This is a genomic window from Dactylosporangium sp. NPDC049140 (assembly GCF_040648435.1).
Map to the genome: position 1 here is coordinate 321,339 of NZ_JBEZDS010000004.1, position 43,637 is coordinate 364,975.

A 43,637-nucleotide genomic window follows, 5' to 3' on the forward strand; every position below is an offset into this window, starting at 1 on the left:
GCGGCCGAGGGCCGCGCCGAGGCCACGCGCGGGCGGGCGACCGCCGCCGGCCTCGATGCGGCCTGAGGCCACCCTCGCGCCTGCGCGCGGGACGAGCACGGTCGGGGCCTCGTACCAGCGGTCCAGGCCCCGCCGTGCTCTCGCTACAACAGCGCCCCGCCGTCCACCGGGATGATGGCGCCGGTCGCGAAGGGCTGCGTCATGCAGTACACGAAGGCCCGCGCGACGTCCTCGACCTCGCCGACGCGGCCCAGCGGTACCGACGCCGCGTTCTCGCGGTAGAGGGCCTCCCGCGCCGCGTCCGGCAGCGCCGACCACAGCGGGCTGCGCACCACCCCGGGTTTCACGGCGTTCACGCGGATGCGCGGCGCGAGTTCCACGGCCAGGGCGCGGGTCAGGGCGTCCATGGCGCCGCAGAGGCTCGCGGCGGCGGCCCAGCCCTGCGCCGGGCGGTCCGCGGCGGTACCCGTGACGAGGGTGACGGAGCCGCCGTCACGCAGCCGGGGCACCGCGGCGCGGACGGCGGCCAGGGCGCCGAGGTACCGCAGGCGGAAGAGCCCGGCCGCGGTCGCGGTGTCCAGATCGGCGAGCGCGGTGAGCGCGAGCGGCTCGCCCGCGGTGTACGCGAGGTGGTCGATCGGGCCGGCCGCCGCGACGGCCGCGGCGACCGCGGACTCGTCGGTGAGGTCGGCGGCGCGGCCGGTCGCGGTGTCCGGCAGCTCCGTGAGGGCCTTCGCGACCGACTCCGGGCGGCGGCCGACGACGGTGACCTCCGCGCCGAGCGCGGCCGCGGCGCGGGCGACGGCCAGTCCGATGCCGGAGGTGCCGCCGAGGATGGCGACCCGCCGGCCGCCGAGTGCAGTTGGTTCCATGGTTCCAACGGTGCGCCCGCGCGGGGCCCGGCGGCCAAGACTCATCTGGTCGGCGGTGATACCCGTACGATATCGGGGGTGGACCTCGACCTGCGCAAGCTGCGGTACTTCGTGGCGGTCGCGGAGCACCTGCACTTCGGCCGCGCGGCGCGGGCGCTGCACGTGGCCCAGCCGATGCTCTCGCGGCAGATCCGGGTGTTCGAGCAGGAGCTGCACGCGCAGCTGTTCGTGCGCGACCGGCACGGGGTGGCGCTGACCCCGGCCGGGGCGGAGCTGCTGGAGGCCGGGCGGCCGCTGCTGGCCGGGGCGGCCGCGGCGCGGCGGCGGGTCGCGACGGCGGCCCGGGGTGCGGGCGCGTTCACGGTCGCGTTCATGCCGGGGCTGGTCGTCACCGGGGCGGTGCGGGCGCTGGAGGAGGCGCATCCGGGGCTCGTGGTCGGGGTGGTCCGCACGTACTGGGACGAGCAGGCCGAGGTCCTGCGCGACGGCCGTGCCGACGTGAGCTACGTGCGGCTGCCGGTCGCGACGGACGGGCTGCGGCTGGAGCCGCTCGCGGCCGAGCCGCGGGTGGTGGTGCTGCCGGCCGGTCACCCGCTCGCCGGCCGGGTCGAGCCGGCGGTGCGGCTCGCGGAGCTGGCGGGGGAGACGCTGCTCCAGCCGGTCGACGCGGTGCCCGAATGGCGCTGGGCCACGGCGCAGGGGGCGCCGGCGCGCAGCGTGGAGGAGAAGCTCGAGCTCGTGGCGCGGGAGCGCGGGGTGGTGGTGCTGCCCCGCTCGGTCTCCGCGTTCTACCGCCGGCCCGACGTCGCCGTGGTGCCCGTGGCCGACCTTCCGCCGGGCGAGGTGGCCCTGGCGTGGGTGGCGGGGCGGCGCAGCCCGCTGATCCGCGAGTTCGTAAATGCCGCGCGCGAGCATCCACCCTGCTGATACGTTGCGCCGATGACCACGACGCATGCCCTGATCGTGGCGGCCGTGATGCCGGCCGCGCGTCCGCGTTCCCGGTGTCGTGCCCTGGTCTGCCCGGCCTGACGCCCGTCATCGTCTGACGGCCTAGTCACTTTCGAAAGTACCCAGGCCGAACTCTTCAAAGAGCAGCACCGGGGCCCTTCCGCGTCCGCATTCGCCGCGAACGACAGGGAACCTGGTCGATGTCCCGTTTCTCCGCCGCCCATCCGCGCGCCCGCCGCGTCTACGGGCAGAACTTTCTCGCCGATCCGGCCGCCGTGCGCCGGGTCGCCGACGCCGCCGCGCTCGCCCGGGGTGACCTCGTCGTCGAGGTCGGGGCCGGGCGGGGCCGGCTCACCGCCGAGCTGCTGCGCCGGACCGGGCGGGTGGCCGCCTACGAGGTCGACCCGGACATGGCGGCCGCGCTGCCGCGCCGCGCCGGGCTGACCGTGCACACCGGCGACTTCCTCGCCGCCGATCCGCCCGCCGAGCCGTTCGCGGTGGTGGGCAACATCCCGTACGCGCTGACGTCCGCCGTCGTCGCCTGGTGCCTGGCCGCCGGGCGGCTGCGCTCGGCGACGCTGCTGACCCAGCTGGAGTACGCCCGCAAGCGCACCGGGGACTACGGGCGCTGGACGCGGCTGACGATCGAGACGTGGCCGCAGGTCGACTGGCGCCTCGCCGGGCACGTGCCCCGGGCCGCGTTCCGGCCGGTGCCGGGCGTCGACGGCGGGATCCTGCGCCTGACCCGGCGACCGGAGCCGCTGGTGGGGCCGGGCGGGCTCATGGGGTACCGCCGGATCGTGCATCTGGGTTTCAGCGGCGTCGGGGGCTCCCTGCACGCGTCGCTCGCGCGCCGGCACCCGGCGGCCCGGGTCGCCTCCGCCTTCCGGGCGCTGCGGCTCGATCCCCGCACGCCGGTCGGGCTGGTGTGGCCGGAGCAGTGGCTGGCGCTGCACCGGTTACTGGGCGCCAAGCGGTGACCGGACCGGCGCGGGTGTGCTGCTCGTTGTGGACCGGGATGACGACGTCCAGGACGGGCCGACCTTGTGAGGCGGTCGCGGAGAAGCTGCGGGCGGGCTGGCAACTCGTCCTGGGATACCCGGTAGCCGGGCCCGATCACACACCGTTGCCGCGTGGTTGCAACTGCGCCTTTGGCGAAATCGGTTGTACGAGTGAGTGCTCGCTCATTACAGTGACCGCGTGAATGCAGAGACCCGGCGGCGTCGCCAGCCCGCACTGGCGCCCGACGAGCGGCGCGCGGCCCTCATCGCCGCCACGCTGCCGCTGCTGCGCACCCATGGCGCGGCGGTCACCACCCGGCAGATCGCCGAGGCCGCGGGCGTCGCCGAGGGCACCATCTTCGGCGTCTTCCCCGACAAGGCGTCGCTGCTGTCCGCGGCGCTGTGCACGGCGTTCGAGCCGACTCCGGTGCTGCGCGCCCTGTCGGCGATCGACCCCGCGGCCCCGCTGCGCGAGCGGCTCACCGACGCCGTGGCGATCCTGCTGCGGCGGGTCGAGGGCTCGGTGCCGCTGATGATGCTCGCCCGCACCATGCCGCTCGATTCCTCGCCGTTCGCCGCGCTCATGAACGGCCGCCGCCTGCTCAGCGAGGGCGTCGCCGAGCTCATCGAGCCCGACCGGCACCTGCTGCGCCGCAGCCCGGACGCCACCGCCCGGCTGCTGTTCGCCCTCGTCGTGAGCACCGTGCGGGGCGACCTGCCCAACGAGGAGTTCACGCCCGACGACATCGTGGCCGTCCTGCTGGACGGACTCCTGCAGACCGAATCCCGACCTGGAGAAGCCTGACCGATGCTGATCCGTCTGCTGCGAACGTACCTCGACCCCTATCGCGGGCCGATCACCCTGGTGGTGGTGCTACAGCTGGTACAGACGCTCGCCACCCTCTACCTGCCGACGCTCAACGCCGACATCATCGACCACGGCGTCATCACCGGCGACACCGGCTACATCATGCGCGTCGGCGGCTTCATGCTCGGCGTGTCCCTGCTGCAGATCGTGTGCTCGGCCGCCGCGGTGTACTTCGGCGCCCGCACCGCGATGGCACTGGGCCGCGACGTGCGGTCCGGGCTGTTCGCGAAGGTGCAGCACCTCTCCGCCCGCGAGGTCGGCGAGCTCGGCGCCCCGTCGCTGATCACGCGCACCACCAACGACATCCAGCAGGTCCAGATGCTGGTCCTGATGACCTTCACGCTCATGGTGTCGGCGCCGATCATGTGCATCGGCGGCATCATCCTGGCGCTGAAGCAGGACGTGCCGCTGTCCGGGCTGCTGCTGGTCGTCGTGCCCGTCCTCATCGGCCTGATCTCGCTGATCGTCGTGCGGATGCGGCCGCTGTTCCGGCTCATGCAGGTGCGCATCGACCTCGTGAACCGGGTCATCCGCGAGCAGATCACCGGCATCCGGGTGATCCGCGCCTTCGTGCGTGACGAGCACGAGCGGGTCCGGTTCGAGAAGACCAACGCCGAGCTGCGCGACGTGTCGCTGGCCACCGGCCGGCTGATGTCGCTGATGTTCCCGACGGTCATGCTCGTCGTGAACGCCTCCAGCATCCTCGTGCTGTGGTTCGGCGCGAAGCGCATCGACACCGGCGGCATGGAGGTCGGGGCGCTCACGGCGTTCCTGAGCTACCTCATGCAGATCCTCATGTCGGTGATGATGGCGACGTTCATGTTCGTCATGATCCCGCGGGCCGAGGTGTGCGCCGAGCGCATCGAGGAGGTGCTGGGCACCGAGTCCAGCGTGCACGCCCCGGTCGAGGCGGTCACCGAGCTGACGACCCACGGCGAGCTGGAGCTGCGCGGGGTCTCCTTCCACTACCCGGGCGCGGACCTGGCGGTGCTGTCCGGCGTCGACCTCGTCGCGCACCCCGGGCAGACGACGGCGATCATCGGCAGTACCGGCGCGGGCAAGACGACCCTGCTCAACCTCGTGCCGCGGCTGATGGACGCGACCGGTGGCACGGTGCTCGTCGACGGTGTGGACGTGCAGCGCATCGACCCGGCGCTGCTGGCCCGCACGGTGAGCATGGTGCCGCAGAAGCCGTACCTGTTCTCCGGCACCGTGGCCAGCAACCTGCGCTACGGCCGGCCGGACGCCACCGACGAGGAGCTGTGGCAGGCCCTGGAGGTGGCGCAGGCGACCGACTTCGTGCGGGCCATGCCCGAGCAGCTGCAGGCGCCGATCGCCCAGGGCGGCACGAACGTCTCCGGCGGGCAGCGCCAGCGGCTGGCGATCGCCCGGACGCTTGTGGCCCGCCCCGAGGTGTACCTCTTCGACGACTCCTTCTCCGCGCTGGACTACGCCACCGACGCCGCCCTGCGCGAGGCGCTGCGCCACGAGATCGCCGACGCCACGGTGGTCATCGTCGCCCAGCGCGTGAGCACCATCCGCGACGCCGACCGCATCGTCGTGCTCGACGAGGGGCGTGTCGTGGGTACCGGCACCCACCAGGAACTCATGGACGACAACGAGACCTACCGCGAGATCGTCCTTTCCCAGCTGACTGAGGCGGAGGCCGCAGCATGACCGCCGGAGCGAAGCGGAGGCGGGCTTGCTGCGTCGCTTCTGCGGTTGTTGAAGTGAGGACAGCATGACCGCCGGAGCGAAGCGGAGGCGGGCTTGCTGCGTCGCTTCTGCGGTTGTTGAAGTGAGGACGGCATGATCGCCGGAGCGAAGCGGAGGCGGGCTTGCTGCGTCGCTTCTGCGGTTATTGAAATGAGGACGGCATGACCGCACCACGTCCTGGCGGCGCCGGCGGAGGCGCCCGGCCCGGTCCTCCGATGGGCGGCCCCGGCCGGATGATGATGGGCGCCGGCGGCCCACCGGCGAAGATCGACGACTTCAAGGGCTCGGCCAAGCGGCTGCTCAAGATGCTCGCCCCCGACCGGCTGATCGTCGTCGCGGTGCTGGTCTTCGGCATCGCCAGCGTCGTGCTGTCCACGCTCGGCCCGCGGCTGCTCGGCCACGCCACCGACGTGATCTTCGAGGGCATCATCAGCAAGAAGATCCCGGCCGGCACCACCAAGGAGCAGGCGATCGAGGCGCTGCGGGCCCGCGGCGACAACGCGTTCGCCGACCTGCTCAGCGGCATGAGCAATCTGGTGCCCGGCCGCGGCATCGACTTCGACCGGCTCGAGCAGGTGCTGCTCGGCGTCGCCGTGGTGTATCTCTTCGCCTGGATCCTCGGCCTGCTGCAGGCCCGGCTGACCACGGTCATCGTGCAGCGCACCGTGTTCCGGCTGCGCGAGCAGGTGCAGGCCAAGCTCGCCCGGCTGCCGCTGAGCTACTTCGACCAGCAGGCCCGCGGCGAGGTCCTCTCCCGCGCCACCAACGACACGGACAACATCGCGATGACGCTGCAGCAGTCGATGAGCATGCTGCTCACGTCGCTGCTGACGATCGTCGCGGTGCTCGGCATGATGTTCTGGATCTCCCCGCTGCTGGCCGTCATCGCGCTCGTCACGGTGCCGGTTTCGGTACTGATCACCGCGCGCATCGGCAAGAAGGCCCAGCCGGAGTTCGTGAAGCAGTGGGCGAGCACCGGCCGGCTCAACGGCCACATCGAGGAGATGTTCACCGGCCACTCGGTCGTGAAGATCTTCGGCCGGCAGGAGGAGGCGGCCAGCACCTTCGCCGTGCACAACGACGCCCTGTTCGCCTCGGCGTTCCGGGCCCAGTTCATCTCGGGCCTCATCCAGCCGGCGATGATGTTCATCGGCAACATCAACTACGTGCTCGTCGCCGTGGTCGGCGGCCTGCGGGTCGCCTCGGGCACGATGACGCTGGGCGATGTGCAGGCCTTCATCCAGTACTCCCGCCAGTTCTCCCAGCCCCTGACCCAGGTCGCCGCGATGTCGAACCTGGTGCAGTCGGGCATCGCCTCGGCCGAGCGCGTCTTCCAGCTGCTCGACGCCGACGAGCAGAGCCCGGAGCCGGCCACCCCGGCGCGCCCGGCGCAGGTCCGCGGCAAGGTCACCTTCGAGCGCGTCTCCTTCCGGTACAAGCCGGACGAGCCGCTCATCGAGGACCTCTCGCTGACCGTCGAGCCCGGCCAGACCGTGGCGATCGTGGGCCCGACCGGCGCCGGCAAGACGACGCTGGTGAACCTCATCATGCGCTTCTACGACCTGACCGGCGGGCGCATCCTGCTCGACGACGTGGACATCGCCGCGATGTCCCGCGACGAGCTCCGCGAGCAGATCGGGATGGTCCTGCAGGACACCTGGTTGTTCCAGGGCACGATCGCGGAGAACCTCGCGTATGGCGCGGACCACCCGACGATCGAGAACATCACGGCCGCGGCCGAGGCGGCCCACGCCGACCGCTTCGTGCGCACCCTGCCCGACGGCTACGACACCGTGATCGACGAGGAGGGCGCGGGCGTCTCGGCGGGCGAGAAACAGCTCATCACGATCGCGCGCGCCTTCCTGGCCGAGCCGACGATCCTCATCCTGGACGAGGCGACGAGCTCGGTCGACACCCGCACGGAGGTACTCATCCAGCGCGCGATGAGCACGCTGCGCGCGGGACGGACGAGCTTCGTGATCGCCCACCGCCTGTCGACGATCCGCGACGCGGACCTGATCCTGGTGATGGAGCACGGGACGATCGTGGAGCAGGGCACGCACGATTCCCTGCTGGCCTCGGACGGCGCGTACGCCCGCCTGTACTCGGCCCAGTTCGCGGCGGCCGCGGTCGAGGTGGACTGACCCGGTTTTCCGGTTCACGGCCCGGGCTCCGCTGCGGCGGGGCCCGGGCCGCAGTCGCCGTTGACGGGTCTCACCGTCGACGTCGTGCACAACTACAACTTCGCGTTGCCGCGCAACGACGCCACCCGCAGCAGCCCGGCGATCCTGCCGGCGTTGTTCACGGCGCCGGACTTTCGTCTGCGCAGGACGCTGGCCGCGGTCGTTCGGGCACGAAAAGTCGGGCGCTCCGCGGCCCGACTTTTCGGACTTATGCCCTGTCCGGCGATAAATCCGTTAAGTCGCGGCGCGGAGCGCCCGACTTAACGTTTCCGCAGTTCACGCGCGCATGAGCGACGCCTGGCCGGGCTCCCCGCATCAAGGCGGACGAACCGGCCCAGGCCTTGTTAGCGTCGGGGGAGCGGCGGCTCGTATCGCCCCCGGGTGGGCGTTTGCGCGTCCGGCCGTGGGTAGAGGCCCGCCCGTGCTGACGAACCTGGCTCACCTGGACTCGCTCCGAGTCCGCATCGCGCCGCCGGCTGTTGCCGGGCACACCACCTACCGGCTCGCCGAAGAGCCCTCCGTCGAGGTCGTCTGGACCTACGCCGAGGCGGGGCCCGACGGGTACCGGCCCGCCGGCGGTGGCGAGCCGACCGGTGGCGGTTTCGGCCAGGGCGCCTTCAACGCCGACGATGTCGCTCGCGCCGCGGTCGTGTACACGCGGCACTGGCGGGCCACCGGTGACGCGGCGAGCCGGGACGCGGCGCGGCAGCTGCTTCGCGGGCTGTGCTACCTGCAGACCGCGCCCGATGATGATACCGATCCCCGGGCCGGCAACGTGGTGCTGTGGCAGCAGCCCGACGGGCGGCTCAATCCCAGCGCCGAGCCGGTCGAGCACCCCGATCCGTCCGACGGCGGGGAGTCGGCGTGGCTGGCGCGCACGGTCTGGGCACTCGGCGAGGGGTTCGCGGCCTTCGACGGCGACGAGCCGGATTTTGCCAGGTTCCTGCGCGTCCGGCTCCGGCTCGCGGTCGGCGCGGTTCGGCGGCAGGTGCTGCGGCGGTACGGCCAGTGGCGCCTCGTCGACGACACGGCGACGCCCGCGTGGCTCATCGCCGACGGGGCCGATCTCACCGGTGAGGCCTTGCTCGGGCTGTGCGCGTATACCGAACGCAGCGGCGACGAGGATGCCCGCAAGGTGCTGGAGCAGCTCGGTGAGGCGGTGACCGCGATGCGCACCGGCACGCCGTGGACGTGGCCGTTCGGGGCGGTGCTGCCCTACGGGCTCTCGCGCACCGAGTGGCACGGCTGGGCCGGGCTGGCCCCGGGGGCACTCGCGCGCGTGTACGAGGTGTGCGGCGACCTCGCGGCCCGCGACGCCGCCGTCGCCGATGCGGCCTCGTTTACGCCGCACCTGCTCGTCGGCGGCGGGCCCGACAACCTGCGCGTGGCGCTGCCCGGCGCGCGGGAGGCGCTGACGCTCGACGGGGTGCAGCTGGCGTACGGCGCCCACTCCCGCGTGGAGTCGCTGCTGGCCACCGCGCGCGCCACCGGCCGGCCGGCGCTGCGCACGCTCGCCGGGGTCGCGGCCTCGTGGTTCTTCGGCAACAATCCGGCCGGGGTGCCGATGTACGACCCGGCGACGGGCGTCACGTTCGACGGTATCGACCGGCCCGACGGCCTCGGCGTGGTGCACCGCGACTCCGGCGCCGAGTCCACGATCCACGGGCTGCTCGCGATGCTGGCCCTGGACGCCGACCCGTACGCGGCCGCGATCGCCCGCATCGCCGAGCCCGCCGTGCGCATCGAGGGCGCGGAGATGCACTCGATGGCCCTCGCCGACCCGCGGACCGGCGCCCACCTGACCCTCCTGCGCAGCCTCGCCACGAGCACCCGCGCCGCCGACGTCGTCGTGCCGGGCGATGCCGCGGCGACGGTGAGCGTCAACGACCCGGCCGGGGAGGAGCTGGAGCACTACACGACGACCGCGGGCCGGATCCGGGTGCTGGTTCCGGCCGGCGGCTTCACGACCGTCGTCCAGCCGGGCGCCTGATCGCCCGGGTAAGTTTCACGCCCCGCACGTGCCTGGCCACGATTGACAACGTCCGATGTTTGCCAGCCGGCGGTGACGCCGACCACACTGCGCCTACCTCGTGGGAGCCGAGCAATTCTGCCGCGCCCCGAACTCGAGGAGGTACCCCTTGGCAACAATCGCCCGAGGCGCGCTGTGGTCGGCCGTGGTCGCCGCCGCCTCACTTGTCGCGGCCGCGCTGGTCGCGCCCGGCACCGCGCACGCACACGGCGTCGCGCTCGTGCCGGGTAGTCGCACCTACCTGTGTTACGTCGACGGCCTGCAGTCCACCGGACAGATCATCCCAACCAACCCGGCGTGCGCCGACGCCGTGGCCCAGGGCGGCCAGCAGCCGCTGTACGACTGGTTCGGCGTCCTGCGCTCCGACGCGGGCGGGCGCACCACCGGCTACATCGCCGACGGCGAGATCTGCGGGGCGGGCACCACGAAGTACGCCGCGTACAACGCCGCGCGCACCGACTGGCCCACCACGCACCTGACGTCCGGCTCCACGATCCAGCTGCACTACAGCAACTGGGCCGCGCACCCGGGCACTTTCCACATGTACATGACCAAGAACGGCTGGGACCCGACGAGCCCGCTGAAATGGTCGGACCTCGAGTCGTTCTGGAGCGCCACCGACCCGCCGCAGTCCGGCGGCCCCGGGGGGCTCAACTACTACTACTGGGACACCACGCTGCCGGCCGGCAAGACCGGGCGGCACATCATGTTCATCCAGTGGGTCCGCTCCGACAGCCAGGAGAACTTCTTCAGCTGCTCGGACATCGTCTTCGACGGCGGGCACGGCGAGGTCACCGGGGTCAAGGGCAGTGGCGGCAGCCCCAGCGGCTCCGCGTCGCCCTCGCGTTCGGCTTCCGCGTCACCCTCGGTGTCGCCGTCGGCGTCCCGGTCGGCGTCGGCCTCCGCGTCGCCGTCGCGCTCCGTGTCGTCGTCGCCGAACCCGGGTGGCTCCGGGTGTACCGCGACGTGGGCGCTGCAGCCCAGCAACTGGGCCGGGCACTTCCAGGTCCAGGTCACGGTGAAGAACAACGGCTCGTCGACGTTGAACGGCTGGACGGTGCGGTGGACGTACACCGGCGGGCAGGGCTTCGAAGGCGCGCCGTGGAACGGCACGCTCACCGGACAGCCACCCAATGTCGCGGTGACGAACGTCGACTGGAACAAGGTCCTCGGACCGAGCGCCAGCACGTCGTTCGGCTTCAACGCCACGGGCACCGCGCCCGCCACGGCGCCCGCGCTGACCTGTACGAGCCCCTGATCCGTTCATAGCCCGCGGCGCCCGCACCCCGTGTGCGGGCGCCGCCCGACCAGTTGAGGCCCTCGTGACCCACTCCGCACCCGGTGACACCCGCATCCGCCGCTCGGCCGCCCCCGACGAACCCGCCCGCCGTCCCCGCCGCGGCCTCGCGCCCGTGTGGCGGTACCTCATCGGCTTCGCCGCCATCGTCGCCGTCCTCGGCGCCATCGTGTTCGTCACCCAGAAGCCGTCGGGCCCGCCGCCGCCGAAGGAGACCGTGCACAGCGTCGAGGGGGCGCTGGGCAACCGGCAGGCGGCGACCCTGGACGTCGTCAGCGGCGCCGAGTCCGTCATCATCCACGCGGAGCCGCTCGACGGGCTGCTGTACCGCGCCTCGACGCTGCCCGGCAGCAAGGTCGAGCCGGTCGCGGCCGAGTCCGGCGACAACGTGAAGCTCAGCCTCAACGGCACCGAGATCGCCGGGCAGGCGACGATCCACGTGTACCTCAACGACAAGGTCCGCTGGACGCTCAACCTGGCCGGCGGTGGCCTGCGCCAGGTGGTCGACTTCGGCAGCGGCCGCCTCGCCGGGATCGAGGTCGTGGCGGGGGTGCAGGAGCTCGACGTGACGGTACCGAAGCCGGAGGGCACCATGTCGATCCACGTCGGCGGGGTCGGCAAGCTCTCGGTGCACGCCCCGGCCGGGGTGCCCGCCCAGGTCAAGCTGGCCGACAAGGGCACCATCGGCGAGGTGCGCCTCGACGACAAGGTGACCAAGAACGTCGCCGGCGGCGCGACCCTGGCCACCGGGCCGGAGTACGCGAGTGCGCAGGACAAGTACGACCTGCAGGTCGGCACGGCCGCCGGGGCCGTCTCGGTCGACCGCCGTCCCTAGGCGACTGTCTGACGCTCCGGGTGCCGCCTCCGATGGGGCGGTACCCCGAGCGCGGGCAGTTTGAGCAGGGAGACGTCCGGCGACTGGCCGGAGAGCACCAGGAGCCGGCGCATGCTCAGCCGCACCAGGTGGTGGGAGACGAAGAACAGCCACAGGGCCAGCGGCAGCTCCACCGCCACCGCGGTGGCGAGGCTGACCCACCGGTCGGGCCCGTACGCGGTCATGATGTCGAACCAGGCGTCGCACGCCAGCAGCGTCCCGCTCACCAGCGCCGCGAGCACGACCACCTGCCGCCGGCGCAGGGCCGCCCACGCCGTGAAGGCGAGGGTGATCATGAGCGCCACGTCGAACCCGACCCAGGTGACGTCCCAGTTCCCGGCGAGGTACCGCGGCGGCAGTCGCAGGGCGAGCGCGATCACCCACGGGATCATCAGCACGCTCGCGACCCCGACGACGATCACGAACCGCCGCCGCGCGCGCTCAGTCGCCGCGACGGACCGGCGCCCGAGGCGGGGCTGCAGCTCCGCGAGCCGCCGCGCGAGGTCGGCCCGCTCCGCGGCCGTCATCGAGCGCAGCTCGGCGTCCTCGATCACGTATCCGACCTTACGTCGCCGCGGCGCGCATCGCCGACGGGCGAGGCCGGCTCCCAGCAAACCCTGATCTGACCCGAACATCGGCCACTTTCGACTTTCGAAAAACTACGTTCGGTTCATCGATGCCCACCTCTAGGACACGTCGACCTGGAGCGGTGTCACGCTAGGTGTTCATCCGACCGGTGGACTTCTCACCTTTGTCGACCTAGTTAGTGGACAAAATCGGGTTTCGAGGCCAGACTTCTCCGCATGGATCCGCTGCTTGCCTTCGCCGGTCTCGGGGTCGGCATCGTCGTCGGGCTCACCGGGATGGGCGGCGGTGCGCTCATGACGCCGATCCTGGTGCTGTTCTTCGGAGTGCCGCCGCTGGCCGCCGTGTCCAGCGACCTGGCCGCGTCAGCGGTGATGAAGCCGTTCGGCGGGTGGGTGCACGCCCGGCGCGGGTCGGTCAACTGGGGGCTCGTGCGCTGGCTGTGCCTGGGCAGCGTGCCCAGCGCCTTCCTCGGCGTGCTGCTCATGCGGGCCGTCGGCGACGGCGACCGGGTCCAGGACGTGGTGCGCGTGGCCCTCGGGGTGGCGCTGCTGCTGGCCGTGGCCGGGCTGGTCATCAAGGCGTACCGCAAGGACTCGGCCGGCGCCGGCGACACCCCGGCCCCCATCCGCGTGCGGCCGGTGCCGACGGTGCTCCTGGGCGCGCTCGGCGGCCTGGTGGTCGGCATGACCTCGGTCGGGTCGGGCTCGCTGATCATCGTGATCCTGCTGGCGTTGTACCCCGCGCTGCGGCCCCGGGACCTCGTGGGGACCGACCTGGTCCAGGCGATCCCGCTGGTGTTCTCGGCCGCGCTCGGCCATGCGCTCTTCGGCGACCTCAAGCTCGACCTCGCCGCCGCGGTGCTCATCGGGTCGGTGCCGGGCGTGCTCATCGGGGCCCGGCTGTCGTCGCGCGCGCCGGCCGGAGTCGTGCGGGCGGCCCTGATCATCGTGCTCATCGCGAGCTCGCTGAAGCTTTTCGAGGTACCGACGGCGCTCGTGCTTGTGCTTGTCGGGGTGGCGACCGCGGCGGCGGTGGCCGAGGGTCTTCGGCGGCGCTCGCGAGTCCCCTCCGCCCCACAAGATCGGGACACCCGCGACGAGACGAACGCGAAAGGGGCAGAATCAGCGAGTGGAGTGTCACCACGCTGACTCGCTAGGAGTTTCCTGATGCCTCGGCTCAACCATCTGCCCGAGTGGGCCGCGCTGGCCAAGCACCGCGCGGAGCTCGGAGAGGTTCACCTGCGCGACCTGTTCGCCGACGATTCCGACCGGGGCCGCCGCTTCGCGCTGCAGGCCGGGGACCTCTACCTCGACTACGGCAAACACCTCGTCACCGACGAGACCCTGCGCCTGCTGCAGGACCTCGCGGCCGCCCGCGGCGTGTTCGAGCTGCGCGACCGCATGTTCCGCGGCGAAAAGATCAACTTCACCGAGCACCGGGCGGTGCTGCACACCGCGCTGCGGGCCCCACGCGACGCCGAGATCATCGTCGACGGCGAGAACGTGGTCCCGAAGGTACACGCGGTGCTCGACCGGATGGCGGCGTTCGCGGACCGCATCCGGACGGGCGAGTGGACCGGGTACACCGGCGAGCGGATCACGACCGTGGTCAACATCGGCATCGGCGGCTCCGACCTGGGCCCGGCCATGGCGTACGAGGCGCTGCGGGCCTTCACCGACCGCTCCCTGAGCTTCAAGTTCGTCTCCAACGTCGACGGCGCCGACCTGCACGAGGCCGTCCGCGACGCGAACCCGGCCACGACGCTGTTCATCGTGTCGTCGAAGACCTTCACCACGATCGAGACCATCACCAACGCCACCGCCGCCCGCCAGTGGCTGCTCGACGCGTTCGGCGACGACTCGGCCGTGGCCAAGCACTTCGTGGCCGTGTCGACGAACGCGGGCGAGGTCGCGAAGTTCGGCATCGACACGACGAACATGTTCGAGTTCTGGGACTGGGTCGGCGGCCGCTACTCCTACGACTCCGCGATCGGCCTCTCGCTCATGATCGCGCTGGGCCCGGACGGCTTCCGGCAGATGCTGGCCGGCTTCCACCAGATGGACAAGCACTTCCTGACCGCGCCCCCGGAGTCGAACGCGCCGCTGCTGCTGGGCCTGCTGGGCATCTGGTACCGCGACTTCCACGACGCCCAGACGCACGCGGTGCTGCCGTACAGCCACTACCTTTCGAGGTTCACCGCGTACCTGCAGCAGCTCGACATGGAGTCCAACGGCAAGTCCGTGGACCACGAGGGCAAGCCGGTCGAGTGGGCGACGGGCCCGATCGTGTGGGGCACGCCCGGCACCAACGGCCAGCACGCGTACTACCAGCTCATCCACCAGGGCACCGCCCTCATCCCGGCCGACCTCATCGGCTTCGCCCAGCCCGTGGCCGAGCTCGGCCCCCTGGGCGGCCAGCACGACCTGCTCATGGCGAACCTCTTCGCGCAGGGCCAGGCGCTGGCGTTCGGCAAGACCTCCGAGCAGGTGGCGGCCGAGGGCGTGGCCGAGGCGGAGGTGCCGCACCGCACCTTCCAGGGCAACCGCCCGACCACCACCATCCTGGCCGACGAGCTGACCCCGCACGTGCTGGGGCAGCTGATCGCCCTGTACGAGCACAAGGTCTTCGTCCAGGGCGCGATCTGGGACATCGACTCGTTCGACCAGTGGGGCGTGGAGCTGGGCAAGGTGCTCGCGAAGCGCATCGAGCCGGCGCTGACCTCGCAGAGCGCGGACCTGTCGGCCCTGGACTCCTCGACGGCCGGCCTGGTGGGCCGCTACCGCGCACTGCGGGGCCGCTGACCGTTTCTTCAACAGCCGGCGCGGATCGGGAATTGTTCCCAAATCCGCGCCGGCGGCGTCTTCCGGCTGATTCTGGGGAGCCTCGACGGAATGCGCAGAGCACGGTTCGCTGCGAACTCCGGCCGATTGTTCCGAGCCGGGCATACTGTGCGGTGAAGCGTCGACACCCGGCGGTTCGGACGGCTTCGGCGCGAGGGCTTCCCGCGCCCGCTGCGCGAAGTAGGCATCCGCCGCCTCGACACTGCCGAACTTGTCGCAAAGCTTCTTCCGATGCCGCTGCTCAAGTCCCCAGTCGCGACGCCGCTGGTGTTCCTTCCGAAACTTCTCACCAGCAGGCGAATAATTACGCCGCCGAGTAGCGTCATACATAGCGGTAATTTCGGCCCGACTGAACAACCCCCGCTGCCCCAACACATATCGATTATCCCAAAGAACGGAAGCAAACAGGATCCCGTTTCAAATAGCGCGAGACAGGAACCACCGAATGACGCCCCGTACGAACCCGGCAGCAAATCACGGCCAAGAGGCATAACCGCAGGGACCACCGAATGACGACCCGTACGAACCCGGCAGCAAAACACGGCCAAGAGGCATAACCGCAGGGACCACCGAATGACGACCCGCACGAACCCGGCAGCAAAACACGGCCAAGAGGCATAACCGCAGGCAACAACGAAAAGGGACCACGCTTACACGTTGCGGGAGCCGAAGGCTCCCGCGCACCATCGGCCGAGCGTCGTTTGTCAGCCCCCCGTCCAAGTAAAGCCGCGCTCTTGGTGCGATGTGCGGTGGGTGGTGTGCCGCACGGGGAGGGGTGCGGGCCGCTCGTGGTGCGGTGGGTGGTGCGCCGCACGGGGAGGGGTGCGGGCCGCTTGTGGTGCGGTGGGTGGTGTGCCGCACGGAGGATGGGCCGAGGCCGCTCGTGGTGCGACAACGGCGGCGCCCCCCAAGAAAGAAGGGGAAGCGCCGCCGCCGCCGAAGAAAAGGCTCAGCCCCGCTCGACCAGGTGCCCGATCAGCTCCGGAGCCCGCAACTGAGCCCCCGACCCATCACGCCGAGAGTCGGCAGTAGGCAGATCGCGCGGATCGCCCTTGGTGTTGGACGCCACCGGCCGCGGCCCGATCCACGCCAGTACCAGATGCGTCTCCCCCTTGAGGAAGCGCTGAGCGCGCACACCCCCGGTAGCGCGGCCCTTGGCCGGGTAGAGCCGCAACGGCGTCATCTTCGCGTTGCCCATGGTTGCGGTCACGACCATCGGCTCGCCGTGCTCCGGGTCCTTGGTGACCACGGCGCCGAAGAAGATGGCCTCGACGCCCTCCGTGAGGTTGATGCCGGCCATGCCGCCGCCCTTGAGGCCCTGCGGGCGTACCAGTGAGGCCGGGAAGCGCAGCAGGGACGCGTCGGAGCTGACGAACGCGAGGGTCTCGGTGCCGTCGGCGAGCCAGGTCGCGCCGATCACCTCGTCGCCCTCGCGCAGGCCTATGACCTCGAACTCGTCGGAGCGCACGGGCCACTCCGGGGAGCAGATCTTCACCTGGCCGTTGCGGGTGCCGAGCGCGAGGCCGGGGGAGCCCGAGTCGCGTTCGGCGAGCGGGGCCAGGCCGACGACGGTCTCGCCCTTCTCCAGCGGTACCAGCTCGGCGGTCGACATGCCGCCGCGCAGGGAGACGGTGCCGGTCTGCTCGGGCAGGACCGGCAGCGGCAGGACGTCGACCTTGAAGGCGCGGCCGCGGCTGGTGACGAGCAGGACCTGGCCGCGGGCGGTGGTGTGCACGACCGCGCGGACCGCGTCGTGCTTGTCGCGGCCGGCCTTGCGGCTGCCCTCGGGGGCCTCCTCCGACTCGGCGGCGGTGCGGGCGACCAGGCCGGTCGCCGAGAGCAGCACCTGGCACGGGTCGTCGGTGACCTCGAGCGGGCCGGCCGGCACCGAGGCGGCCAGCACCTCCTTGAGGTCGCCGTCGATGAGGGTGGTGCGCCGGGGCTGGCCGTGGTCCTTGACCACGGCGGCCAGCTCGTCCGAGACGACCTTCTTGAGCACCTTCTCGTCGTCGAGGATCAGGCTCAGCGCCGCGATCTCCTCGTTGAGGCGCTGCTGCTCGGCCTCGAGCTCCAGCCGGTCGTAGCGGGTCAGCCGGCGCAGCGGGGTGTCGAGGATGTAGGTGGCCTGGATGTCGGTGAGCCCGAACTCGCTCATCAGGCCGGCCTTGGCCGCGGCCGCGTTGTCGCTGTCGCGGATCAGGGCGATCACCCGGTCGATGTCCAGCAGCGCGATCAGCAGGCCGTCGACGAGGTGCAGGCGGTCCTGGCGCTTCTTGCGGCGGAACTCGGTGCGCCGGGTCACCACCTCGTAGCGGTGCCGCAGGAACACCTCCAGCAGCGCCTTGAGCCCCAGCGTCCGCGGCTGGCCGTCGACGAGCACGAGGTTGTTGACGCCGAAGGACTGCTCCAGCGGGGTGAGCCGGTAGAGGTCGGACAGCAGGGCCTGCGGGTTGACGCCGACCTTGCACTCGATGACCAGGCGGGTGCCGTTCTCGCGGTCGGTGAGGTCCTTGACGTCGGCGATGCCCTGCAGCCGCTTGGTCTTGTTGACCTCGTCGGTGATCTTCTCGATCACCTTCTCGGCGCCGATGCCGTACGGCAGCTCGGTGACCGTGATCGCCTGCCGCCCGCGGCTGCCCTCCAGCAGCCCGATCTCGACGCGCCCGCGCATGCGCACCACGCCGCGGCCGGTCTCGTAGGCCCGGCGGACCTCGTCGAGGCCGAGCAGGAGCCCGCCGGTGGGCAGGTCGGGGCCCGGGACGAACTCCATGAGCTTGTCCAGGGTCGCGGTCGGGTGGTTGATCAGCCAGCGGGTCGCGGCCACGATCTCGGCGAGGTTGTGCGGGATCATGTTTGTCGCCATGCCGACCGCGATCCCCGACGAGCCGTTGACCAGCAGGTTGGGGAAGGCCGCGGGCAGCACCGAGGGCTCGTCCAGGGAGCCGTCGTAGTTGGGCCGGAAGTCGACGGTGCCCTCGTCGAGCTCGCCGACGAGCAGCATCGCCTCGCGGGACATGCGGGCCTCGGTGTACCGCGAGGCCGCCGGCCCGTCGTCGGGCGAGCCGAAGTTGCCGTGCCCGTCGATGAGCGGGACGTTGAGCGAGAAGTCCTGGGCCATGCGCACCATGGCGTCGTAGATCGCGCTGTCGCCGTGCGGGTGGTACTTACCCATGACGTCACCGACGACCCGGGAGGACTTCACGTGCCCGCGGTCGGGGCGGTGCCCCTGCTCGTTCATCGAGAAGAGAATCCGCCGGTGTACCGGCTTGAGCCCGTCCCGCGCGTCGGGCAGCGCCCGCGAGTGGATGACCGAGTAGGCGTACTCCAGATAGGAGTCCTCCACCTCGGTGGTGAGCGGGTTGTTCAGCACCCGCGCACCGGCCTGGTCGAACGCGGACAGGTCGGCCTTGACCGCCTTGGTGGTCTTACGTGCCATCGTGAACTGTCGGCCTTCCGGTCGTTACGCGTCGATCGTCTCTTGGTCGACCCGCGCCGCGGAGTCGATGAGCCAGTTGCGGCGGGGCTCGACCCGCTCGCCCATGAGCAGCTCGAGGACCTCCTCGGCCCGCTCGACGTCGTCGAGGGTGATGCGCCGCACCGACCGGGTCGCCGGGTTCATCGTGGTGTCCCACAGCTCGTCGGCGTCCATCTCGCCCAGGCCCTTGAACCGGGGGATCGGCGTGACGACCTGCTTGCCGGCCTTCTCCAGCCGGGCCACGGTGCTCTCCATCTCCTGCTGCGTGTACGTGTAGATCGTCTCGGGGTTCCGCCCCTTCGTGACGATCTTGTGCAGCGGCGGGACGGCCGCGTAGAGCCGCCCGTCGGCGATGGCCGGTCGCATGTACTTCGCGAACAGCGTGATGAGCAGGGTGCGGATGTGCGAGCCGTCGACGTCGGCGTCGGCCATGATCAGGATGCGGCCGTAGCGCATCGCCTCGAGGTCGAAGGTGCGGCCGGAGCCGGACCCGAGCACCTGCACGATCGCCGAGCACTCGGCGTTGTCCAGCACCTGCTGGATGTTCGCCTTCTGCACGTTGAGGATCTTGCCGCGGATCGGCAGCAGCGCCTGATACTCCGACGAGCGGGCCATGCGGGCCGTGCCCAGCGCGCTGTCGCCCTCGACGATGAACAGCTCGCTGCGCTGCACGCCGGTGGAGCGGCAGTCGACGAGCTTGGCCGGCATCGACGCGCCCTCCAGCGCCGTCTTGCGCCGGGCCGCGTCCTTCTGCTGCTTCTGCGTGAGCCGCACCCGGGCCGCGTCGACGATCTTCTGCAGCACCGTGCGCGCCTCGACCTTGGTCTTGCGCGCCTCGATCCAGGCCTTCACCTGCTGCTCGACGACCTGCTGCACGACCCGGGTGACCGGCGCCGTGGACAGCTCGTCCTTGGTCTGGGAGGTGAACTGCGGCTCGGGGATGCGCACGTGGACGACCGCGGTCATGCCCTCGAGCACGTCGTCGAGGGTCGGCAGGTCCTCCTTGGGCCGCAGCAGGCCGCGGGTGTTGCGGATGGCGTCGGTCAGCGCCCGCAGCGCGCCGCGCTCGAAGCCGCGCCGGTGCGTGCCGCCGTGCACGTTGCGGATGGTGTTGGTGAACGTCTCGACGACCCGCTCGTAGCCGGTGCCCCAGCGCAGCGCGATCTCGACCTCGGCGCGCCGCTCGACGTTGGCCTTCATCACGCCGTTCTCGTCGGCGGCGTTCTCCTTGTAGGTGCCCTCGCCGTTGATGAGCAGCGTGCCGCAGACCGGCTTGTCGCCGCTCGGGGCCAGGAACTCCACCATGTCCGACAGGCCGTTGGGGTAGTGGAACGTCTCGGTCTCGATGGAGCCCTGGGTGGCGTCCTTGAGCACGTAGGTCACGCCCGGCACCAGGAACGCCGTGTTGCGCAGCTTCGCCCGCACCGCGTCGGCGTCGAGGCCGGCGCCGGTCTCGAAGTAGCGCGGGTCGTGCCAGTAGCGGGTCGAGGTGCCGGTGGCGGAGCCGCGCTTCATGCGGCCCTGCACGGTCAGCCCGCCGCGGCGGGTGAACTTCGCGCTCGCGCCGGTGCCCTCGAACTCGCCCGGCACGCCGTGCTGGAACGCCATGTGGTGGACCTTGCCCTCGCGGCGCACGGTCACCTCGAAGCGCGTGGACAGCGCGTTCACCGCGGAGGCGCCGACGCCGTGCAGGCCGCCGGAGGTCTTGTACCCGGACCCGCCGAACTTCCCGCCCGCGTGCAGCCGGGTCAGGACCAGCTCGACCCCGGACATCCCCGACTTGGCGTGCACGTCCACGGGGATGCCACGGCCGTCGTCGTCGACCTGCACCGAGCCGTCGGCGTGCAGCGTCACCTCGACCCGGGTGGCGTGCCCGGCGATGCCCTCGTCGGTGGAGTTGTCCACGATCTCGTTGAACAGGTGGGCGACGCCGCGGCTGTCGGTCGAGCCGATGTACATGCCCGGTCGCTTGCGGACGGCGTCGAGCCCTTCGAGGAGCGTGAGGTCGTCTGCCCCGTACAAGGTCTCGGGTTGTGCGGTCAACTCGGCTCTCTCCAATGGTCCTCGTCCCTGTGCTGCCGCGAGCGTAGACCTAGGGTCTGACACTTTTTCGGCACCCTGGTGACCTGTGGCCCCTGACGCCCCGGATTTCCGGATCGGCGCCGACCGAAACGCGGCGCCCTCTACCGGGCCGCGACCTCGGATGATACTGCGCGCCGGGGGAGAGCGGCGGGCGGCGCGCAGCGAGCGGGTCAGATGTTGACGGGTGTGCGGCCGTTGCTGAACTGCCGTACCGCCGCCAGGATCTCGTCCTCGGAGCGGTCGGCGAAGTTGAGCGTTGCGGTGAAGCCGGACCCGTAGAAGAGCTTCAGCAGCGCCGAGTCGATCTGGGTGAAGGCGCCGAGGCTGCCCTCCAGCCGCGGGTCGCGCGGCTTGACCACGAGCATCTTCTCCACCCCCCAGCGCCGGCGGCGGATCTGCTCGACGCCCTCCCAGGGCAGCCAGACCGCCTGGCCGCGGGTCGGCCGGGTCTTGATCCACAGGCCGTTCGGCGCCAGCGCGAGCACCGGCCCGCCCGAGGTCATGAGGAAGATCTGCAGCCCGAGCGCGGCGGCGATCACGACGGCCACGCAGACGACGATGCCGACCAGCGCCACCACGTCGCCGCTGGTGTGGTTGGGGTCGCCGTCGGCGGTCAGGGCCAGCCCGAGCGGGCAGGCGAACACCGCGAGGGCGACCACGGCGATGGGCGCGAGCACGAAGACGCGCTTGAGCACGCTGGGCCGCGCGACGAACGGCAGGTTGTCGGGGATGCGCTTGGTGATCGGGAGCTGGGGGCCGCGGGGCACGCCGTAGCCCGCGCCCGGAACCCCGCCGGGCGGAACCGCGCCGGGCGGCGGGACCATGCCGGGCCGGGCGATACGCGGGCCGGGGCCGTAGCCGCCGGGCGGCAGCAGCTCGCCGGAGATCGGCACGTTGGCCGGTGGCGCGGGCGGGGGAGGAGGCGGCGGCGGTGGCTGCGGCCGGTTCCAGGCGGGCGGCCGGGGCCCCGAGGTGGGGCCGGAGGGCGAGGTCGGCTCCGACGGCGGCTCGGTCACGGCGACACCTTAACCCCGCCGCGCGGAGCAGTCACGCGCCCCCGGTGCGGTCGATCCAGGAGGTGTACCCGGCCGTGCCCCCGGACCCGCTGCCGTCCATGTAGTGCTCGCGCAGGTCGGCGCGGGTCAGGTACACCGAGGCGAAGATGAGCAGGGCGGCCGCGAGCAGCCCGGCCACGCCGTGCGGCCACACATACCAGCCGGGGACGACCTGCGCGTACTCGGCCCGCAGCACGGCCGGCTCGTCGCCGGTCGGGGCCACCGCCCACTCCGGCCCGCCGACCAGGAAGCACAGCGTGGTCAGCGCGATGATCGGCGCGGCGATCCAGACCGCGGTCCGGGCCTTGCTCGACGGGCGGCCCAGCAGCAGGCCGACGGGTACGAGCACCAGGGCGGAGACCGCCGCGGTGTAGAGGCTGTTGAGCATGTCGGTGCGGGCCTGGCGGAGCTGGCCGTCGGAGACCATCGTGACGTGCAGCCCGGCCAGATGGGCCAGGGCCGCCCATGAGAGCAACGCGGCGAGGCCGAGCAGCAGCCCCGCGCCGAGCACCGACCAGCGGACCAGCCGCACCTGAGTGGACACAGGCATGCGTAACCCCTCCCCCGAAAGTCGCGTACACGGTATCAGCGAAGCTCGACGGCCACCTCATGCTCGGCGAAGAGCTGCACGAGGCCGTCGAGGGTGACGCCGTCGGCCCAGCGGCGCCGGTCGTAGCCCGGCGTCAGGTGGGCGCGCGCCACGTCCGCGTCGCGCCAGACCAGGCGGAACGGCGCCGCGACCCCGAACCCGCCGGAGAGGCAGTCGTCGAGGGCGTCGAGGTTGGCGCCGAAGTACCCGCCGGGCCCGTTGACCGCCTCGCCGGCGGCACAGTAGAAGCCCTCGACGTCGGTGACGTGCCGCCCGTCCAGGTGGACGGTCGTCCCGGGACCGCGGTCCGGCCCGCGGTGGGCGTGGTGGCCCATCGCGGCCAGGCACCAGGCGTCGCGCAGGTCCCGGTCGAGCCCGGCCCACTCGTTCGGCCCGGCCGGCCCGCCGGACTGCCACCGCTGCCAGATCGCCTCGGCCCCGGCGTGCAGCGGCTCGGCGAGTGCGTCGACGAGCGTGATGTCGAACCGGCCCGCGCCGGCCGGCTCGGCGCGGGCGACGCGGCCGTCGAGCCGGGCCCGGGTGTCGGCGAGGCCGCGCGGCCCGTCGGAGTACACCCCGGCCTGGAACCCGGCGTCCCGGAAGCGCCCCTCGGCGTGGGCGCGCACCGCGGTGGCCAGGGCCGGGCCGGGCCGGCAGCCGCGCAGCACCACGTCGGCGGGCGGGGCGGCCGGACGCTCCCGGAACACGCCGCCGACGTCGATGCAGCGGCCCAGCCGCGCCTCGGCCGCCACGCCGCCGGTGAGGCGGAACCCGCCCGGGCCGGGGCGCCGGTCGGCGACGGCGCGGTCGTCGGGGTGGAGCCGGCCCTGGAGGTCGACGTCGAGCAGGCCGGGCGCGAGGGTGGAGGGCAGCACCGCGAGCACGGTCAGGTCGACCAGCAGCGGGGCGTTCGTCGGGTCCTCGGTCGCGTCCTCGACGTACACGTTGCCCAGCCACGCCCCGGGCGCTGCGCTGGCGAGCGGGCCGGCCGGGACGACGCCGAGCAGCGTGTACCGCTCCAGCGGCGGGGCCGGCGGCGGGCCCGCGAACAGCCCGTCCACCGCGGCGCAGGCGGCCGGCTCGGACTCCTCCTCGTCCCGGCTCAGCAGCCGCCAGCGCGCCTCCGCCACGGCTCAGCCCCCGACGTGGATGCCCGGGCGCTGCGCCGGGTCCGGCTCGGCCGAGCGGATGATCTCGCGTACCACGGGCGCCGTGTCGCCGCGGCCGAGGATGAGGTACCGGAACAGGTGCCCCAGCGGGTTGCCCTCGGCCCACTCGAAGTAGGCGTGCGGGCGGACCCCGGTCGCGTCGCGCAGCGCGAGCAGGATCGCGGCCATCGCGTTGGGTGCCGCCGGGCTCTCGGTGCGCAGCACCCGGTAGCCCTCCACGTCGACCCCGCGCACGCGCAGCGTGCCGGAGAACGCCGACGGGTCCACCACCTCGACCTCCAGGAACAGCAGGTCGGCGCGGCCCGGCACCGGGTTGAGGCCGCGCTGCTCGGCCTCCTTGCCCTCGTACTCGGCCCGGTCCCCGTCCTGCCGGCGGTTCGCGACGATGTTGAGCTCGCCGTCGTGCTCGATCGAGTCGGTGACGAAGCGGCGGGCGGTGTCGTCGAACTCGATCGCGTCGGCGCGCAGCTCGGTGGTGCGGCTGACCCGCGACACGAGCGACACCACGACGATCCCGGCGATGAAGACGGCGGAGATGAGGATGCCGTCGGGCTTCTCGACGACGTTGGCGCCCAGCGCGTACAGCAGGATGAGGGTCAGCACCGTGAACGCCGTCCCGGCGGCGCGCTGACCGGCCCGGAACGCCGAGATCGTGACCGCCACGGCCCCGGAGACCATCATGGCCAGGATACCGGTGGCGTAGGCCCCGGCCTGGGCGTTGACGTCGGCGCCGAAGGCGACCGTGATGGCGATGCTGATCACGGTGTAGACCAGCACGATCGGGCGGACCGCGCGGCCCCACTCCGGCGCCATGCCGTAGGAGGGCAGGTAGCGCGGGATGATGTTGATGAGCCCGGCCATCGCCGACGCGCCCGCGAACCACAGGATGAGCACGCTGCTGATGTCGTAGACGGTGCCGAACGCCTCGCCGATCTTCTCGTGCGCGAGGTACGCCAGCGCCCGCCCGGCCGCTGCCCCGCCCTCCTCGAACTCCTGCTTCGGGATGAGCACGGTGGTGATGAAGCTCGTCGCGATCAGGTACACCGACATGATCGCGGCCGCGACCGTCAGCAGCTTCTTGGTGTTGACCAGGCGCGACGCCCGCCGCTCGGCGGCGTCCCGGCCGTCGGCGGCGACCAGCGGCATCATGCTGACCCCGGTCTCGAAGCCGGACAGGCCCAGCACCAGCGACGGGAATGCGACAAGGGCCGGCAGCAGCAGCCCGAACCCGCCGCCGTGCTCGGTGCTCAGCGCGTGCGTCCAGCCCGACAGCGCCCCGGCGGTGGTGAACACGTCGACCAGGCCGACCACCACGATTACCGCGTTGAGCAGCAGGAACACCCCGACCAGCGGGATCGCCACGGCGACCGCCTCGCTGAAGCCGAGCAGGAACACCCCGCCCAGGATGAGCAGCAGGATCACGGTGATGAGCACTTCGTGGCCGTGCATGAAGGTCGGGAAGACCGGGTTCTCGACCATGTGCACGGAGGCGTCGGCCGCGCTCAGCGTGATGGTGATGATCCACGAGGTGGCCACGAAGCCGAGCAGCACCAGCACGAAGAGCTTGCCCCGCCAGAAGGGCAGCAGCGTCTCCAGCATCGCCACGGAGCCCTGGCCGTTCGGGCTCTCCTTGGCGACCCGGCGGTACATCGGCAGCATCCCCAGCAGCGTGAGCGCCACGATGAGCAGGGTCGCCAGCGGCGACAGGGCCCCGGCGGCCAGCGCGGCGATGGCCGGCAGGTAGGACAGCGTGGAGAAGTAGTCGACGCCGGTCAGCGTCATCACCTTCCACCAGGCCTGCGGCTTGGCGTGCGCCTCGTCGCTCTCCGGGCCGACGGGGGCGACACGGTGCTCCAGCAGCCAGCGCCCGATCGGGCCGCCGGGCCGCCGGGCCGCCGGGCTGTCGACCCGGGCGGGCAGTACGTACTCGGGCGTGGTCGTCATGGCCTCTCTACAACCATCTGGACTTACGGAACAGGCGGTACAGCACCAGCATCCCGGCGGTCATGACCAGCACCGCCACGGCGAAGCCCCACGGCGACGACGTGCCCGGCATGTGGTCGAAGTTCATGCCGTACACGCCGGCGATGGCGGTCGGGACCGCGGCCATCGCCGCCCACGCGGCAATCTTGCGCATGTCATTGTTCTGGTCGAGCCCCACCTGCGCCAGCCGCGCCTGCAGGATCGAGTCCAGCAGCTCGTTGTACGTCGCGACGCGCTCCACCACCTGGTTGAGTCTGCCCAGCGCGTCGGCGAAGTGCTGTCGCAGACCCGGCGGAAGCTCGGACGTGATCTCCGTCATGAGCCGCAGCGGCGCCTGCAGCGGCAGCACCGCCCGCTTGAACTCCACCAGCTCCCGCTTGAGCTGGTAGATCTGCTGCACGTCGCAGCCGCCCTGGCGCAGGAACGCGGTCTCCTCGAGCTTCTCCACGTCCCGCTCCACTCGGGTGGCCACGTCGTGGTACACCTCGACCATCCGCTCGATGACCGCGAAGCCGACCGCCCACGGGCCCTGCCCGAGCAGGCTCGGCCGCCGCTGGAGCCCCTCGCGCACGTCGGCGAGCGCGCCCGCCCCGCCGTGGCGCACCGACACCACGAAGTGCGCGCCGATGAGCAGCGTCACCGCGCCGGTGTCGACGACCTCGGAGGTCTCGGTCAGCTGGGCGTGCTCGACGTACCGGGCGGTGCGCAGCGTGAGCACCGTCACGTCCCCGCGCCGCTCGACGGCCGGGCGCCGCTCGACGTCGAGGGTCTGGTCGACGGTCGCCTCGTCGGCGCCGACCGTCTCGGCGATAGCGGTGAACTGCGTCCAGGTCGGCTCGTACAGGCCCAGCCACACGAAGCCGTTGCGCCGGCGCCGGGCCGCGGCGTAGGCGTCGGCGAACGCGGGGCGGCCCGGCTGGCGGGTGCCGCGCACGTACAGCGCGCAGTCCATGATCGCCGCGTCCTCCTCGGGGCGCGGCAGCAGCTGCGGCGAGCGCTCGTCCGGCTGGATGCCTGACAGCATGCGGCCGAGCAGCCGGCCGACCCGCCGGCCGACCTTCCGGCCCGCGCTGAGCTGGGTGTCGTTCATGAGCGGTCACGGTACCGCCGCCGCGCACGTCGGGCGCGTGTCGGGTCGTGTCGGTCGCGTGTCGGTGGCGGCGCGCAGAGTTCCGGGCATGACGAACGACGTGATGGTCGAGGCGAGCGGCCTCGTCAAGCACTTCGGCCAGACGAAGGCCCTGCAGGGCGTCGACCTGGTCATCCCACGCGGGACCGTGCACGGTGTGCTCGGCCCCAACGGCGCCGGCAAGACCACCGCCGTGCGCATCCTGTCCACCCTCATCCGGCCGGACGCCGGCACCGCCCGCATCGGCGGGTACGACGTGGTCCGCGAGGCCGAGAAGGTCCGCGCCTCGATCGGGCTGACCGGGCAGTACGCCTCCGTCGACGAGGACCTCACCGGCCGGCAGAACCTGGTGCTGTTCGGCACCCTGCTCGACCTCGGCCGCCGCGGCGCCCGCGCCCGGGCCGCCGAGCTGCTGGCCTGGTTCGACCTGACCGACGCCGCGGACCGGCCGGCCAAGACGTACTCCGGGGGCATGCGCCGCCGCCTCGACCTGGCCGCGAGCCTCGTCGGGCGCCCCGACGTGATCTTCCTGGACGAGCCGACGACCGGCCTCGACCCGGCCAAGCGCGAGGACATGTGGGAGGTCGTGCGCAAGCTGGTCCGCGACGGCTCCACGGTCCTGCTGACCACGCAGTACCTGGAGGAGGCCGAGGCGCTCGCCGACGAGATCACCGTCATCGACCACGGCCGGGTCATCGCCAACGACACGCCCGAGCGGCTCAAGCGGATCGTCGGCGGCCAGACCCTCGAGATCCGCCCGTCCGACGAACGCGACCTGCCCCGCGCCGCCGAGATCCTCACCATGGTCTCCTCCGGCGCGGCCGCCGACCAGATCCGCGCCGGCGTCCTGGCCGTGCCCGTCTCCGGCGACGCCGCCATGGCCGAGGCCGTGGCCAAGCTCACCGCCGAGGGCATCGCCGTCACCGAGCTCTCGCTGCACCTGCCCTCGCTCGACGAGGTCTTCTTCACCCTCACGTCCACCAAGCCCGCGGAGGTCCCGGCATGAGCACCATCGTCCTCGAGCGCCCCGCGCCCAAGCCGTTCAAGCTGGTGCGGCACTCCCTCGAGCTCACCCGGCGCAGCCTCATCAAGACGATGCGCACCCCCGAGCAGCTCATCGACGTCACCGTGCAGCCCGCGCTGTTCATGATCATTTTCGTGTACGTGTTCGGCGGTGCGATCTCCGGCTCGACCCACGACTACCTGCAGTTCGTGATGCCGGGCATCCTGGCCCAGACCATCGCCATGGGCGCGGTCTCGATCGGCGTGAACCTCAACACCGACATCGAGAAGGGCATCTTCGACCGGTTCCGGTCCCTGCCGATCCCGCGGGCGGCCCCGCTGATCGGCGCGGTGCTCGGCGACGTCGTGCGGTACGTCCTCGTGACGGTCTCCACGTTCGTCTTCGCGTACATCATGGGCTTCCGCATCGGCTCCGACCCGCTGCACGCGGCCGCCGGCGGCCTGCTCGCCGTCGTGTTCGGCCTGTCGCTGTCCTGGGCCCCGGTGCTCATCGGCATGCTCGCCCGCACCTCCGGCGCGGTGCAGGGCATCTGCTTCCTCATCGTGCTGCCGCTGACCTTCGCCTCCAACGTGTTCGTCGGCACCGCGACGCTGCCGGGCTGGATGCAGGGGTTCGTGCGCAACAACCCGCTCACCCACCTCGTCGAGGCGATGCGCGGACTGTTCCTGGGCACGCCCGGCTACGGGGTCCACGTGTGGTGGACGCTGGGCTGGTCGGCGGCGCTCGTCGCGGTGTTCATGCCGCTGGCGCTGCGGGCCTACCGCCGCAAGGTCTGAAGGTGCGGGTCCACCAGCGCGCCGATGCGGTCGGTGACCTCGGTCATCGGCCGCTCGCGCCAGGCCTCCGGCCCCGGGCCGCCCGGTTCGTCGCCGGTGCGGCCCAGCGCGGCGTCGAGCACCGGGTCGGCGCCGGGCTCGAACAGCTGGGCCGGGTTGGCCGAGCAGCGCACGCCGAGCGCCCACAGCTCCCGCGCCCCGGCCTCGTCGCCCAGGTGCGCGGCCAGCGCCGCCCCGCTCAGTGCCCAGGCGCCCAGCGCGGGCACGTCCAGGGCGCCGAGCGCCTCCGCGCGGACGTCGGCCAGCAGCCGCCCGGCCCGCGGCGCGCCGGCCCGGCCCCCGGCCCGCAGGTTGAACGCGGCCGCCGCGACGTTGAACACGATGCGGAACTGCGGCACCGGCGTCCCGACCTCCTCGGCGATCGCGGCGGCCCGCTCGGCGTGCGCGACCGCGTCGTCCGGGCGCCGGCGCAGCCAGGCGTGGTGGGCCAGCCCGAGATGCGCCTGGGCGGTGTCCATGATCTGCATGCCGGCCGGGGGCGGCAGCGACGGCGCCGCGCGGACCATCTCCAGCAGCCGCTCGGCCGCCTCGTCGTCGCCGCGCTCGGCCAGCTGCGCGTCGAGCAGGACCCGGATCGAGCCCGCGTCGTCGGCCGCGCCGAGCAGCTCCATGTGCAGAGCCCCGCGCCGCAGCCACTCCGAACTGCGCTCATCGCCCGTTGTCTGGGCGCCGATCATCTGGGCGGCCATGCCCATGCCCCAGTGATCCCCGGCGGCCTCGAAGCGCCGGTAGGCCCGCTCCGCGTCCGCGGTCCGCTCGGCCACCGACACGACCTCGCCGCGGTTCTCCCGGATCACCCCGCGCAGGAACAGGCCGAAGCCCTGCGCGTACGGGTCCGGGTCGGCGACGAGCGCCTCGGCCGCCGCCAGCCCCGCGTTCCACTTGAGGTCGCCCATGGCCGGCACCATCGCCGCGAGCGCCGCCGCCCGCGGTGACGCCCGCCGCCCGGATCGCTCCAGCTCCCGCAGCATCCGCTTCGCCGCCATGAACACCCGGTGCCCGTCCACCGCGAACGCGTTGATCCCGCCCAGCAGGCACAGCCAGGTGAGCCGGTCGGGGTCCGCGTCGCCCAGCAGCCGGTACTCCCGCCGCGCCAGCGGGTCGTCGACCTTCAGCAGCGCCGAGGCCCACGGGCTCACCTCGGAGTGCAGGCCCCGCACGGTCCAGAGGTGGAACAGCGGCACCGCGATGTCCACGGCCGCCGCGTCGTCGCGGCCGACCGTCCACCGCAGCGCGGCGACGAGGTTGTCCTGCTCGGTGGCGCAGCGCGCGAACGCGGCCAGCTGACCCGGCCCGACGAACTCCGCGTGCAGCCGGACGGCCTCGGCCCGGGCCCAGGCCGCGAGCCCGGCCATGGCCTCGTCCCGCCCGCCGGCCGCGGACAGCCGCGCCTCGCCGTACTCGCGGACGGTCTCCAGCATCCGGTACCGCGGCCCGTCCTCGAGCACGAGCAGCGACTGCTCCACGAGCGTGGCCAGCCGCACGGCGAGGCCGCGGTCGCTCTGCCCGGCGACGTGCCCGGCCAGCTCCCTCGTGAACGGCGCCGGGATGACGGCGAGCCGCTCCAGCAGCACCCGCTCGGCCGGGCCGAGCAGCTCGCGGCTCCAGTCGACCATCGCCCACAGGCTGGCGTGCCGCTCGGGCAGCCCGCGCAGGGCGTCGTCGAGCAGCCCGAACCGGTCGCTCAGGCCGGCCAGGACGTCCTCGATCGGCATGTGCCGCAGCCGGGCGGCGGCCAGCTCCAGGGCGAGCGGCAGGTTGTCGAGCCGCCGGCACAGCCGTACCGCCGCCTCCCGTTCCTGCCCGGTGGGGGCGCCCCCGGCGGCCGCCCGCTCGGTGAGCAGCTTCAGGGCGGCCTCGTCGTCCAGCGCGGGGAGGCGGTGCACGACCTCGCCGGCCAGGCCCAGCGGGGCGCGGCTGGTGGCCAGCACGGCGGCGTCGGGCGCGGCGGCCAGCAGGTCGGCGACGACCGCGGCGGCGTCGGCGAGCACGTGCTCGCAGTTGTCCAGCACGACCAGGCCCGCGATCTCCTGGAGCCGCTCGGCCGCGGTCCACGCCTCGGCCCGTCCCGGGGGCGGGTCGGCCGCCGCCAGCACCGCGGGCCGCACCTCGGCCCCGGAGCGCAGGCCGGCCAGCTCGATCACGTGCACCGCCATGCCCTCGCCGGCCGCGCGCCGCGCGAGCTCGGCCGCGAGCCGGGTCTTGCCCGCGCCGCCGACGGCCACGACGGTGACCAGCGGCGCCCGGCCCAGCGCGGCCCGCACGGCGGTGACGTCCCGCTCCCGGCCGAGCATCGCGGTCGTCGCCCGCCGCCAGGCCGGGGGCAGGCCGCGCCCGGGCCGCCGCGCGGCCTCGGCCTCGGCCGGCCAGACCTCGCCGCGCAGGACGGCCAGGTGCGCCTCGGTGACCACCGGGGACGGATCGGTGCCGTACTCGTCGGCCAGGGTCGCGCGCAGCTGCTCGATCGCGGCGAGGGCCTCGGCCGGGCGGCCCGCGGCGGCGAGGAGCCGCGCGAGCAGCGCGACGGACGGCTCGTGGGGCGGGGTGCGGGTGGCGAGCGCGCGCAGGTCGGCCTCGAGGTCCGGCCGTCCCGCCTCGGCGCCGGCCGTGGTCACCTCCGCGAACAGGGTGGCGACAGCCGGGTCGGTGAGGTCGGGGACCCGGGGGAACATGTGCCGGGCCGCCTCGGCGTGCTCGCGGGCGGCGGCGGGGTCCTGCGCGGCCAGCGCGGCGCGGGCGGCGTCGGTGCGGGCTTTGACGAGTACCGTATCCGGCTCCACGTCTTCGGCGGGCACCTTGTAGCCGCCCGGCACCGCGGCCACCGGCAGGCCCAGCCGGCGGGCCCGGGCGATCAGCGCGTGGACGGCCCCGGCGGCGTCCTCCGGGGGCGCGCCGCCCCACACGGCCTCGGCGAGCCCGGCGGGGGTGACGGTGCGGCCGCGGGCGTCGACGAGCGCGCGGACCACGGCGGCGAGGCGTTCACCGCGCACCGGACGGCCGTCGACGGCCAGCTCGCCCAGGGTGGTGATCCGCACCGGGCAAGCATGCCACTGCGTCCGCGCTCAGCGGGTGGCGGTCTGCTGGGAGTCGTCGAGCAGCGCGTACAGCAGCGTGCCGAGCACCAGCAGGCTGCCCCCGAACACGGCCCAGCCCAGCGCCAGCCCCGCGATCACGACGACCACGCACTGGAACACCATCGCCACGAAGGCCATCCGGCGCGCGTGGCGGTCGCGGGCAGCCGCGGCGGCCAGCCCGGCCGCGAGGACCACGAGGAGCACGGCGAGCGCGATGCCCAGGATCTTGAGCGCCACCTGGGCCATCGACGGGTCGGCCCCGTTGAGCGACATCGAGTACGCGTCGATCACCCCGCCCAGCGCGAACAGGGTGACCCCGATGACCAGGCCTTCCAGGAGGATCCCCACGGCCGCGATGAGCAGCGCCAGCGTTCGCATCCGGTCAAGTTACTACTCGGTACAAGTGGTGTCCATCAACGTAGGTAGGCCGGGGACTCGGCGTCCGGCACGAGCAGCGCCGCCGCTCCGGTGCCGTCGGCGGGCACCGACCAGACGTCGGCGTGGTCGCGGTCGCGGGGCAGCGCGTACATGACGGTGTGCCCGTCGAGCCAGGCGATCTGGTCGTCGACGCTGCGGGTCTCGGCCAGCACCGTGGCGTGCAGCGTGGCCAGGTCCAGCACCGCGGGGCGCCAGCCCTTGACCGGGTCGCCGCCGACCGCCTGCTTGAACGCGATGCGGGTGCCGTCGGGCGACAGCGAGGGGCACTCGACGTTCTCGGCCAGCGTGCGCACGGTGCGGGCGGCGAAGTCGCCCTGCACGAGGTACCGGTGCCCGGCGGTCGACATCGTGGCGTAGAAGGTCTTGCCGTCCCCGGCGAACGTGACGCCCCAGTAGTTGACGTCGGCGGCCTGGTAGGGGCGGCCGACGCGGGTGAGCGCGTAGCTCTCCAGGGTGTCGGCGACCACGTCGCCGGTGGTGGTGTCGAGCACCCCGACGCGGGTCGAGAACTGCCCGCCGTTGTACGAGTCCCCGGTCACGAACGCCGTCCAGGTCACCAGGCGGCCGTCGGCGGAGACCCGGGCCCGGTTCGGCACGCCGACCATGGGGTACGTGTCGCGCTCCCGCAGGTTCCGGTCGAGCAGCGCGACCTGGTACGTGGCCAGCGGCCCGTCGGGACGCAGGCAGATCGCGGTGCCGGCGGCGGCGTACACGCGGTTGCAGGTGACCGCGGCGACCTTGCGGGTGTTGTCCCGGATCACCGCGAGGTGCCCCATCGACCCGTCGGCGGTACTGCGCACCAGCAGCCCCGCCCCGGCGCCGATGTCGACCGTCTCGGCCGCGGCGGCCGCGGCGTCGTTGCGGTGCGCGGCCGCGTGGATGTAGACCCCGGCCCCGACGGCGAGCACGACCGCAGCGATCGACGTTGACAAGATCTTACGCAATTTTTGTCGTACCTCTCGGGAGAATGGAGGTGACGAGGAGGAGAGCGGCGACTGCGGTCGCGGCGGCGGCGAACAACGCCGGGCCGGGCCCCCACAGCTGCCACGCCAGGCCGAACAGGATCGAGGAGGCCAGATATGCCAGGGACTGCCCGCTCTGCACCAGCGCGATGCCGGTGGTGCGCAGCGCCTCGGGCAGCAGCGGCCCGGCGACGGCCATCAGCACGCCGTCGGTGGCCGCGTAGAAACAGCCGTAGAGCGCCACCGTGAGCACGAGCACCGGGGTGCCGGGGAGGCTCGTGGCGAGCAGCAGGTACACGACGGCCAGGGCGGCGAACCCGGCCAGGTAGACGCGGGCGCGCCCGACGCGGTCGGCGAGGTGCCCCAGCGGGACGGCGAGGAGGAGATAGACGAGGTTGGTGCCGACCGCGAGGAGCGGAAACCAGCCGGCGGCGAGATCGTGGCGGCGCTGCAGGATCAGGTACACGAAGCCGTCGCCGATGGTGGCCAGGCCCATCACCGCGGCGGCGAGGACGACGAACCGGAAGTCGCGGCGTGCGAGGAGGGCGGCCGCGGCGCGCGGCGACACGCGCTGGCTCACGGCCGCCGGGTGCTGGTCGTCGTGCTGGTCGCCGTGCGGGGCGGCAGTTGCGGGGGCTGTCGCGTGTTCGTGCGTGGCGGGTTCGGCCTGCTGGCCTGCGGTGGCCGCGGTGCGCTGGTGTGCGGTGGTCGCCGCGGACCGGTCTGTGGCGGTCGCTGCGGACCAATCTGTGGTCGTCGCCGCGGGCCGGGCTGTGCCGGCTGCCGCGTGTCCGGCGGCGGGTGAAGGCTTCTGCGACGGGATCGTGGTGGTGGAGGCGGCGGGTGGGCTAGGGGGAGAGAGCAAAGAACCCGCCGAGCCGGCGACCGGCGCGAGCCAGGCCGGGCCGCGGTGGTCCGGCACGAACGTGGCCAGCACGAACACGCCCAGCGCCGCTATGCAGAAGCTCGTCACGAACACGGCGTCGTAGGACTGGGCCGACGCGCCCAGCACCGCGACCGCGACCAGCGGACCGGCGAACGCGCCCACGCTGTCCATCGCGCGGTGGACGCCGAAGGCGCGGCCCAGGCGGTCCGGGGGCGTCGACAGCGTGATGAGCGCGTCGCGCGGGGCGGTGCGCAGGCCCTTGCCCGCGCGGTCGGCGACGATCACCGCGCCGAGCAGCGGCACCGAGGAGCCCGCGGCGAGCAGGCCCAGCTTGGCCACGGCGGAGATGCCGTACCCGACGGCGGCCACGGCCTTGCGGCGGCGGACGCGGTCGGCCACGTAGCCGCCGACCAGGCGCAGCAGCGCGGTCGCGCCGGTGTAGAGGCCGTCGACCACGCCGTAACCGAGGGGGCCGAGGTGCAGGCCCAGCATGAGGTACAGCGGAAGGATGGCGGCCACCATCTCCGAGGAGACGTCCGTGATCAGGCTCACCGCGCCCAGCGCGAGCACCGTGGCGGCGATGCGGGAGCCGCGGCGCGCGGGGGTGGGGCCGGGCGTCGCCGGTTTGTCCACTGTGGACAGGTACACCGAAGGCCTCTCAGGTGACCGGGAGGCGCCCCGCCCGGGGACGGGGCGCCCGTGGGGTGGGTCAGTTCCAGACGTCCGTGATCGGGGCGAGCGAGGCCGCGCCGCCGATGCCGGGCAGGCCGTACGCGCCCTCGATGGTGCGCAGGACGTTGTAGTGGTTGATCTTCTCCGGGTAGGTGCCGGTCTTCACGCCGGCGCCGACGAAGACGGTGAAGATCTGGTTGAGGGCCAGGCGGTTGTCCTCGTCGAACGTGACGATCAGCAGGCTGTTGTGCGTCTTGGCCCACTGGGCGTAGGCGTCGAGGTTGTTCTTCAGCCAGGTGTCGCCGGTGCCGACCGAGCAGTCGTGCATGTCGTTGCACATGTTCGGCGTGACGAACGCGACAGTCGGCAGCGAGGCGTAGTTCGACGACGACGGGAAGCTCGCGTACGTCAGGTTCGACGCCGCGGGGACGCTTGCGAAGTCCACCCAGCTGTTGTGCTTGCGCTGGTAGTTACCGCTGGAGCAGCCGGTGTACCCGTTCGACGGCATGGACTCCGAGTAGCCCTTGAACGACAGGCCGGCCCCCGACAGCTGCGACTGCAGGTTGGTGCCGGTGAAGTTCTTCGGGCAGTCGTCGTTTGTCACGCCCTGGGTGGAGCCCGAGAACAGCGCGATGTAGTTCGGCTGGCTCGGGTGCGTGATCGCGTACGACTTGGTGAACTTCGCACCCTGGCTCGCCAGGGAGTTGAAGTACGGGGCGGAGCCGGAGCCGCTGATCTGGGAGTACGCCTTGTTCTCGAACATGACCAGGACGATGTGGTCGAAGCGCGGCACGCTCGTGGCGGCCTGCGCCGATGACGCCGCGGCGGTGAGGCCGGTGGCGACGAGGGCGGTGGTCGCGAGCGCGAGCACCACCCGACGGATCGACATGTACGTATTCCCCCTCCGTGGGCAGGGATGACGCCACATCGTGGACATCGATGAATACAAGATCTTGATTGTTCTCGGTCCGGCAGACGTGCGCGCGGTGAACAAACGGGTCCTCCTCTCCCGAGGAACTACGGACCACAGGGGCGCGCGGCTCAAGCGTGGTGGTGCGCCAGCGGCGGAAACAGCCGCACCGCGGGGGTGGCGGGCTCAAGCGTGGTGGTGCGCCAGCGGCGAGAACAGCCGCACCGCGGGGGTGGCGGGCTCAAGCGTGGTGGTGCACCTGCAGCGAGAACAGCCGCACCGCGCCGTCCGCGCCCGCCGAGACGAGGGTCGAGCCGTCCGGGGTGAAGGCCAGGGCGCGCACCGCCCCGTCGTGCCCGTCGAGGGTGTGCAGGTGGGCGCCGGTCGCCGGGTCCCACAGCCGGATCGTGGAGTCCAGGCCCGCGCTGGCCAGCAGCGTCGCGTCGGGGCTGAACGCGACCGCCGTCACCGGGTCGAGGTGGCCGGTGAGCACCCGGCCGGTGCCCCCGTCCCACAGCCGTACGGTCGCGTCCGCGCCCGCGCTGGCGACCACCGATCCGCCGAACGCGACCCCGAGCACCGCGCCCCGGTGCCCGTGCAGGTGGGTCACGCTTTGATGGTGCAGCGTGACCCGGCCCGCGTCGTCGCCGGTGGCCAGGGCCGAGCCGTCGGGGCTGAACGCGGCCGAGTGCAGCGGCGGGCCCTCGCCGGCGACCGTGACGCCGGCGGCGACGAGGTCGAACAGGCGCAGTACCCCGTCCGTGCCGGCGGCGGCCAGCATCCGTCCGGCGGGGTGGAACGCGACCGCCGACGGGCCGCCCGCGTCGGCGTCGAGCGCGTTGCGGCGGCGGCCCTCCACGGTGTGCCAGACGCGCACGGCCCGGGCGCCGCGGCGGGCGTGGCCGGCGCCCGCGGCCAGCAGGGTGCCGTCGGGGCTGAAGGCGACCGCGCGGACCGGGCCGTCGTGGTCGGCGAGGGTGTGGCGCACCTGGCCGGTGCCGAGGTCCCAGACGCGTACCTTGCGGTCGTCGCCGCCCGCGGCCAGCAGCCGGCCGTCGGGGCTCACCGCCACCGCGTTGACCGGCGGGGCGCCGCGCACGATGCCGCCGGGGGAGAAGGTGCGCAGCAGTGCCGGCTTGAGCCGCGGGCGGGCCGCCGACGGCGGGGCGAGGGCGGCGGGCCGCGCCGGGGACCGGACGCTGCCGCAGGCCACGGCGAGGTCGGGGTGGGCGTCGGCGAGCGGCTCGATGCCCAGGGCCCGGTGCAGCCGGGCGGCGACGAGCGGAGTACGGCTGACCCCGCCGGCCAGGAACACCGCGGCCACGTCCCGCGGGGTGACGAGGGCCTCGCGCAGCACCGCGACGGTGCGCTCCACGGTCCGCTCCAGCAGCGGGGCGGCGGCGCGCTCGAAGTCGTCGCGGTGCAGCGGGACCGGGCCGGCGAACGGGACGTACAGCTCGGCGACCGGCGCCTCCGACAGCGCCTCGCGGGCGATCCGGGCCTCGTGCCACAGCCGCAGCCGGGCCGCCGCCTCCTCCGGGCCGCGCGGCCGGTCGAGGCGGTCCCAGGCCGGGTCCGGGCCGGTGCGGGTCCGGGCCAGGCGCACCACGGCGGCGTCGAGGTCGAGCCCGCCGGCGTCGAGCAGGCCGCCCGCGGCGGCGATGGCGGGCCCGTCGGCGGCCTGGCGCACCACGGTGACGTCGAACGTGGCCGCCCCGAGGTCGTAGACGACCAGGCAGCCGCCGTCGGGCACGCGGTGGCCGAGGACGGCGGCGCAGTACCGTGCCGCCGCGATCGGCTCCGCGACCAGCTCCGGCTCGCCGAGGCCGGCCAGGCGGGCCCCGTCGGCGAGGACCCGCCGGCGGTCGGGCCGCCACGCCGCGGGGTGGGTGAGCACCAGCGGTCCGTCCCAGCCGGGCGCCGCCGCCGCGACGGCCCGGGTCAGCAGCGCGGCGACCGGCTCGGCCTCGGCCGGCCCGGGCGCGGGCAGGTCGGAGTCGAGGCGGCACGGCCGGATCGAGCCGTCCGGCCCGGCCAGCGCGGCGACCGTCGTCGCCGTGCCGATGTCGATGCCGAGGCGGTGCCCCGCAGAGGTCACCGGCCCAATGTATGGAAGGCTGACCGCCCGCTGGCATCGGCCGCACGGGCCGTTCGGTGGATCAACGGGTGAACGCCGCGTGAAGGACCTGGGCAAACGCGTCGACGTCGGCCTCGGTGGTGTCGAAGGCGGCCATGTACCGTCGCGGCCACCCGTCGGCGCCCGCGCCGAAGCGGGCCAGCTCCGGGTCGTCGTGCGGCGGCAGCGTGGCGAACACCGCGTTGGTCTGCACCGGCAGGGCGATTCCGGCCCCGGGCACGGCCGCGACCGCGGCGGCGATGCGCGACGCCATCGCGTTGGCGTTTGCGGCATTGGTACGCCACAGAGCCCCCTCCAGCAGCGCCACGAACTGCGCCGCCACGAACCGGCTCTTGGACAGCAGCTGCATGGCCTGCTTCTGGATCAGCCGCCGCGGCCCGGCGAGCCCCGGGTCGAGGAAGATCACGGCGTCGGCCGCGAGGGCCCCGTTCTTGGTGCCGCCGAACGACACGACGTCGGCCCCGGTCGCGGCCTCGGCGAGACCGGTGCCCAGCGCGGCGGCGGCGTTGGCCAGCCGGGCGCCGTCCACGTGCAGCAGCAGCCCGTGCCCGTGGGCGGCGTCGGCGAGCGCGCGCAGGTCGGCGACCGAGTACAGGGTGCCGAGCTCGGTGGGCTGGGCGATCGACACCGCCCGGGCCCGCGGCGCGTGCGGCGGGTCGCCGGCGTGGGCGAACGCCTCGACCTGGGCCGGGGTGAGCCGGCCGTCCGGGGTGGGCACGGTGGTGAGCCGGCCGCCGGTGAACCGCTCCGGGGCGGCGCACTCGTCGGTCACGATGTGGGCGGACTCGGCGCAGAGCACGGTCTCGTACGGCCGCAGCAGCGCGGCGAGCGCGATGACGTTCGCGGCGGTCCCGGTGACGGCGAGCACCGCCTCGGCCCGCTCGCCGAAGTGGGTGCGGAACAGCGCCTCGGCGCGGGCCGTCACCGGGTCGCGGCCGTAGGAGGGGGCGTGCCCGGCGTTGGCCGCCACGACGGCCGCGAGGACCTCGGGGTGCACGCCGGCCGTATTGTCGCTGACCAGAAAGCTCTGTCCGGGGATCACGGACCGGAGGCTAGTCCAACCCCGCCGGGTCGACTACGCGAACGGAATGCGAAAGGATTGGCCGCGTGGAGATCGTGCTCAGCGTGCCCGAGACAGTCGTGGCCACCTACGTCGTGGCGACCGATCACCCGCCCGCCGACCCGGCCGCCGCCGCCGCAGCCGCGGCGGCGCGCATCGAGGGGCCGCTGGGCGAGGCCGTGCGCCGGATGCTCGACGGCCCGCTGATGTCGGTAAGCGTCGCGCCGGTCGCCGAGGCCCCGCCGCTGCCGATCGAGCACCTGCGCATCTTCGGCGCCCCGCCCGACGCGCTGCGGGCCGTCGTCACCGCCTCCCACCTCGTCGTGGTCCAGGCGGTCTTCGGGGCCGGCTGGCCGCCCGCGCACGAGTGGCACGCCCGCGCGGTCGCGGCCGGCATCGCCACTGACCTCGGCGGCGCGCTCGTCGACCTGTTCACGCCGCAGGTGCTCGACCCGGCGGCGGCCCTGGCCTCGCTGCCCGGCCCCGACGGGCGGTCCGCGCTGAGCGCCTGGATCGTGGTACCGCAGTCGGCCGGCGACCGCGGCCTGTGGATGACCACCCGCGGGCTGGGCCGCTTCGGCCTGCCCGAGCTGCAGGTGCTCGACGTGCCGCCGACCCTCGCGCGGGCGTGGACGAGCGCACTGACCGGCATCGCCCGCGCCCTGGTGGTGCGCTGGGCGCAGGCGGTCGAGCGGGCCACGGGGGAGGCGTTCGTGCGCCTCCCCGACGAGCTCAACGTCAGCGCCGCCGACGCCGTGCGCGCCTACGGCGACATCCCCGGCGCGGAGGCCGAGCAGCACGCCACGCTGGTCCAGCTGCGCCTGGAGGAGCCCGGCCCCGACCAGGACGGCCTGCTCACGATCGTGCCGCCCGACGAGTTCCCGTACTCGGCCGGGGAGTTCCTTGCCCGCGTGGCCGCCGACCTGTTCGGGGCGCAGTCCACGACGGTGCAGTACGCGCCGGACGACGAGCGGATGCGGGCCGCCGTCGCCGCCGCCCGGGAGGCCCTGCCCGAGGCCCGCACCCGCTTCCTGGCCGGCGAGTTCGGCCCGGAGCTGCACCTCATCGTCAAGCACCGGATCACCCGCGGCGACGCGACCGAGCTGATCTGGTCCACGGTCACGACCTGGCCCGACCCGCGCCGGCTGCACGGCGTGAGCATGTCCGACGCCGAGATCGACCCGAGCGTGCGCACCGGCCGCCCGACCATGGTCCGCGACCCGGAGATCGTCGACTGGGCCGTGTGGGTCGACGGCGACGGGATCGTCGAGGGCGGCTGGACGAACCGGGTTCTGACCGGCGAGTGACGCTCAGGTCGGGCGGCGCGGTGCCGAACAGCACTGCGTGGGTCTCGACGGAGGGCGGCTGACGCGTCGCCTGCTGCCGGTCGCCGGTGCGCTCGCCGGGCTGATCGCGGCGTTCCTGGTGATGCAGGCGATCACCACGAACGCCTTCGAGCGGCTCGAGGCGCGGCAGGTGGCCCAGGACGCCGAGCTCGGCGTGCAGTTCGTCGACCCGGACCCGGGCACCATCGCGCGCATCAACGACTACATCCGTGCGCTCATCGGCCCCGGCGGCGGCTGAGGACTGCAACTCGCTGCAACAACTTTTTCATTGACCGAGGTCTCCGCGTGCGCCTAGGGTGAGCGCCAGGAAAGCGCATTCCCAAGGAGGTCCGGCTCATGCGTCGCAGATCCGTCCTGCTCGCGGGCGCGCTGGCGGGCATCGCGGGCGCCACCGCGACGGCCCGCTCGGCGTCGGCGTGGCCCGGCCCGTACATCACCGTCGCCGCCGACGGCAGCGGTGACGTCAGCACCATCCAGGCCGCCGTGGACGCCGTACCGCCGGGCAACCCGGGGCCCTTCACGGTGAAGATCAGGCCCGGGGAGTACAAGGGCCAGGTCGTCATCCCGGCCGACAAGCCCTTCATCGTCTTCCGGGGACAGGGCCCCGACCCGTCCGCCGTCGTCATCAGCGACGACCGCGCCAACGGCACCCTGAAGCCGGACGGGACGCCCTGGGGCACCTCCGGCAGCGCCTCGGTCACCATCTCCGGCAGCGATTTCAGCGCGCGCAACCTGACGTTCGCGAACACCTTCGACGAGGCCGCCCACCCCGAGATCGCCAACCGCCAGGCGGTCGCGGTGCTGACCCGCGCCGACCGGATCGTCTTCGACAACGTCCGCTTCCTGGCCAACCAGGACACGCTGTACCTCAACAGCCCCGACGCCGCCACCGTCAGCCGGGTGTACCTGCGCAAGTGCTACATCGAGGGCGACGTCGACTTCATCTTCGGCCGCGCCACCGCCGTGCTCGACCGCTGCGCGATCCACTCCCTGGACCGTGGCTCGGCCACGAACAACGGCTACGTCACCGCCGCGAGCACGTCGCTTTCCAACCCGCACGGCTTCCTGCTCACCCAGTGCAAGCTCACGTCGGACGCGCCGGCCGGCAGCGTGTACCTGGGCCGGCCGTGGCACCCGAGCAACGACCCCAACGCGGTGGCCGAGGTGACGACCCGCGACTCGGTCCTCGGCGCGCACATCGGCGCCACGCCGTGGTCCGACTTCGGCACCTGGCCGTGGCGCGACGCCCGCTACGGCGAGTTCGGCAACCGCGGCCCGGGCGCCGCCGTGACCCCGGACCGCCCGCAGCTGACCGCCGAGCAGGCCGCGACCCGGACGATCGCCGCCTACCTGTCCGGGGCCGACGCCTGGGATCCGGTCCGCTGATCCCGGTTTGGCCCGCGACGAGGGGTCGGCGGCGGCGGTACCGTGCGCGGCGTGAGCGAACGCGAACGCGACGGATACCACCTGACCACCGACCCCGCCGCCGTGGACAAGGCGGTCGTGCACCGCTGGCTGTCCGAGGACTCGTACTGGGCCGCGGGCCGCGCCTACGAGCTGGTGTCCGCCTCCATCGACGGGTCCGTGCCCTACACCGTCCGCCGCGACGGCCGCCAGGTGGCCTTCGCCCGCGCGGTCACCGACCGTGCGACGTTCGCCTGGATCTGCGACGTGTACGTCGAGCCGGCGCACCGCGGCCGCGGGCTGGGCGTCTGGCTCGTCGACGCCATGGTGGACGACTTCACGTCCGCCGGCGTCCTGCGGCTGCTGCTGGCCACGCGCGACGCCCACGAGGTGTACCGCCGCAGCGGCTTCGAGCCGGTCGCGGGCCCGCAGCGGTTCATGGAGATCGACCGCCGTCCGACCCGCGCCGCCATCCTGGCCCACCTCGGCGAGCGCGCCTGACCCGCCTTACTCCCAGCTGGTGAAGACCCAGTACTGGTCGGCCAGGCCCGTCTTGCAGTCCCACTGGATCGCCTGCACGCCGGCGTCCTTGCTGCTGCCGGGGATGCCGAGGCACTTGCTGCTGTTGAGGTTCTTCAGCGGGTAGACGAGCAGGCCGGGCAGCGGGAGGCCCTCGCGCCACTGCTGGTCGGCCAGGCCGGGCGTGTAGGTCCAGTTGATGGCCTTGCCGCCGTTGACGGCGCTGGAGCCGCTGATACCCGGCGCCTTCCAGCTGCTGGTGGCCGCGCTGCGCAGGTAGGAGTAGTGCTCCACGGTGCCCGCCGTGAGCGTCCACGCCTGCGACTGGCTGCCGCCGAGATATCCCCGCTGCACGATCGGTGACCCGTTGACGTCGGCCGGCGCGGCCACGGTCAGGTACAGCTTGCTGTTCCAGTTCATGATCCGGTACCAGTGCGTCGCGGCCGGGGCCGCTGCCACCTCGGCCTGAACCTCGGCCAGGCTCATCGCCCGGCCGTGCGGCACCATGGCCGCGGCCGGCTCCGCGTGGACGGGCGCGGCGGAGCCGAGCACACCGGCGGCGACGAGGACGAGTACAGCGGACAGTCTGCGCATGAGCCTCTCCTCCCGAAGCATGTGCGCCCACCCTGCCAGCCGGGCGTTGGATCGGCGTTAAACCGCCGGTCGGGCGGGTAGCCGGATCCGATGAACCTGGTTCTCGTGGCGGGCCTGGGCGACGTGGGCCGGGCGGTGCTGTCCGACCTGCAGGCCGCCGGGGTGCCCGTGCGCGGCCTGCTGCACCACCCGGCCCCGGCCGGCTTCGACGCCGTCGTCGGCGACCTCACCCGCCCGGAGAGCGTCGCGGCCGCCCTCGACGGCGTGGACGCGATGTTCTTCTCGATGCCGGTCTCGCGCGACCACCTGCTCGCGGCCGCGGTCGTGGCAAGCGTGGCCCGCGACCGCGGCGGCCTCGGCGCGCTCGTCGGCCTGTCGCAGATGACGGTGTCGCAGATGACCGCCACGAGCACCGACGAGTCGGATCAGCAGCGCCTGCACTGGCTCGCCGAGCGCGTCTTCGACTGGTCGGGCCTGCCGGTGGTACACCTGAGGCCGACCGCATTCCTGGACAACCCGCTGTTCACGACGCTGGCGGCGGCCTCGATCCGGGCCCGGGGCACCCTGGAGCTGCCGTTCGGCGCGGGCCGCACCTCCCCGATCGCCGTTGTTGACGTGGCCCGGGCGGCCGCCGCCATCCTGCGCGACCCGGCCCCGCACATCGGCCGCGTGTACGAGCTGACCGGCCCGAGGAGCGAGGACCTGCACGTGGTCGCCGCGGAGTTCTCCCGCGCCCTGGGCCGCGAGATCACGTACGTGGACGTGCCGCCGGACCGGTGGGAGGCCGAGGTCCTGGCACCGTCGGGCCTGCCGCCGCACACCCGCGAGCACATCGCCACGATGGCCCGCCTGCACCGCGAGAACCGCTACGACCGCCAGACGACGGACGTGGAACGGCTGACGGGCCACCCGCCGATGACGATCGAGTCCTTCGTGGCCGCCCGCCGCGACGCCTACCTGGGGATGCACTTCTAGCTCGCTGGCGCTCGCGTTGGGGGAGCTTCGCTCCACCCAAACCCCCTCAAGACCAGCACCGGGGCGCTCTGGCGGCGAATGAGTGCGCTCGGCGCGGGCGGC

At 73.0% G+C, this 43,637-nt stretch carries 36 protein-coding genes (1 of these 36 only partly in view); 19 read left to right on the forward strand and 17 right to left on the reverse strand.

The genetic code is table 11. The annotated features are described in order from the left end of the window. Positions 1 to 66, forward strand: the 3' end of a protein-coding gene (locus AB0B76_RS10410; RefSeq protein ID WP_360372613.1) for a LysR substrate-binding domain-containing protein. 903 nt of this gene lie to the left of the window's left edge; the window shows 66 of its 969 coding nt (coding positions 904-969); its start codon lies beyond the left edge, outside the window; the stop codon is at positions 64 to 66. A 77-nt stretch (positions 67 to 143) separates the two neighbouring features. Here the strand turns inward: AB0B76_RS10410 and AB0B76_RS10415 are convergent, their stop codons facing one another. Further along, entirely contained in the window at positions 144 to 872 is a 729-nt protein-coding gene (locus tag AB0B76_RS10415; protein ID WP_360372616.1) for an SDR family oxidoreductase, read from the reverse strand. 78 nt (positions 873 to 950) lie between these two features. Here AB0B76_RS10415 and AB0B76_RS10420 point away from each other — a divergent pair, with 78 nt between their 5' ends. From AB0B76_RS10420 to AB0B76_RS10460, 9 genes are all read left to right on the forward strand, one after another. Next, positions 951 to 1,799 carry a LysR substrate-binding domain-containing protein gene (locus AB0B76_RS10420; RefSeq protein WP_360372619.1) on the forward strand — a complete coding sequence of 283 codons (849 nt, stop codon included), beginning with the start codon at positions 951 to 953 and terminating at the stop codon, positions 1,797 to 1,799. A gap of 221 nt (positions 1,800 to 2,020) precedes the next feature. Beyond that, complete coding sequence (gene erm, locus AB0B76_RS10425) at positions 2,021 to 2,800, forward strand: ErmE/ErmH/ErmO/ErmR family 23S rRNA (adenine(2058)-N(6))-methyltransferase (RefSeq protein WP_360372623.1); 780 nt, start codon at positions 2,021 to 2,023, stop codon at positions 2,798 to 2,800. A 220-nt stretch (positions 2,801 to 3,020) separates the two neighbouring features. Next, the gene (locus AB0B76_RS10430; protein WP_360372625.1) at positions 3,021 to 3,626 is read left to right on the forward strand and encodes a helix-turn-helix domain-containing protein; all 606 of its coding nucleotides are present in this window, start codon (positions 3,021 to 3,023) and stop codon (positions 3,624 to 3,626) included. Positions 3,627 to 3,629: 3 nt separating this feature from the next. Further along, positions 3,630 to 5,366 (forward strand): ABC transporter ATP-binding protein, encoded by a 1,737-nt coding sequence (locus AB0B76_RS10435; RefSeq protein ID WP_360372628.1) that lies wholly within the window; start codon positions 3,630 to 3,632, stop codon positions 5,364 to 5,366. 272 nt (positions 5,367 to 5,638) lie between these two features. After that, positions 5,639 to 7,549, forward strand: coding sequence for an ABC transporter ATP-binding protein (locus AB0B76_RS10440; protein WP_360372751.1), 1,911 nt, complete (start codon positions 5,639 to 5,641; stop codon positions 7,547 to 7,549). 84 nt (positions 7,550 to 7,633) lie between these two features. Then, positions 7,634 to 7,852: a hypothetical protein gene (locus AB0B76_RS10445; protein WP_360372630.1), complete on the forward strand. Its 219-nt coding sequence runs from the start codon at positions 7,634 to 7,636 to the stop codon at positions 7,850 to 7,852. Between the two features lie 157 nt (positions 7,853 to 8,009). Then, on the forward strand, positions 8,010 to 9,578 hold the full coding sequence (locus AB0B76_RS10450) for a hypothetical protein (protein WP_360372633.1): 1,569 nt from the start codon (positions 8,010 to 8,012) through the stop codon (positions 9,576 to 9,578). A 148-nt stretch (positions 9,579 to 9,726) separates the two neighbouring features. Further along, positions 9,727 to 10,875 (forward strand): lytic polysaccharide monooxygenase, encoded by a 1,149-nt coding sequence (locus tag AB0B76_RS10455; RefSeq protein WP_360372636.1) that lies wholly within the window; start codon positions 9,727 to 9,729, stop codon positions 10,873 to 10,875. 64 nt (positions 10,876 to 10,939) lie between these two features. Continuing rightward, on the forward strand, positions 10,940 to 11,749 hold the full coding sequence (locus AB0B76_RS10460; RefSeq protein ID WP_360372638.1) for a hypothetical protein: 810 nt from the start codon (positions 10,940 to 10,942) through the stop codon (positions 11,747 to 11,749). Here the strand turns inward: AB0B76_RS10460 and AB0B76_RS10465 are convergent. Then, entirely contained in the window at positions 11,746 to 12,342 is a 597-nt protein-coding gene (locus AB0B76_RS10465; protein WP_360372641.1) for a hypothetical protein, read from the reverse strand. The two genes, AB0B76_RS10460 and AB0B76_RS10465, sit on opposite strands and share 4 nt — an antisense overlap. Positions 12,343 to 12,591: 249 nt before the next feature. On the opposite strand from AB0B76_RS10465, the gene AB0B76_RS10470 reads away from it, so the two are divergent. Next, positions 12,592 to 13,524, forward strand: coding sequence for a sulfite exporter TauE/SafE family protein (locus AB0B76_RS10470; RefSeq protein ID WP_360372644.1), 933 nt, complete (start codon positions 12,592 to 12,594; stop codon positions 13,522 to 13,524). An 18-nt stretch (positions 13,525 to 13,542) separates the two neighbouring features. Then, positions 13,543 to 15,177, forward strand: a complete 1,635-nt coding sequence (pgi, locus tag AB0B76_RS10475) for a glucose-6-phosphate isomerase (protein ID WP_360372647.1) — start codon at positions 13,543 to 13,545, stop codon at positions 15,175 to 15,177. Between the two features lie 988 nt (positions 15,178 to 16,165). On the opposite strand, the gene AB0B76_RS10480 is transcribed toward pgi, so the two are convergent. The 7 genes from AB0B76_RS10480 to AB0B76_RS10510 form a co-directional block, all read right to left on the reverse strand. Beyond that, positions 16,166 to 18,652, reverse strand: a complete 2,487-nt coding sequence (locus AB0B76_RS10480; RefSeq protein WP_360372649.1) for a DNA topoisomerase IV subunit A — start codon at positions 18,650 to 18,652, stop codon at positions 16,166 to 16,168. 24 nt (positions 18,653 to 18,676) lie between these two features. Further along, positions 18,677 to 20,734, reverse strand: coding sequence for a DNA topoisomerase IV subunit B (locus tag AB0B76_RS10485; RefSeq protein WP_360372652.1), 2,058 nt, complete (start codon positions 20,732 to 20,734; stop codon positions 18,677 to 18,679). 209 nt (positions 20,735 to 20,943) lie between these two features. Next, on the reverse strand, positions 20,944 to 21,789 hold the full coding sequence (locus tag AB0B76_RS10490; RefSeq protein WP_360372655.1) for a hypothetical protein: 846 nt from the start codon (positions 21,787 to 21,789) through the stop codon (positions 20,944 to 20,946). Between the two features lie 31 nt (positions 21,790 to 21,820). Further along, entirely contained in the window at positions 21,821 to 22,378 is a 558-nt protein-coding gene (locus AB0B76_RS10495; RefSeq protein WP_360372658.1) for a hypothetical protein, read from the reverse strand. Positions 22,379 to 22,413: 35 nt separating this feature from the next. Then, positions 22,414 to 23,547: a barstar family protein gene (locus AB0B76_RS10500; protein WP_360372661.1), complete on the reverse strand. Its 1,134-nt coding sequence runs from the start codon at positions 23,545 to 23,547 to the stop codon at positions 22,414 to 22,416. Between the two features lie 3 nt (positions 23,548 to 23,550). Next, entirely contained in the window at positions 23,551 to 25,530 is a 1,980-nt protein-coding gene (locus AB0B76_RS10505; protein WP_360372664.1) for an amino acid transporter, read from the reverse strand. Between the two features lie 7 nt (positions 25,531 to 25,537). Next, positions 25,538 to 26,659 carry a magnesium and cobalt transport protein CorA gene (locus tag AB0B76_RS10510; RefSeq protein ID WP_360372666.1) on the reverse strand — a complete coding sequence of 374 codons (1,122 nt, stop codon included), beginning with the start codon at positions 26,657 to 26,659 and terminating at the stop codon, positions 25,538 to 25,540. Positions 26,660 to 26,747: 88 nt separating this feature from the next. Between AB0B76_RS10510 and AB0B76_RS10515 the strand changes: the two genes are divergently transcribed. Next, on the forward strand, positions 26,748 to 27,704 hold the full coding sequence (locus AB0B76_RS10515) for an ATP-binding cassette domain-containing protein (protein WP_360372669.1): 957 nt from the start codon (positions 26,748 to 26,750) through the stop codon (positions 27,702 to 27,704). After that, positions 27,701 to 28,498, forward strand: a complete 798-nt coding sequence (locus AB0B76_RS10520; protein WP_360372672.1) for an ABC transporter permease — start codon at positions 27,701 to 27,703, stop codon at positions 28,496 to 28,498. Before AB0B76_RS10515 ends, AB0B76_RS10520 begins: the two co-directional genes overlap by 4 nt. Here the strand turns inward: AB0B76_RS10520 and AB0B76_RS10525 are convergent. The 7 genes from AB0B76_RS10525 to AB0B76_RS10555 all read right to left on the reverse strand — a co-directional run bounded on the left by AB0B76_RS10525 (position 28,480) and on the right by AB0B76_RS10555 (position 38,679). Beyond that, positions 28,480 to 31,593: a BTAD domain-containing putative transcriptional regulator gene (locus AB0B76_RS10525; RefSeq protein WP_360372675.1), complete on the reverse strand. Its 3,114-nt coding sequence runs from the start codon at positions 31,591 to 31,593 to the stop codon at positions 28,480 to 28,482. The two genes, AB0B76_RS10520 and AB0B76_RS10525, sit on opposite strands and share 19 nt — an antisense overlap. A gap of 27 nt (positions 31,594 to 31,620) precedes the next feature. Further along, positions 31,621 to 32,010 carry a hypothetical protein gene (locus AB0B76_RS10530; RefSeq protein WP_360372678.1) on the reverse strand — a complete coding sequence of 130 codons (390 nt, stop codon included), beginning with the start codon at positions 32,008 to 32,010 and terminating at the stop codon, positions 31,621 to 31,623. Positions 32,011 to 32,045: 35 nt separating this feature from the next. After that, positions 32,046 to 33,002 carry a hypothetical protein gene (locus AB0B76_RS10535; protein ID WP_360372680.1) on the reverse strand — a complete coding sequence of 319 codons (957 nt, stop codon included), beginning with the start codon at positions 33,000 to 33,002 and terminating at the stop codon, positions 32,046 to 32,048. A gap of 4 nt (positions 33,003 to 33,006) precedes the next feature. Continuing rightward, complete coding sequence (locus AB0B76_RS10540) at positions 33,007 to 34,551, reverse strand: MFS transporter (RefSeq protein ID WP_360372683.1); 1,545 nt, start codon at positions 34,549 to 34,551, stop codon at positions 33,007 to 33,009. 76 nt (positions 34,552 to 34,627) lie between these two features. Continuing rightward, complete coding sequence (locus AB0B76_RS10545; protein ID WP_360372686.1) at positions 34,628 to 35,479, reverse strand: alkaline phosphatase family protein; 852 nt, start codon at positions 35,477 to 35,479, stop codon at positions 34,628 to 34,630. A gap of 262 nt (positions 35,480 to 35,741) precedes the next feature. After that, positions 35,742 to 37,598 (reverse strand): Hsp70 family protein, encoded by a 1,857-nt coding sequence (locus AB0B76_RS10550; RefSeq protein WP_360372689.1) that lies wholly within the window; start codon positions 37,596 to 37,598, stop codon positions 35,742 to 35,744. A 61-nt stretch (positions 37,599 to 37,659) separates the two neighbouring features. Next, on the reverse strand, positions 37,660 to 38,679 hold the full coding sequence (locus AB0B76_RS10555; protein WP_360372691.1) for a beta-eliminating lyase-related protein: 1,020 nt from the start codon (positions 38,677 to 38,679) through the stop codon (positions 37,660 to 37,662). A 65-nt stretch (positions 38,680 to 38,744) separates the two neighbouring features. On the opposite strand from AB0B76_RS10555, the gene AB0B76_RS10560 reads away from it, so the two are divergent. The 4 genes from AB0B76_RS10560 (at position 38,745) to AB0B76_RS10575 (ending at position 41,948) form a co-directional block, all read left to right on the forward strand. Then, on the forward strand, positions 38,745 to 40,004 hold the full coding sequence (locus AB0B76_RS10560) for a DUF2314 domain-containing protein (RefSeq protein ID WP_360372694.1): 1,260 nt from the start codon (positions 38,745 to 38,747) through the stop codon (positions 40,002 to 40,004). A gap of 37 nt (positions 40,005 to 40,041) precedes the next feature. Beyond that, positions 40,042 to 40,281, forward strand: a complete 240-nt coding sequence (locus tag AB0B76_RS10565; protein WP_360372697.1) for a hypothetical protein — start codon at positions 40,042 to 40,044, stop codon at positions 40,279 to 40,281. Positions 40,282 to 40,379: 98 nt separating this feature from the next. Then, the gene (locus AB0B76_RS10570; RefSeq protein ID WP_360372700.1) at positions 40,380 to 41,429 is read left to right on the forward strand and encodes a pectinesterase family protein; all 1,050 of its coding nucleotides are present in this window, start codon (positions 40,380 to 40,382) and stop codon (positions 41,427 to 41,429) included. 51 nt (positions 41,430 to 41,480) lie between these two features. After that, the gene (locus tag AB0B76_RS10575; protein ID WP_360372703.1) at positions 41,481 to 41,948 is read left to right on the forward strand and encodes a GNAT family N-acetyltransferase; all 468 of its coding nucleotides are present in this window, start codon (positions 41,481 to 41,483) and stop codon (positions 41,946 to 41,948) included. 6 nt (positions 41,949 to 41,954) lie between these two features. Here AB0B76_RS10575 and AB0B76_RS10580 read toward each other — a convergent pair whose 3' ends face one another. After that, positions 41,955 to 42,560 carry an RICIN domain-containing protein gene (locus AB0B76_RS10580; protein WP_360372706.1) on the reverse strand — a complete coding sequence of 202 codons (606 nt, stop codon included), beginning with the start codon at positions 42,558 to 42,560 and terminating at the stop codon, positions 41,955 to 41,957. Between the two features lie 90 nt (positions 42,561 to 42,650). Here AB0B76_RS10580 and AB0B76_RS10585 point away from each other — a divergent pair, with 90 nt between their 5' ends. Next, positions 42,651 to 43,535, forward strand: a complete 885-nt coding sequence (locus AB0B76_RS10585; RefSeq protein WP_360372709.1) for an NAD(P)H-binding protein — start codon at positions 42,651 to 42,653, stop codon at positions 43,533 to 43,535. Positions 43,536 to 43,637 lie beyond the last annotated feature (102 nt).

Excerpts from the sequence above, each read along its gene's own strand:
- AB0B76_RS10415 (WP_360372616.1), bottom strand. The coding sequence starts at position 872 with ATGGAACCAACTGCACTCGGCGGCCGGCGGGTCGCCATCCTCGGCGGC.
- erm (WP_360372623.1), top strand. The coding sequence starts at position 2,021 with ATGTCCCGTTTCTCCGCCGCCCATCCGCGCGCCCGCCGCGTCTACGGG.
- AB0B76_RS10435 (WP_360372628.1), top strand. The coding sequence starts at position 3,630 with ATGCTGATCCGTCTGCTGCGAACGTACCTCGACCCCTATCGCGGGCCG.
- AB0B76_RS10440 (WP_360372751.1), top strand. The coding sequence starts at position 5,639 with ATGATGATGGGCGCCGGCGGCCCACCGGCGAAGATCGACGACTTCAAG.
- AB0B76_RS10470 (WP_360372644.1), top strand. The coding sequence starts at position 12,592 with ATGGATCCGCTGCTTGCCTTCGCCGGTCTCGGGGTCGGCATCGTCGTC.
- pgi (WP_360372647.1), top strand. The coding sequence starts at position 13,543 with ATGCCTCGGCTCAACCATCTGCCCGAGTGGGCCGCGCTGGCCAAGCAC.
- AB0B76_RS10480 (WP_360372649.1), bottom strand. The coding sequence starts at position 18,652 with ATGGCACGTAAGACCACCAAGGCGGTCAAGGCCGACCTGTCCGCGTTC.
- AB0B76_RS10495 (WP_360372658.1), bottom strand. The coding sequence starts at position 22,378 with ATGCCTGTGTCCACTCAGGTGCGGCTGGTCCGCTGGTCGGTGCTCGGC.
- AB0B76_RS10505 (WP_360372664.1), bottom strand. The coding sequence starts at position 25,530 with ATGACGACCACGCCCGAGTACGTACTGCCCGCCCGGGTCGACAGCCCG.
- AB0B76_RS10510 (WP_360372666.1), bottom strand. The coding sequence starts at position 26,659 with ATGAACGACACCCAGCTCAGCGCGGGCCGGAAGGTCGGCCGGCGGGTC.
- AB0B76_RS10515 (WP_360372669.1), top strand. The coding sequence starts at position 26,748 with ATGACGAACGACGTGATGGTCGAGGCGAGCGGCCTCGTCAAGCACTTC.
- AB0B76_RS10520 (WP_360372672.1), top strand. The coding sequence starts at position 27,701 with ATGAGCACCATCGTCCTCGAGCGCCCCGCGCCCAAGCCGTTCAAGCTG.
- AB0B76_RS10530 (WP_360372678.1), bottom strand. The coding sequence starts at position 32,010 with ATGCGAACGCTGGCGCTGCTCATCGCGGCCGTGGGGATCCTCCTGGAA.
- AB0B76_RS10545 (WP_360372686.1), bottom strand. The coding sequence starts at position 35,479 with ATGTCGATCCGTCGGGTGGTGCTCGCGCTCGCGACCACCGCCCTCGTC.
- AB0B76_RS10570 (WP_360372700.1), top strand. The coding sequence starts at position 40,380 with ATGCGTCGCAGATCCGTCCTGCTCGCGGGCGCGCTGGCGGGCATCGCG.
- AB0B76_RS10580 (WP_360372706.1), bottom strand. The coding sequence starts at position 42,560 with ATGCGCAGACTGTCCGCTGTACTCGTCCTCGTCGCCGCCGGTGTGCTC.
- AB0B76_RS10585 (WP_360372709.1), top strand. The coding sequence starts at position 42,651 with ATGAACCTGGTTCTCGTGGCGGGCCTGGGCGACGTGGGCCGGGCGGTG.